Here is a 57,671-nt window from a genome sequence, read left to right on the forward strand (position 1 = left end):
TGAAGTGGAAACATTGTTCACCAGCTTATCTGACGCCTTCTTGCTGATCGGAGTCGCCGTATACAGCGGCTGGTCTGACGCATCCGCCGTGTCCGCCAGCGCTCTCATATCGGAGAGCTGATCGCTCAGCGCCAACAAACCAGAGCTTTGTGCTTTCTCGCGCGCCTGATCTACCGTCTGCTGCTTGGGTTGCTCCGCCTTCGGCGTCACCTTTCTCTCAGGTTTCGGCTCAGGCTTGGGCTGTGGTTTCGGTTCTGGCTTTGGCTCGGGTTTCGGCTTGGGCTCTTCTTTCTTCTCTTCCTTTTTCTCCGGCTTCGGTTCCGGCTTTTTGATTTCCGGTTTTGGCATTTCCCGTTTTTCAATCACTACCCGCGCCAGCTGGGGAGGCAACGCCTCCAACTCTTCACGGGACTTCTCAGGCAAATCAACCAACGGGATAATCACGCCCGCCACCAGCATAACCAACATGGCGAACGCGAGAATCAGAAAGAAACGATCTCGCTCCCTAGCGTCAACGTTCCACGGCAAAGGAGAGCCGGCGCGTGCTTTCACCATGCTAGGCCTCCTTCTCGGTGGTGCGTCTTACCGCCAGTGAGATACTGCTGTAGCCCGCTTCCACACAGGTGGACATGATTTTCTTCAGCAACTTATACGGCAGCTCTTTATCCGCCATGATGGTAATTGGTCTGCCTTCAGGCGGCGCCGGCGTGTTGACGCGGGACACCTGATAGTCCAATTCCAGCTTGAGTCCGTTAATCAACAACGGGGCCTGATTAACCGCGGCGGCGACCTTACTGACCACTCTGCCGCCAACAATAATGTCGTCATCCGTCACCGTGACAGTCAACTGATCAGTGGGCGGCTGGTCGGCAATGGACACGGGCAACTCTACAGCGCTGTTTTGCTGCAGCACCTGCACATCGGATGAATTCACCATCAGGAAGAACACCAGAATAGTGAATATATCCATCAGCGACACCAGATTCAGCGACGCTGTTTTATGCATTCTTCGGTAATGGCGTTGATAACGCTTGGCGCGGCCTGACTGCTTCATTGCGCGCCTCCTGCCGGAATGATCTCAGGCGCATCGGCAATGGAGATATCCGGGAACAACTCCGCGTTAACAACGCTTCCCGCCACAACGGTTTTGTAGGAACGCACCTTATCCATCACACTAACCAGTGTTTGATAGGACGTGCTTTCCTGAGGCAACAACGTAATATCTTTCTTATCTGGAGGGACCCGGGCTTTAATGTCCTGCATAGCCAATGCGAGCGTCTTATAGTCATGCTCGCCTTCCGCCTGCTTCGGGATCTGCATGATGACCCCGCCCTTGTTGTCTGCAATCACCAACTGCTCTTCCAGGATCATGACCTGCAATTGCAGCTGGTCTTTATTGTCCTGGGCGGAGTTGGCGGCGGACTCAGGGAAGTTCAGGTTCAGAACGCTGGTTTGAGAGAACACCAGATTGATCAGCAGCACCGGCACCAGGACGATCATGAGATTCATGAACGCCGTGATATCCAGGTCAGCGACAGCCTCCGGACGACGGTGTTTACGACGCATCGGTCTGTCCTATGTTCTTTCTGGTGCGGCTTTCGCTACCGGGGCGGCCTGGGCTGGTTTCTCCGAAATCAGGTTCATGATCTTGATGCCAGCCATTTCAAAACTATCCACGATTTCGTTGGTTTTGGTTTGCAGGATGGCGTGCACCAGCAGTAAAGGAATCGCCGCAATCAAGCCGAATGCGGTGGTGTTCATCGCCACCGAAATACTCTTCGACAACAAGTTGGCCTTCTCCGCGGGGTCGGCGTTGGCGACGGCGGTAAAGGCGGCGATCAGACCGATAATGGTCCCCAGGAGTCCCAACAGCGTGGAGACGTTGGCGAGCGTCGCCAGATATTGCGTACGCTTTTCCAGACGAGGCAGAACTTCCATCAACCCCTCTTCCATCGCGTATTCAATCTGATCCCGCGGCTGACGGTTCAGCAAACGGGTCAAACCCGCTTCCACGATGGTGGACATGGCGGTCTTGGATTGTTTGGCCTGCTTCAGCGCATTGAGGTAATCCTTGCGCCCGATCATCATGATCAGTTTGTTGAAGTCCGCGCGGTTGCTCAACTTGGCGACGCTGAGATAGATATATCGTTCAACAGCGATTGCTACGCCGATCACGAGGACAATGGCGATGGGATACATGAAAACACCACCATCTTGAAAAAAGCGAACGACAGTCTCGAACATATCGCGCTGACTCCTTAATCACTTCTAGGTTATTGCTGGTCTAAATCGCCTATCTTAAGGTTTTTACGATAGTACAGACTTTGCCGAAACGCCTGTCTATCTAGCGGTCTGAGCGCGCCGTCCAATTCTTTTTCCGGCTCTGGAACTTCAATCGCCGGACTATCCGGCGTTCCCCAGGGCGCCAGGTACAAGACTTTAGGTTGCTCCTGCTCGCCTCTCAACGCCGTTCCTTCGAGCTCGATCAACTCAGCCGCAAAACCTGCGTTACTGTAGAGACCGCAGAGGCATAAGGCAAGTATTTGAAATCTCATACCTTCTCCGCCTATTGGATACGCCGCTCAAGGTCGGCGATCCACATCGCCACTTGCTCGTCGGGAGCGGATCGAAGTTCCTGGCAGCGCTGGTAATGCTCCAACGCCCGCACGTAATCACCCAGATACATGTCGTAAAGTATAGCTATATTACGATGATAAACCGGCTCATTCGGCTCCGCCTTCAGCGCTCTTTCATAAAACGCCAAGGCATTCTCAAAATCACCCTCCTCCCGCGCTAAAACTGCCAACTGATTCAAAGCTCTGGCGTCTTTGGGGTTTACATCCAGAGCCTGAGCGTACCATGTCCTGGCGGACGGCAGATCACCCTGCTTTTCCGCAATGACTCCCAGATTGAAATAAGGCGCGCTGAGACCCGGTTTATCGGCAATGACCTGCTTGAACAAATTCTCCGCCAAAGCGACCTGATTATTGTTTAACGCCGCCAGCGCCTGATCATACTTCATCTGAGTCTGTTCTCCGGCAGGAGAGATATCAGCGGCAGCGTCCTTGCGAGCCGGCGAACCAGCGCAGCCAACCAGCAACAAGGTCGCCGTTAGCGCCAAACCTGTAACGCCGTGTTTATTGCAACGTTTGCGCGACATCCACCTTTACCTCTTGCTTGTCATATCTGGCGGGCATAATTTCCCGCAACGCCAGATAGCTTTTCTTAACCCACTCGTCGTAAACCCCTTGCTGGGTCCGGCTCGCATTGAGCTCGAGAAACTCAATGGCTTTTTCTTCAAAGGGAAACGCCTGTTCCTCCAACAGCAGACTGTATTGCTCCCGCTCCAGATCACTCAGATTACCGGGGCGATTGGATTCCATAATGTCTCTACCCAACTGGCGATACACTTCGCCCATCATGTAAGTCGCCGCAGTGGCGTATTCGCTCACGCCATAACCGTTGATGCGATTGAGGCGTTGCATGACTTTTTTCAGCGCAGCTTGCTTGGCCGCCAACGACTTGCTCAACGGCAAGGTCAGGCGCACGTCGTCAAACGCCGCCTTTTCTTTTTGCGCCAGCGTCCAACTGGCTTCCGCCGCCAGAGATCGGCTCGCGGGAGTCCGTTCTGCGTCGCCGCTCTCCTCAAACTGAATCAACTTCTCGCGCCATTGATCTGCTTGTTGCATCTGTGCGCTCTGGGCGTAGTAATCAATTAATGCATCCCGCACCTGGATAGCGGTCTCGAACGGCGCCGGGAATTCGTTCGCATATTGCAGGTACACCTTGGCCGCCTGCTGCTCCCTCCCCGCGTTTTCCATCAATTCCGCCGCCTGCAACAGCGCCTTGCGCTTACGTTCAGCGTCTTTTTCCCCCGCAGCGATACGCAGCAACTCATCCGCAGCGGATTCCGGACGCTGGTGTTGTTGATAGGCGTAGACCAGTTTCTCGCCAATACCCGCCGTCAGCTTGTGGTTGGGATAGCGCTGACGGAAGTCATTCAACAGAGCAATGGCCTCTTTCCAGCGTCCGAGGTCAATCGCGCGCATGCCCGCATCGTACTGGGCGCTGATGCGCACCTGGGATTCCGGCGCTTCGTCGATGACTCTCTTGTATTCAATAAACGCCGCGGCGACCTCTCCACGCGCTTCCGCCTGCTCGCCCTGGCTGTAAATGCTGGCGGCGAAATTTTCCATCAGCACGTCATAATCCGGCGCCTTGCGGGAGCGCAACGACAGCGCCTGCCGGTAGGCGTGCTCGGAGTCCTGATATTGGCTCAATGCAAAAGCGGAGTGACCGGCGACGGTCCATGCCGCATTACGGGTCGCCTTATCATCTGTAAAAGAAGCCGTCTGGGTAGCGGCATCCAGGGCTGCGCCGTACTGCTCCATGGCGTAGAGTTCATTCGCCGCAAACAACAGGCTTTCTGTCGCGCGAGTATCCCGGGGGAAAGTTTTTGCAAACCGCAGCAGCGCATCCACACGGCGGCTGCGCAATGTAGCGTCTTCCTGATTAGCGTCCACCGCTTTGCTCAAAGCGTTAACGCCGGCATAGGCCGCCTCATGACGTTGAGGAAAGTCAGGATAGAAATAGCCCGCCTTGTCATAGGCCCGCACCGCAAGCTCCCATTCCTCCAGCAGAAAATACGCTTCGCCCTGCAAGTAAAGCGCTTCAGCGGTTTTCCCTTCGGAGGGAAAGATCTCCTCCATACCGTCAAAATACGCCACCGCGTTCTGCAGGTGCGTACGACGCTCCACCCCTGCCGCCTTCAAGCCGAGGGCGTATTCTCTTTGCCCCAAATCATCCAGATATTGATAGAGAGAGGGACGCAGGCGGGTTTTGGCGGTCTCTTGTTGTGAGTTCCAATAGTTCGACGACAGTCCCAGCTCACGAGTGAAACGGGCTTTTTCCTCCCATGCCAGCGAAGGCAGGCCGCCCTGGTCGTAAGCGGCGATAATGCGGTCATGGAAGTCACTACGATCCGTGGCCGCCGGATAGGCGGCGATATAAGCCTGCGCGCTGGCGGCGGCGTCCTGATAGCGCTCGCGCTGCAGGTAGTAGTCGTATAGCGCCGCATACAGTTTAGGCGCCAAGGGACGATAATCGCCCAGCGCAATAGCCGCTTTCAGCGTTTCCGGCCCTTTACCGTAGCTGGCCATGATGCTGACGATGCGCAGGGCGTCATCCCCCGCTTCACGGACGCCGGGCGCCATCTGTCCTGCAGGAGCGGAATTGGACTCCAAGTGAGACAACACTTGCAAAAAAGTCTGCAATGACGCGCTGAAGTTTTCCTGTTTAAACTGGGTCCAGCCCAACATGTAGCGGGCCTTGGAAGCCAGGTCGCCATCGCCGCGATCCGCCAGCACACGGCTGTATGCGGATTGCGCTTTGATATATTCGCCAGCGCTGTAGCGTAACTCGCCAATGCGGAACCACGCCTCTGTCGTATAAGTAGAGCGCGGATACTGTCCTACCAATCGCTCCAGACTGGTCAGCGCTTTGTCGGTACGCCCCAGCATGCCGCAGGCGCGCGCCAACTGATAAAGAATACGATCGTTGTCTTTGTCTCCCGGTTGACGCTGCAACAGGGCTTCGTAGCTCTCTATCGCGATACTCCATATTTCGTCGTCGATCAGCCCCTGGGGTTTGGCGTCGTAGAACAGCTCTTCCAGGTTGATCAGCCGATGCAGCGCCTTGATGCGCACTTCCGGATCGGAGGCTTCGCGGATCAGGCGACTGTATCGCAACGCCACCTCATTCAAAGGCGTTCGCGGCGCTACCCGATAGCTGAAGTCGATATAGGCGGGTTTCAGTTCGCCGATGGTCTTGTCCGCCTCGTCCTTCTCCACGATGATGATCGGCGCCAGCGTGTCCGCCAACGCCTGCTGGGGAATAAAGCCAAGAAGACTCACACTGAGCGCCAGGGCCGCAGCTCTCATAACGCCCCCTCTCCGGCTGTCGCCGCATCTGGCGCAACAGGCTGCTTCTTACGCAGCTCCGCCACAGCCAAATCGTCATACAAATTCACCAACGCCAATTGGCTACGCACGTGATAGCCGTCTATTTCACGCCAGTGCTGCTGCAACAACTTGACCGCCAGTTGTGACAGTTTCTTATCATAATCGTTGATTTTCCCCGCCAGTTCTCGATGCATGGCGGAGAACTCTTTTTGCAGAGTTTCAACTTTGCGTAGTTGCGTCTTGTAGAGATCGCCGCCCTGGCGCAGGCCGCCCTGAACACTGACAAAATTATCCTTGAGTTGATTTAACTTTTCGTCCAGCTCGCGCAACGCCAGCAGTTGCAACGCCTTTTGATCGTCGGAAGCCTGGGCGGCGGACTTGGCCAGCGCATTGCGTTCCGACACCAGTTGATTGAGTTGTTGCGGACGCATTTTTGCAAGCGCTCCAGCGGCGTCCTGCTTCGCCTGATGCGCGCGGCGCTCCAGGGCTGCGGAGAAGATCTCCATGCGTTGCGCGCCATTCTGCAGCGACTGCAGTAAACCGTGCATTTGCAGCAATTCTTTGGCGAAGGGAAAGAAATCAGGTTTATCCATCAAATAATGAACAAAGGCGATCTTTGGCGTATTGGTGAGCAGATCCGTGGCCAGATACCATTCCACTTCGCCGTTCTGCAATGGCGCCTGCAACAGCAAATCCAACACGCCTTTAGCGTTGATTTCGGTCACGACCTCATCGACCTGGCGCTTTTCTTTCTCATACACGGCGATGGCTTCCAGGTATGCGTCAATGGCGGTGGCGCGCAGCTTTTCCTGCTCATAGCCATAGGCGATGGCCTGGAAGGTCTCCGCAACGCCGGAAGACGTGAGGGCGAATTTTTTAGCCCGATGCCAGGATTGAATAGCCGTGCGATAACGCCCCAGTCCCGCGAACGCCATGCCGTAGTCATAGATCGCCGCCGGCGCTCCCGGGCCGGAAGCATGAACGTTTTTCAGGAACGACAGGGCTTTGTTGTAATCCTTGTCCAAAAGCGCGATATGGCCCGCCGCCAACAGGACGCGATCACTCAACTCGCGCCCTTCATAACTGTCATCAGCCATGGCTGCAGCGACGCGAAGCGCGACCAACGCGCGAGAAGAATCAGGATCATCCGCGGCGTAATTCACTCCCAGGTTATAATAGCCATGCGCAGCCCACAGACTGCCCTGGGAGGCTTCACCGAGAACCTTGGCCGCCTCCTGCGGGCGGCGCAATTGCAGGTAGCTGTTCGCCATGTAGTAGAGGGCTTCGTCTTTGCGATCCCGGGCCATACCTTTCATCGCTCCGGCGAACAACTCCACTGCCTCTCCCCACTCGCCATCGCGATAGGCGAGACGCCCTTTGATCATTTGCGCCTGCTGTTTAACCTCGGGTTCTCTGGCGGTAAATTGCAAATGCTCCAGGAGCGACTCCGCATTACAACGCATACCGAACTCCAGACCGGATTCGATGGCGAGAATATGGTTCAGGTTATGATATTGATTATCTACATGATTCGAGCCAAGGTGCTCGTTCTCCAACAGCACCAGGGATTGTAGAAAGTCATTCGTGTAGTAGTGAAACAGAGCTTCCCGGTGCAGTAATTCGTCGGCGGCTTCTTGCGCCCGCACAGCGCTGGCGAGCATGCACAGAGCATTCAGAATCAGCAGCAGGACGGACATTCGATGCATGGTTGGCGTTACATCCCCTTTCATGACGTTCGACCGTAATCAGCAGCGCCTAGCGCAGCTCTCTGATCAGAAAACGGGGCGTTCTGACGCCATCGCCCTGCACCCGCAATTCCAGGTATTTAGAGCCATTTTCTTTATTGAAAGACAGCGTCGCCGCTTTTCTCAGGTATTTGTCGCCGGCGCTGCGTCCATTGAAAACCGCCACCGCCTTGTGCGCGCCCGCGGGCAGGTTCCCCATAAACAGACGTTGCACGCCGCCGCGCTGCAATGCCTGCAGTTCACGTGCGGAGTAGAGGTAAGTGGTCGCCATGTCACCATCCAGAGTCAGCTCGACGGAATCCAGCTCAAAACCGACGTTTTCATCTACGGCCAGAAAAAACACTACTTGCGTGTCGATGGGATACAGGACTTCTTCCTGCAGTTTATATAGCTCGCGGTTGAGCTCGATGACGCGCTGCTTGAGGGCCTCCATATCCCGCTCGGTCGCGGCGCTATGAGCCTGGGAGGAAATGACGAATGTCAGTATGTGCAACGCTGTGATGATTATTCTTGGAATTATTCGCAAAGCCTTCATCCTCAATACCCTTGTGAGAGCCGAACTCCCGGGTGAACGCAGAAAGAGACGAAAGCCATGGTAGCACCGGGTCGTCAGCGATAGTGTGAACTCGATTCACCAAACTACACAAATGTTTACAAAACGAGACATAGTTAGCGTTCGCCACCGACGCCTGATTCGCCAGCGCAGCGCAATAAGGTAAGCAATAGAAGAGAAAGCAATGAAAGAAGCGCCGTCCTGCGACGGCGCTTAGAAAAGATCCTGAGGGAGCTACTTACTCAGGTACTTCATACCCTGCTCCAGCCCATCAATGGTGAGCGGATACATATGCTGGTTAACCAACTGGCGGGTGATTTCCAACGAACCGCCCATGCCCCAATAGTCTCTGGGATAGGGATTCAGCCAGATCACCTTGTCGAACTTATCCGACACCCGTTGCATCCAGACTGCCCCGGCCTCTTCATTCCAATGCTCAATACTGCCGCCGGGATGGGTGATCTCATAAGGCGCCATACTGGCGTCCCCCACAAAAATCACCCGGTAATCCGATGCGTATTTATGCAGAATGTCCCAGGTTGGAATGGTTTCGCTGACGCGGCGGATATTGCTCTTCCACACGCCTTCATAAATGAAGTTGTGGAAGTAATAGTACTCCATGTGCTTGAACTCGCTGCGCGCGGCGGAGAACAGCTCCTCGCACACGCGAATATGCGGGTCCATGGAGCCGCCGATATCGAAAAACAGCAACACTTTTACAGAGTTATGGCGCTCCGGCACCATCTTGATATCCAAGTATCCGGCGTTATTGGCGGTGCTGCGGATGGTATCCGGCATGTCCAGCTCTTCCGCCGCGCCCTGACGGGCGAATTTGCGCAGACGACGCAACGCCACCTTGATATTGCGAATGCCAAGGGTGATGGAGTCGTCCAGATCTTTATAAGTACGCTGCTCCCAAACCTTCACCGCACGGCGATTGCGGGAGCCGTTCTGCCCGATGCGAATGCCTTCCGGGTTATAGCCGTTCGCTCCAAATGGCGACGTGCCGCCAGTCCCGATCCATTTATTGCCGCCCTGATGACGCTCCTTCTGCTCCTCAAGTCGCTTTTTGAACGCCTCGATCAGCTCTTCCAGACCTCCCAGGGATTCAATCTTGGCCTTTTCCTCATCGGTGAGCTGCTTTTCAAATTCCGCCCGCAACCAATCTTCGGGGATTAGCGCCTCCAGCACCGCATTCAGATCTTCCAGTCCTTTGAAGTAGACGCCGAAAGCCTGATCAAACTTGTCATAATGCTTTTCATCTTTTACCAGACAGGCGCGGCTCAGGTAATAAAAGTCATCCATATCCGCAAACGCCAGCCCCTGTTGCAGCGCCTCCAGCAGGTCGAGCAGCTCCCGTAAGGACGCCGGCACCTTGTTCTTGCGCAGCGTCAGGAAGAAATCAATCAACATATAGGTGTCCTCCTTTGCTCGCGGACGCAGCATTGCGTCCGCTCATTGCTGCAATCAGCCTTTTCTGCGCGTCATGAACGCCAGTTTCTGCAAAAGGTGGACATCCTGCTCGTTCTTCACCAAGGCGCCGTACAAGGGAGGAATCGCCTGACTGGGATCGTGGTTGCGCAACACATCCTCTGGGAGATTGTCCGCCATCAGCAGTTTGAGCCAGTCTATCAACTCCGATGTAGACGGTTTCTTCTTCAACCCTGGCACTTTGCGCACATCAAAGAAAACATCCAGGGCGTCCTTCACCAGCGAACGCTGGATGCCCGGGTAATGGACGTCGATGATCGACTCCATGGTGTCTTTGTCGGGGAAGTTGATGTAGTGGAAGAAGCAGCGACGCAAGAAAGCGTCTGGCAGCTCTTTTTCGTTATTACTGGTGATGATGACGATAGGTCGAGTGGTCGCACGGATTCGCTCCTGCGTCTCGTAAACGTAGAACTCCATCTTATCCAGCTCCAGCAACAGGTCGTTGGGGAACTCGATATCCGCTTTATCGATCTCATCGATCAGCAGCACGGACTGCTGCTCAGACTCAAACGCCTCCCACAGCTTGCCTTTCTTGATGTAGTTGCGAATGTCGTGAACACGATCGTCGCCCAGCTGGGAGTCACGCAGGCGCGAGACCGCATCGTATTCATACAGTCCTTGCTGGGCCTTGGTGGTGGACTTGATATGCCATTGAATCAGGGGCGCCCCCAGGGCTTCCGCCAGCTCTTCCGCCAGCATGGTCTTGCCTGTACCGGGTTCGCCTTTGATAAGAAGCGGCCGCTGCAATCGAATGGCCGCGTTGACCGCCAGCTGCAGATCGTCAGTGGCGACATAATTCTTGGTGCCGGAAAACTTCATGTGTGAAACCTTGTAAGTTGTGTGAATGCATAATTATTAGAGGAGTTATAAGCGGATATATTACCCGAAAACATTCAAATATTTCATGCCAGCCGCTAAGCTATCTCTCACGCTCGTATTGTTATGGCCGGGGAAATCTACTTAATCTGCAAGGAGATACGTAATGAACGTCTACGAAGACAACTCCATGTCCATCGGCAACACGCCGCTGGTGAAGCTGAATCGCGTCACCAAAGGCAATGTGTTCGCCAAAATTGAAGGCCGCAACCCGGCCTACTCTGTGAAATGCCGTATCGGCGCAAACATGGTATGGGATGCGGAGAAATCCGGTCGTCTCAAGCCAGGCATGACCCTGGTTGAGCCCACCAGCGGCAACACCGGTATTGCTCTCGCCTTTGTCGCCGCCGCGCGGGGATATAAGCTGATTCTGACCATGCCCGCCACCATGAGCCTGGAGCGCCGTAAGGCGATGAAAGCGCTGGGCGCGGAAATTGTGCTGACCGAAGGTCCCAAGGGCATGAAAGGCGCGATCGAGAAGGCGTCGGAAATCGTCTCTCAGGACCCGCAGCAACACTTGATGCTGCAACAGTTCGACAACCCCGCCAACCCTGAAATTCATGAAAAGACCACCGGTCCGGAAATCTGGCGGGATCTGGAAGGCGCAATCGATGTCCTGGTCGCTGGCGTCGGCACCGGCGGCACCATTACCGGCGTCTCTCGCTACATCAAAAACACCATGGGCAAAAACATCACATCCGTGGCCGTGGAGCCCACTGCCTCCCCTGTGATCACTCAAACTATCAAAGGCCAGGAATTACAGCCCGCCCCTCACAAAATCCAGGGCATCGGCGCCGGCTTCGTACCGAAGAACCTGGATTTGGACATGGTGGATCTGGTTGAGCAAGTCACCAACGAAGAGGCCATGGAAATGGCTCATCGCCTGATGCGGGAAGAAGGCATCCTCTGCGGCATCTCCTGCGGCGCCGCGGCGGCCGTTGCGGTTCGCTTGGCGGAGCGTGACGAGTTCAAGGACAAGAATATCGTGGTTATTCTGCCGGACAGCGCAGAACGCTATCTGTCCACGGCTTTATTCGACAACTTCTTTACTGAAGCGGAAAACGTGCAGTAGTTGGACAACGCCGGCCTTCGCGCCGGCGTTTGTGCTTTTACTCGCGGGATTCACTTTCTCCGCTTTTAAGCATCAGCGGGCTTCACCGCCCCTTCTTCATACCATCTGGCGGCGACAGCGCCGTCCCGAAAAGCGATCAATTCCCCTGGGCGCATTTGTCGCCACTCTTCATCGACGGTCAGCGGCTCCGTGACAATCATGGTGACTTTGTCAGTGGGATTGGTGTGCTCTTCGAAGTTCACCCGAATCTCGCCGTCTTCCAAGGAAGCGCAGCCGAAGGGCGCCTGCCGGGTGATCCAGTACAATTTGGTGGAGCAATACGCGAACAGATACTCCGAGTTGGTGAACAGCATGTTGAACACGCCTCTCGACGTCAGCTCCAGACAATTCCGATACAGCCTTCCGCCCAGGCATTCCAGGCTGTTGAAGTCATTACAGCCGCTGGCGACATCCTCCAGCAACCAGCAAAACGCATGCTCGCTATCCGTCTCCCCCACCGGACGAAAACGTCCCAAAGGCAGATCCTGATAGGATTTCAGTTGTCCGTTATGCGCAAAACACCAGTAATAGCCGCCCAGTTCACGGATAAAAGGGTGAGTGTTTTCCAGGCTGATGTCGCCGACATTAGCCTGCCGGATGTGGCTGATAACCGTACGGCTTTTAATGGGATACTGACTGATAAACCGCGCGATTTCTGAGGTAGCGCTGGGATTGGGATCACGGAACTCACGCAGCCCCTTGCCTTCATAAAAGGCGATGCCCCAGCCGTCTTTATGCGGGCCGGTCTGGCCGCCGCGAAACATCAGACCGGTCCAGGAAAAACAAATATCCGTCGGCGCATTCGCGCTCATTCCAAGAAGTTGGCACATGTTCAGAAGTTAACTACTTTTTGTCTTCGTCTTCCGATCCAGCGGGGAGGTCGTCAGTATCGGATATATCAAAATCTTCCAGGTTGAACTCATCATCCATATCCCTGGCTTTCTCATTGGAAGCCAGAATCTCGTCGGCGAGCGACTCTGCGTCCGTATCTTCAGCGTCGAATGAACTCATGGGGGGCTCGGCCTCCTCCTCTTTTTTCGGTTCCGCTGCTTCCTCCATGCCGAATTCCATGTCGTCCGCCTCATTCATCATAGAGGGTTCTTCGGCGACATCAATAGGCTGTTCCAACTGCTCTATCTCGTCTTCCAGATCATGCCCGGACTCTTCCAGGGAAGGAACGTCATCGGGATCATCCAGCTTGGTGGTCTCTACCGGCTCTCGAACCTCCTTTTCAATACGGCGTTTGCGGTAGATCCAATAGCCGCCTCCTACCGCCAGCAACAGTAACGTGGCGCCGCTGGCTGCGATGATAATCCACAGCATGGCGTTGGAGCCCTTTTCCTCCACCGCCGCATCCTGCTGTTCCGTCGCCGCCTGATCCTGCATTTCCGGCGTAATCGGCGGAACGATGCTCTCTTCTTCAGGCTGCTTCGGAGGCTCCGGGGCTTTAACGGCCTCCTCCACCAGCGTCTCGTTCATTTGTTCCACGCTGCTGTCGTTCACCAACGAGCGATATTCATTCGGCGACGCCTCCTGACGAGGGAATTCCGCCATCACACTGTCAGGCTCGAAACGGAAAGCGGAGCCGGAACGGGTTTCCCCTTCCACCCTCAGCATAACTTCATATACGCCATCGCCCCGGGTAGCGTCGACTTCCAACTCCCAGCGCCCCGTTTCCGGGGTAAAGGGAATGGATTTAATCAAATTACCGCCGTCCGGCCCTTTGATCTTGGCGATAATCGAGGTTTTCGCTTCGTTGATATTTGGACTGAGGGGACTAATGACAATTTTGTAGCGCGTATCCGCCCCAGCGCCGGTGGCCTCAAGATCCACCGCCATGGGCGCGTTCAGAGAGATCAGCTGCCGAGATTGCCGTTTGAATGTGCGACCATCGGCCTGCACCAGCACTTCGTACCTGCCGACTTGCTTGAGCTTGGTGATACTTTCACGAAAGACGCCATCGGCTGGAGGAGCGCCTTCTTTGGAAATACGTTTTGTACCGGATTTGTTGTCCTCTGTCCGAATGGTGACGTCCACCGCAACCAAGTCCAGAAAAGTCCGGTTTTGCACTAATTCGCCGTCTTCAAAAAAACCGATCTTGAGCTCCAGCTGGTCTCCCGCGTAGAAGTTCGCCGGCAGCGGGTCCACCACCATTTTCAGATTGCTCACGACCGTCACCCTGCTGCCCGGGGCCAGCTCCGCGTCCAGTTTCCACTCCCCTTCCAGAGGCCTTTGCACGGTCACCAAATCGTAGCCCGCCGCTTTGAACCACTTAACATAGTCAGGACGGTCTTTTTCAGTAAAGCGCTTGCCGGTAGGCTCGACAATGGCGGTTTCCGCATTTTCGCTGGCGCGAAACACCAGGGCGGTAAACTCTTCGATGCTGGAGTCCACATCAAATGCATTGTCTTCCAGAGGCACCTCTTCAGCCGGGGCCGCTCGCTCGAAGGCTTGCAGAAAGACGCGACTCAACTGATCAGACGTTTCCGCAATCGCGTTGATGCCATTACTGCCAATAGAAAGCCGTTGCAGCAGCATCTGATCCGCATTCTTGGATAACGCAATGGTGTGAATCTTGGCGCCGAAGCTCGCGATTCTTTTCAGCACCTGGGTCAAAACGCGATCCCGCTCCGCGACGTTTTCCCCTGGCTTTTGCGAGATATCCACCACGCCGTCGGTGAGCAGAATGAAATGCGTGTTGCTGTAATCCTTACCTTCAACAAAGTCCTCGGAAGCTTTCTCCAGCGCCGCGCCGATATTGGTATATAGCGCCGTCGAGCTGATTTCCTTGGCTTTGTCCTTGGCCAGGCGACGCCAATTGGGATCGACGACCTGATGCGGGGCCAGCTCATTCACATACTGCCCGAATGTCCATACTCCCGCCGAATCGCCTACAGGCAACAGCTCCGTCACCAGATTAAGAGCCGGACGCCGCAGGTTTTTCGGGTCATTCTTTTTCATGCTGCCGGAAATATCGATGAGCACGCGCACATCCGCAGGCGGAGGCAACTCCATCTGCGCGGAGGCGACTCGCCACAGCATCAAGCTACAACACAGGCAAACGAGAATCTGGCGGAAAAGCAATGTCATATTCGAGCGTATTCCAAGTTGGCGCAGGCGAATGAAGCCGCTCAGCAGCCGTCTCCGCTGGAAATATCGACCGCTGGCGGGCGCAGCGCGGCCGTGCCCGCGGCCATCCTTACTTCAAGTTATAGCAGGTTTTGTTGCAACAACAATAAAATACGCAGGAATTGCTTAAAAAAGCGAAGGGACTTAATTGATTTTTAAGTAATTATGTACGCCGTCTAGGCTTAGCTGGCGCGGGTTTGGCGGTAACGAAGAGCTTGCCAAGTACTACTTGCAGCGCGAACAGCAGACCGATGACGCACCAGGCGGCCAACATCAGCAGGCCGGCTTGCAAGGCGGCGTTGTCATCATGCTGGAGCCAGTTGTAGGCGGCGACAATATGGGCGGGCGCCCACAGTCCGTCTTTGGGAACGGACATCGCCGGCGTAAACAGCACCACCGCCAACAAGCTGCGCAGGAAGAGTTGCACGGGACGGGGACCACAACGATTGAACAACGGCATCATCAATGCGTATAAAGCCAGCGCCGCAACGAGATAAGCAACCCAACCGGCGATATAACCAAAATCTGTCAGCATAATTTTCTACTTTTCAATAACAGTTGCTTCAAGCGTTCAAATCATATCGATAAGAATCAGCTCTTCCCAATCATCCGGGTCGATATCGTCTTCGCTTATCGTTCTGTGCCGTACGGACTGACCCGCCGCTTCCACGGAGCGCGCATCTCCGCTGATCAGAGGATGCCACGCTGGCAGCGTCTGGTTTTCAAAGCGAAGACGATAAGCGCAAGTCTTTGGCAGCCAGTCACTGATTTCGGGAAGATTTTCCGGCGAGATAATCAGGCAATCCGGGTTCTTCGATGCGCGCGCAGTATAGCAATTACACTGCACCCTTTCAGCATCCAGATAACGGCAGGCGACGGCGGTGAAGTAAAGCTCATCGCTTTCCTCATCCTGTAACTTGTGCAGGCAGCACTTGCCGCAGCCGTCGCATAGAGACTCCCATTGCGCGTGACTCAGCCCATCCAGCGGCTGCTCCCACCAGCGCGACTCAGTCATCCTGATCTTTGCGTCCCACAGCAGGACGTTGTTCACGCGCGCGCACCACATCCATCATGTAATCGTCCTGGATGGAGGGCATCTGCAGATAAAACCCTTTTTCATCGATGGCGCTCATGACTTCCGCTGCGTCGGCTCTGGCCAATGGCTTGTCTTTCGTCAACAGCAGATCAAAAACATGCTGCGGTTTGCCAAAAAGTTGCAGTAACGCTTCCGGCAATGCGCCGACGCCCTGTTTTTTATCCACATAGACATACATTTCCTCTTTCTTGGAGCTTCTGAAAATGGAAATCAGTCTGCGATCCGGAGTCATAACCTGTTTTTACCTCAATACCTTACTTCACGCTTTGCGCAATAATCTGGGGACTTACGACGATTGCCGGGGCGGGACGGACTTGTCGTCCTGCAACCAGCGTTCAAGCGGCGCAGCGCAGATACGGCCGCGCCAGCCCTGTAGCAACTGCGGTTGCGTTCCCGCGCCGCCTTGGATATGCCAATACACAAACTCTTCCAGCAATCCCCGACTGGCAAGCAAGCCCACGTTGATGCGGTGCTCTCGCGCCAGCTTTTGCGTCAGTTTTTTTACTTTCTTCACCAAGTCCTGATATTCCCGCGGAATCGGCGGACGTATCATTTCAAACCCGGTCTCAGGCTCATCGCCGCCAGATTGCATATGCTCACGCACTATCCCCACCAGTTCCGCGCCGTAGCGACGCAGTCCAGCGCCCTGGATAGAGGTAATGTCCGTGAGCTGCCCCAGGCTTCGCGGCCGACGCTGAGCGATGGCGATCAACTCATCGTCAGGACAGATTTTCTTGCGTGGGATATCTCTCCCTCTCGCTTCCTGCTCGCGCCATGCCGCCAACTTCGCCAGCAACTGCTGCGCGCCTTTGCGCAAACGCCATCCGCCACGCAGCTTCAAATAGTAACGCCCGACATCCTGAACCCCGGCGGCGGCCAAACGCATGGCCTCACCTTCCTCCAGCGCAATGTCGTACTTGTCGGACTGTCGCAAGCCTTCTTCCAGCTTCTGATAGAGCGGCCACAACACCACGACATCTTCCTGGGCGTATTGAATCTGCTTATCTGTGAGCGGGCGCTGCGTCCAATCTGAACGCGTGGCGTGCTTCTCAAGCTCAATCCCCAGATTCTGGCGCACCAGCGACTGCAAGCCTTCGTTCAGCTCACCATCCAGCAGCGCATTGGCGACCTGAGTGTCGATCATGCCGCAGGGCTGCGACAAGCCAACGCAGTTAAACAGCTCCAGATCCTCGCTGCAGGCATGCACCACTTTAAGTATGTCGCGGTTCTCGAACAGTCGACTGACTCCGCTCCAATCGGTGATTTTCAGCATATCCACCAGATACACGCACTGGCGATCATAAAGCTGCAGCAGCGCCGGCGCGGGATAAAACGTGGTTCCACGGATAAATTCAGTATCCACCGCCAGCCAGTCGGTCTTTTCCAGGCGCTGCAGCGCGTCCTGCAAGGCAGCGGGTGTGTCTATCCAGAGACTTTCATAATCCGGCGGATATATAGCAGAGAGTGGCGTATCGTTAGGCAAAAGGTTTTCGACCTTGCAGTGCGTGACTTAACGTGCCGCTGTCGATCATACCCAGCTCCCCTCCAAGAGGAATGCCATGGGCGATTCGGGACACAGGAATGTTCAAGTCTTTGGCGATGTGGGCGATAAAATGCGCCGTCGCTTCGCCCTCCACGGTGGGATTGGTGGCCAGGATCAGCTCGATGACGGCGCTTTCCTGCAATAGCTGCTTGAGCTTATCAACGCCAATGTCTTCGGGACCAATGCCGTCTATCGGCGACAAGTGCCCCATCAGCACGAAGTAACGGCCGCTATAGTCCGACGTCTGCTCGATCGCCAGCACGTCCGTCGGCGACTCCACTACGCAGAGAACGCGATCATCCCGTTTCGGGCTTTCGCAAATCGAACACAGGTCCGCTTCGCAAAAATTCTGACAGCGGGAGCAGCGTCTCACCCTGGTGAGCGCATCGCTGATGGCGATAGCCAGGTCCGCGGCTCTGCCCTGATCTCTTTCCAGCAGGTTAAGCGCCATGCGAGTGGCGGACTTCGCCCCCACGCCGGGAAGATACCGCAGACAACGGACCAACTGATCGATAGCGGGCGTCAGACTGGAAGACATATATGGATACTACCCCGTCATTAAAACGGCATTTTGAAATTAGGAGGAATGCCCAGACCTGCAGTCATGTTCGACATTTTATCCTGGTTGTTCTTTTCTACTTTACGCACGGCGTCATTCACCGCCGCCGCCAGCAGATCTTCCAGGATTTCTTTCTCTTCCTGCATCAAACTGGCGTCAATCTCCACTTTTTTCACATCATGGCGGCCATTCATGACAATTTTGATCAAACCGCCACCGGACTCTCCGCTCACTTCCGCATTAGCCAGTTCTTCCTGGGCTTTCTGCATTTGTTCCTGAATCTTTTGGGCCTGTTTCATCAAGTCGCCCATGTTACCTTTAATCATATGTCTACTCCTGAAAAATAGGCTCAATACTGTTTTCGATGACCGCGGCGCCGAAGCGTCCCGCCATCATCTGAATATTGGGATCATTGCGAATGGCCGTTTCCGCCTGCTGTTGCAACTCAGCCCTGCGTCGCTCCGCATACTGCAGCGGCGTCAACCATTTCGATTCGCCGGCTGAAACTTCGATTTTAACCGCTTCGCTCAGGAATTCCGACACCGCCGCGCGCAAGCGCTCACGTTGCGCCTCATTGAAAAAGTCGAGATGTTCGCGATCAATCGTGAATATGACCAGGCCCGGCGTCACCGCTTCCAGTGCGCAACGTTGCGCCAGGGTGGCGGTCATCCCGCTAATGGCGAGGCGTCTGACGGCATCCTTCCACACCATTCCCTGCATGGTCGGCTCGCCCTCCAATGGCGGCGTCAAAGGACCCGCTGGAGGTTTCTTGACGCTGGCCGGGGCCACAACAGGTGGGGCTGAATTGATTGACTCAGCGACCCCGGGACTTGTCTGCGGACCCGGGCCAGATTCAGTTACTGGCTTTGGGTGCGGAGCTACTGCCTCCCTTGCCTGTTGTTTCTGCTGCGTCTGGGTTGGCGCAGTCGCCTGAGGACGCTCGCCATGGGGCTGAGGGGGCGTCGCTGGCGCACCATGATTTCCCGCATTGTCATAACCAGAGTCCTCCGGATAGCCGGAAAAACCATAATCCGCATCGGAAGGCCCCGGGTCATCGGCAAAGTAAGCGTCGTAATCATCAACTGGCGGCGGCTCCGCTTCAGAATGCCTGGAGGTTGACCGCTCCACGGGCTGCGCAGACGTTACAGGTGAATGATCAATGACTGGCGCATCCGCCTGATTATGTGGTTCCGGTTCCGGCTGCTGCGACTCTTGCTGAGGATTCGCCTGTCGGGTCGGCTCCTGTGGCGATGGCTCAGAGGGCGCTTCTGGAACCTGTTGTTGCAGCTCCGGCTCCGGTTGCGGGGCCACAACTTCTTTCTCCGGTTCTGGCGCAGCTTCTACGGCTGGTTGCGACGCCGCCGCCTCAGTCTGGGTTGGCCCGGGTTGAGCGCTTTCCTTATCGTCTTCAGCCGAGGCTGTCGCCGAAGCCGTGGACGGCGCTTGAATCTGCCTGGCTGATTTGATGTTGGGGCGGAAGGCGATCATACGCAACAAGGCCATCTCAAACCCGGTACGCGGGTCGGGCGCCAAGGCCAGATCTTTGCGCCCCATCAATGCAATCTGATAGTAAAGTTGAGTGTCTTCCGCCGTCAGCGTTTGCGCCAGCTCAACGACCTGTTGTTGATCGCCAAAACTGTTATCGACGCCGCCAGGCACAGCTTGCTCCACCGCCACGCGGTGCAGCAGTTCCGCCAGCGCCTGTAACACATAGGCGTAATCCGGCGCGAATTGGGCCATATGATTGACTTGCGCCAGCATCGCAGCGCAATCCTGAGCGGCGATTGTCCGCAGCAGGTCAATAACCACATGCTTCTCAATGGTCCCCAGCATTTCAATGACGTCTTTCGCCGCCAGCTTACCATCGCCAAAAGCGATGGCCTGATCGGTAAGACTCATAGCGTCGCGCATGCTGCCTTCCGCGGCGCGCGCCAGCTCCCACAAGGCCGCTTCTTCCGCAGGCACATTCTCCGCCTGCAACACATGGGTCAAGTGGCTGACAATACGTTGTGGCGACAGATTCTTGAGGTTGAACTGCAAACAGCGCGACAGAATTGTGACCGGCAGTTTCTGCGGGTCTGTGGTGGCCAGCAAAAATTTAACGTGAGGCGGCGGCTCTTCCAGGGTCTTCAACAGTGCGTTGAAACTGGAGTTGGAGAGCATGTGCACTTCGTCAATGAGATAGATTTTATAACGGCTGCGGGTGGGCGCGTACTGCACATTGTCGAGCAGCTCGCGCATGTCCTCGACCTTGGTGCGTGAAGCCGCGTCGATCTCGATCAGATCGACAAATCTGCCTTCGGCGATTTCACGGCATACGCCACACTCTCCGCAAGGGATGGCGCTGACGCCTTGTTCGCAATTGAGGCATTTGGCGAAGATTCTCGCCACAGTGGTTTTACCCACACCGCGAGTGCCGGTAAATAGATACGCGTGGTGCAGACGGTCCTGATTCAGGGCGTTGGTCAGCGCTTTGAGTACATGCTCCTGCCCCGCCATTTCCGCGAAATTGCCGGGACGCCATTTTCTGGCTAGAACCTGATATGCCATGCCACTCCTATCGATTCATAGGGATTACGATATTGCTTCAACTTGCTCACCCGGCCCGCCATAGCCTGTACAGCGCTCTCTTTGGAAGAACTAAAATTCAAACGCATACATTAGCACGCAAGGGGTTTTCTGTCACCGAAACGACATTGCGCAGACGCAGGAAGACCGTCGCAGGAAACGTGAAATTAACAGGAAAATTAGATATGGGAGGGAGGAGTTGGAGGTAGCCCTACCAGCCACACCCCGGCACACAGATCCACCGCTGTGGCTGCTCCCTTCCGGGCCTGACCAGGTTCACGGTTTCTTGTTGCGAGGGGACCGGCAGAGCCACCATAGCAAGTCAAGAACAGCTGTTCTTCACAAGTGGCGCGCATCATAACAAAGTCAGATGGCGGGCTCAAGCACGAAAATGACAGAAATTCCGTCGCTTAGGAATTGTGTTTCTTTTCTGCTCGACGAATGAACTCTTCGAGGATAATACGGTACAACTCATCCCCCAGATATTTATCCTCAACGCCAGACTCGATGCTCGGGTTATCGTTGACTTCAATCACCGCCGCGCGATTTCCCTTTTGCTTTACGTCCACGCCATACAAACCGTCGCCAATCAGCCCAGCGGCTTTTACCGCGGCATTCAACACCACTTTGGGCACTTCATACGTCGGCAATGTCGCCCAGGCGCCGGCGGCTGTCGAACCTTCACCGTGCTTGTAGATCTGCCAATGGTTACGAGCCATGAAGTATTTACAGGCGTAGAACGGCTTGCCGTTCAGCACCCCGATACGCCAGTCGTAATCCGTGTACATGAACTCTTGCGCCAACAACAATGCGGATTGCTTGAACAGCGTCTGTGCTTTTTGCTCCAACTCTTCCGGCGACTCTACTTTCACAACGCCACGGGAAAACGAACCATCCGGAATCTTCAGCACCATAGGCAGACCCAGTTCCTGCGCCGCCGCCAACAACTGTTGCTTGTCGCCCTTGCTGACGATCAAAGTCTTGGGCGTCGGCACTCGATTGGCCCGCAGCAAATCCGCCAGATAGACCTTATTGGTGCAACGCATGATGGAAGTGGAGTCGTCCATCACGATCAAGCCTTCCGCTTCCGCCTTTTTGGAGAATTTGAAAGTGTGATGATCAATCGCAGTCGTTTCGCGAATGAACAACATATCGTATTCAGGAATGCGCTGATAATCCTTGGGTTCAATCAGGTCCACCGCCACGCCAAGCTGTTTGCCTACTTTGGCCAACTTCTTCAGGGCGGCTTTGTCGCTGGGCGGCATTTCCTCTTTGGGATTGACCAATACCGCCATGTCATAGCGATATTTTTTGCGTTCTTTCGGCTTGCGCCACACCTTGCGGCTGAAGGCATCCAGCGAGTTGGCGAACAGCGTCTGTTCCTGATCGTCGAAGCCTTTCGGGCTTACCGGACGCATAGCAGACAATTTCCAGCCGCCTTTCTGTTCGATTTCCACTTCCACCACCGGGCAAGGCAGCTTCTCGAACACCAGAGCGCCTAATGGCTCCAGATCCGGATCGCTGGTTTTACCGAAGAAACAGCGGAAGGTCAGTTCCTGATCCGGCTTGTTAGCCAGCTTTTTCAGCGCTGACAACGCGGTGTCGTCATCCAGATCAAGAATCAGCGAATACAGGGAGCGCTTTTCAATCTCGTTCAGCGTACGCACGGAAGGAATGACGTGGTGCCCACGCGCTTCAGCGAGCAATGAGCAATAATAGCCTTTGCTGAGATACTTGTAGCTACGGCAAAGGTTGATCAGTCTGACGCGATCATTTTTGTTAATGGGTAGAGCCAGGTAGTCTTCAAATGATATTACGTCTTCACTTGGATAATAGGGGGTCCAATCCTTTAAAGACTCAACGACTATGTAAAGACGAGACATACGGCTTGGGGTTCCTCCGGGAGCTTGGGGATAGGGAGTTATAGCGCTATTAAATGACGAACGTTCATTTTAGACTTGCGCATCTTTGCTAAGTCTTGCTTAACTTAATTAGCCTGTCCACTACATATTTGACCTTACCCCCAACTATTTCAAAAGCATGAATAAAAACCAGCCACAAACTGTAATACGCTCTTTGGCGCCCCACTATCGGGAAGCCCACATGGAAGATCTCGATGAGCTGGTGGAGCTTGAAAAATCATGCTTTACCACGGACCGGCTCAGCCGCAGAAGCTTTCGCCATATGATCAAATCCGAGTCCGCCTCGGTAGTGCTTTGCGAAATGGAGGAGAAGCTGTGCGGCTATGCGATTACGTTATTCCATCGCGGCACCAGTCTCGCCCGCCTCTACTCTATCGCCATCGTACCTGAGTCGCGCGGCAAAGGCGTTGCGCGGGCGTTGATGGATATGGCTGAGCAGTCGGCGATCTCACGCCGCTGCATATTTATGCGCCTGGAAGTACGTACGGACAACCAGGAAGCGATCGGCCTATACAGAAAGCTGGGCTATCGTCAGTTTGGGGTTTATCACGATTATTACGAAGATCATCGGGACGCCTATCGTTTCCAGAAGCAGATCATCCGTTTTGCTCCGCTTAATCAAACGCTGCAGATTCCCTATTACAGCCAGAGCACGGATTTCACCTGCGGCCCCGCTTCGCTGATGATGGCCATGGCGACCCTGAATACCGAATACATTCCCCGCAACTGGGAAGAGATACAGATCTGGCGTGAAGCCACCACTATATTCATGACCTCCGGACACGGCGGATGCGGCCCTCACGGACTTGCGCTGGCGGCTAACAAACGAGGCTTCAAAGCGGAAATTTACGTCAACTACGAAGGGCCGTTGTTTCTCGAAGGCGTCAGACGCACCGAGAAAAAAGAGGTATTAAAACTGGTGCATAAAGATTTCATGCACCAACTCGAAGAAACCGATGTGGTCATTCATAACACCGTGCTGACCCAGGAAATTCTGGAGCAGGAAATCAAACAAGGCAAACTGGCCTTGGTGTTGATCAGCACCTATCACTTCGACCAGAAAAAAGCGCCGCACTGGGTGATGATCAGCGCCGTCGACTCGGATTTCGTATATATTCACGACCCGGATGTGGATGAAGAGTCGCACCGGCTCGCCATCGACAACCAATATATTCCCATCGCCCGCGCCCAGTTCGATCGCATGTCCCAGTTTGGACAAAACCGTCTGCGTACGGGCGTAATTATTTCGCAACGCCCCAAACGCACAAGACGAAAAAATGCCTGATATTTCCGAACGCTTCTCCACTTCCCGCGCGCAAGCATGCCGCATAGACAAACTACTAGTGGATCAGGGCTATTGCCGCTCGCGCAATCAGGCCAGGGAGCTGATCAGTCTTGGCAAAATCATGCTGCAGGTCGGTGCTGGCTGGGAGGCAGTGTCCAAACCCAGCCAGACGGTGCTTAGCGACGCCAAAATAAAGGTTCTCGATAACGAATTGCAGGAATACGTCTCCCGTGGCGGCCTCAAACTGGCCGGTGCTATTGCGCAGGTGGGCGCGGATTTTCAGGACAAGACTGTGCTGGACGTGGGTCAGTCCACCGGCGGATTTACGGATTGCGCGCTCAAGCAAGGCGCCGCCTTGGTGGTCGGTGTGGAAGTGGGTCACGGACAGTTGACGCAAACTTTGCGAGACCATCCTCAGGTTCGGGTATTTGAAGGGATCAACGCCAAAGAGATTCCCCTCTCCCTGCTTGAATTGACGAGTAATAAAGCAGGCTATGACTTTGCGGTCATGGACCTGAGTTTCATATCACAAACGCTGGTGCTGAAATCCGTCGCTGCCCTACTCGTCGATGGCGGCTCGTTGATCAGCCTGGTGAAGCCACAGTTTGAAGTCGGACCCGCTGGTTTGAGTAAAGGCGGCATAGTGAAAGACGCAGGTCTTTATACTGAAGTGGAAGAGAAGATCAAAATGGCTTGCGCGGACGCAGGACTCAGAGTGATGGATTACTTTCCTAGCTCCATCACAGGGGGAGACGGTAATCGGGAGTTCTTCGTCTTCGCCCGCAAAGCGGCGAATTCCTGACGAGAGACAATGCAACCGCGCGCCTGCACCCGACCATGCCGGGACTGCGCGGAGAAAGGATCAATGCAGAGCGCGCTCCATCGGCGCAGGGGGCGCGCCAGCGTCAGCCGTGGCGACAAAGCCACAATCGAGAATTTCACGCAGAATATCCTGCTTGGCTTCCAGGGCGTTTCTTAAAAATACTCCCAACTGCTCTTTGGTGACGCCAGCGGATACCCACAAGGTATCGCACATAATCACGCGAGGTGCGCCATCATCCGCCAAGTCGGCGAACGTCTTGATATTGGCGTAAGCGCCATTCAATCGCGGCAATTCAGCAACCAGATTCAACAAAGCGGACGCTCGCAACTCCACTTCGGTAGTAAAAATCAAACATTCCTGCTCCAGAAACACCCGACTCTCCAACACCCCTTCCTGACTTTGCAGGTCGGCGATGTGCACACCCTGGCACTGCCCGCAAAGGTAGTGATCAACTTCCAGGTCTTTTAGCCATTTAAGCAGGCTATCACTATTAATAAACTGAATATGGGGCATGTAAACACTACTCTTACGCTTAACGCGGTGGCCTTCAAAGCCGCGGATTATAAAGTAACCATCCCTATATGAGTAGACCTTAACAGCCTATATCGGCCCCCGTCCGCCGGATGACGGCAGATGAGCCTGATCAATTTGCGAGCATTTTCTTTGACGGGGTTTGACGCTACGCGTCGCTTTCATTGATACCACTGCATTAAAGACAGTGATTCGGGGGATCAAACCATGAAACTTATCAAAATGCTGCAAAAACTCAGCGCCAAACCCGCTGAAGAAACTGAATCCAACTACAGCCGTAAAGCAGTCAAAGATGTTGATCCACGGGACCTGACCGGACAATGGGGTATGAGCGCTACCGACGCGCTGCAAGTCAACTTCGTCACCCGTGAGTGCGGTAAACGCTAATCAACCGATCGCATCTACATCGTTCTTATTCCTTTCTAAACAATATTTAACGGCCCGGCGCACGTCGCTCCGGGCCGCAGCTATTGACTCCCCCTGCGCCTCTTGCGAAAGTTTTGCTTTCCCCAGTTCCCGATGAAGGATGCTCTATGCCTGCAGTAACCCGGTTCTGCAAACAATCCCGTCTATTACTAATAACTCTTGGCCTTTCCCTGCCATTCACCGCCCACGCCGACTTCGCAGAATGCGTGGCGGGGCTGCAGGAAAAAGCGAAACAGGAAGGGATTTCCGAGAAGGTCGTCAACGAGGCTTTGAGCCAGGTCAAGCTCAGTGAACGCGTCATGGAACTGGACAGCAAGCAACCTGAGTTCATAGATACGTTCACCAACTACCTTAATCGCCGCGTTACGGATGAGCGGGTGAACAAAGGCCGTGAAATGCTGGCCAAACATCGCCCCCTGCTTGATCAGATAGCCAAAGAGACGGGCGTTCCCGCTCAATATCTGGTCGCATTCTGGGGTTTGGAAACCAACTATGGCGGCTACACTGGCAAGATGCCCATTATGGACTCCCTCGCCACCCTCGCCTGCGACCCACGCCGCAGCGGCTATTTCACCAGCGAGTTAATAGCCGCCCTGAAAATCATCGAGAAAGGTGATGTGACCGTGGACAAAATGCTCGGCTCCTGGGCCGGCGCCATGGGCAATTTTCAGTTCATGCCTTCCGTTTATCTCCAGTACGCAACCGACAAAGACGGCGACGGCAAGCGCGACTTGTGGGGCAGCCTGCCTGACGCCGCCACGTCCGCTGGCTTATTCCTGAATGGGCTGGGCTGGCAAAACGGCTTTAGATGGGGTCGCGAGGTCAAACTGCCGGAAAAATTCGCCTATGGCGAAGCAGGACTGAAGCGCAGCAAAACTCTGTCAGAATGGGGCAAGTTAGGCGTCCTGGATGCAGACGGGCGCAAAATGCCGGATCTGGACCTGCAAGCGTCGCTGATTATTCCCGCCGGGCACCTTGGCCCCAAGTTTCTGGTTTACGATAACTTCAAAGTCATCATGCGCTGGAACCGCTCTGAATCCTACGCCATTGCAGTGGGCCACTTGGCCGACCGTATAGCCGGCGCAGGACGCTTGCGGCAAACACCGCCTGATCTGCCGCGCCTGCCTTTGACCGCCGTCGCCGACTTGCAACAGAAGCTCACCGATAAAGGCTTCGACGCGGGCAAACCTGACGGCATTATGGGGCCGGCCACCCGGGACGCTATTCGCGCGTTTCAGGAAAGGCAGGGCATGATCGCCGACGGCTACCCCAACCCGGAGGTCCTGCAGGCGCTGGATATTAAGCTTCAGTCGGAATCTTGAGCGAACGCCCGCCCAGCAATCATGGGCGGGCGCTTATCCACTGACGCGGCGATTTGGAAATTAGGCGGGGTCAGCTTCCCACAAAACGCCAACTTACTTGGACGTTTCAGGCTGAGCAGCGGCTTCGTCCCTGAACATTTCGTAGTAATCCACCTGCCGCACAAATTCTTCGCGGTCAATCGGCTTCAATACTTCATCATTGATCAATGAAGCGGCGGAGTCTCCCAAACCAGCGAGCTTACGGGGTTTCCTCCAAGGCACGATATAAAGCACCTGAGGCTGCTCCTGATTTCCGCGCAATGTGGCGCCATCTACGGTAATGACTTCTGTCTCCGCCTGCGCTAACGGGCTGACAACCCAAGCCGCTGTAACGAGAGACAGACCGATAAAAAGGTTCTTAGGCCGGGATTGACGGCTCATACCCGCCCTCCTACTGTAAACGGCTCTGCAGATCCACAATCCAACGATTGACTTCATCGTCGGGCTGCGCCTGCAGGCTCTGATAAATCTGATATTGCTCCAACGCTTCCTGCAATTTACCCATGTATAAATCATAGGTAATCCCGAGATTCAGTCGGGCGGGCGCATAGGAGCCATCAACGGCGATCGCCTTACGGTAGTACTCTTCCGCCTCTGCGAACTTACCCTGGCGACGGGCCAGATATCCCAACAGAGAGTATCCCTCGGGATTCAATCCGTTGACGCTGACCGCTTTTTCGAACATCGCCTGCGCCTGATCAGGCGCATCTGTATTCATATAAATGATGCCCATATTGATGTATGGGCCGGACAGCTGGGGATAATCTTCACTCACCGCCTGAAATTTTTTCAGCGCGGAGCCGAAGTTACGGGCTTTTTGCTCACGCAACGCGGCTACGTACTGACTACGCGCACCCTCAGGAACCTGGGAAGCGTCAGCGCCGCCTGTCACCCCACCGCCAGACGGTTTCTGGGGCGAGCCGGAGCACGCCGCCAGCAACAGAGTTAATGCCAGACCACCAAGGCGAATACTGCTTTTACGACTAAAGAATGTTTTCACTGAACTCTGGAATCTCTTCTGATTTTTTATAGCGCGCAGGGAATAGCTTTTTCAGCGCCTCAAAGCTGTTTTTCACCCACTCATCGTAGGTTCCGCTCCAACTCCGTTGTGCGTTCGCCTCATGCAGTTCAATCGCGTTTTCCTCGAAGGGATACGCCTGCTCCTCCAGCAACAACTGGTATTGCTCCAATTCCAGTTCATTGAGATTGCGAGGACGCTCAGAGTCCAGCAGGTCGCGGCTGAGTTGAGAGTAGATCTCCCCCATGCGATAAGACGAGCGCGTGGTAAATTCCGCTATGCGATAGTTTGCTGTTTTCTTGTAAGCGGCCATCGCCCGCTTCATCGCCTCCTGCTTGGAGCGCAAAGAGTTTTGTAGCGGCGCAGTCAGCTTGATGCTCTTGAACTGAATGAAAGCGTCATCCGCCAGCACGCTGGAGGATTTCGCAGCGAGGTAGCGCATACGGTCAGAGCCTTTGGAGCCGGCGGCGTCATAACCTTGCACCACCTTCTGTAGCCAGAAACGCTGTTTGATCGGATCATTCGCCTTAGCGTACAACTCGCTCAGCGTATAACCTGCTTCCGCCGCCATATCCGCCGGTTCAGGATAGCTGTTGGCGTAATCCCGGTAGGTGTCGATGGCTTTCTGGGTCTGCCCGCTCTTGTCGTATAGCTCCGCTGACAACAGCAGCGACTCGCGCCGAGTTTCGCCGTCAGGATGGCTCTGCGATATCACCGCCAACTCCCCGGCTGCAGCGTCCCATTGCTCCGTATTGCGATAAGCCATCGCCAGCTTGGCGGGCACATCCTTCGCCAGTTCATGCTTCGGATAACGCTGACGGAAACTATTCAGAACAGAAATCGCCCGGTCCCATTGTCCCTGCTGCAGCATATAAGTAGCGGCGTCATAATCCGCATTCGCGCGCACCGACGCGGTAGGCGCCGCCTGTCCAACACGTAAAAATTGATCAATAGCGCCATTGACGTCATTGGCCGCCAACATCAGCTCGCCCTGTTTATAAATACTGGCGGCGAGCAGTTCGACGATCTCGCCGCGACGCTTGTCGCTCGCCGGCATAAGCGCCAGCACGCGGGAATAGGATTTTTCCGCTTCAGCATACTGCTTGAGCTCAAACTGGCTGTGACTGATGATCAACCAGGCGCCTAACAAGGATGCATTGTCCGGCGGCGGCGTGCGTTGCGTCAGCCGTTGCGCCACATCGATCGCACGCGGGTAATCCTTCATGGCGAACAGCTTTTCCGCCGCCGAAGCCATTACAGCGCCCGCTCTAGGGTCAGACGCATAGGATTGGGCGAAACGAATCTGACTTTCAATTTTGCGCAGTTCAATCTGCTCGCGCTCAGCTTCAGCGGAGCCTGACGCCAACTCATCAAAAGCAGTGATCGCCGCATAGCCCGCTTCCGCGCCTTTGGCGAAGCCCTTATATTCATACGCCGCTTTTTCGTAGGCGACGATCGCCTCTTCGTATCGCTGCACGGCGAATAAGGTTTCGCCGCGCAGGAACACCATTTGAGGCGCTTTCGGATCTTGCGGGAAGGTATCCACAAACTCCTGATAGTAGGCAGCCGCACTGGCGTACTCGTCACGCATGGCGGAGCGCGCCTGCTGTGCGCTTATTTCCTTGCCATCCAACCCTTTCGCACGGCCATTACGGGCCGCAGTGACATTTCGATCCAGCGTTTGCGCCGCGGCATGATGGTGTGTAGCCAACTCGTCGATATACACACGCAGTTTTTCCGCCGTGAAGGTTTTCACCTTCTCATCCTGCTGCCGCCAATAGAAGTCGCTGGTGACGCCGTAGTTCTTCACGAACGCCGCCTTTTCCGGCAACACAGAGCTGCCGAAGCCCGCGACGATGAGCGTTTGAATGACGCGCTCCTGGTAATAAGGCGACCATTTGCTGAGTGGATGCAGTTCGATAAATCGGCGATAGACGGAAACCGCATCCGTATAACGCTCCTCTTTGACCAGCAGCTCGCCGTATTGCTGATAAATCAGGTGTTCATAACTACGCGCGCCGACTCTTGCAAACAGGCTCGTAACCGTATCCACCCCATCCAGATAATTGAAGGCGAAGCCCATTACCCGCAGTTGGTCCTCCACCAGAGTACGAGACTCTTTGGACAAGGCGTCCAGGTCGTCAGACTCCGGCATCACCAGATCCAGTACTTTGACAAAGCTGTCCAGAGAGGTTTCGTATTCTCCTTGCTTGAACAGGCTCCAGCCATGCATATAGAGCGCCTGTTGCTCAAAGCCGGTTTTAGCGCCGCCGCGAATGACCGACTCAAAAGCCCGCTGAGAGGCGTCATAGTCGCCATTGGTGAACAGTATCTCGCCGCGCCGGAATTGCGCTTCATGAAAGTAAGATGAGCGCGGGTACTCTTTCACCAAGCGGTTCAGCGCTTTGAAGGAATCATCGCGACGCCCTTCCAGATCATAGGCTTTCGCCAACTGATAGAGCACTTGGTCGTTTTCCGCCCGATTAGGGTATTTCTTCAACAGCCCTTCGTAAGCGGAGATGGCAACCGCGAAATACGCCGCGGAGCCTTCCGAGTAGTCCACCACTTCCTGAGTCACGGAAGACTCTTCGTTGCGGATCATTTGCAAATCCGCCAGTCGATATAGAATCTTGGTGCGGGTTTCAGGGTCTTCGACAACGGTCAATAAATCCGTGTAGTTGGCGATGACCTCATCAATATTGATGTTCACCGTTTCTTCGCCCTGATCCTCAATAATGGCGGGCTTCAAATCGGCGATCGTCGGCTGATCCGCAGCGCGGCGACTTTCCTCGGAACCGGAAAACAACGAGCAGCCGCTCACCACAACCGCGATGGCGGTTAACGTCAACGCCCTCATAAGCCGCCCCCTTCGCCGTCGAGAAGTTCATCGGACAAACGAGTACGCGCCAGTTTGGCGGACGTCATGTAATAGTTGACCTGATCTCTCTGCCGCAACAATTCATCTCTCGCCATGTCGCTGACAGTGGTTTTCGCCCGGGTAAGCGCGCGGCGCACCTGATCGTTCAATTCCAGCAAGCGGGGTTTGGCGCTATCCACTCTTTGCTCAAGCGTTTCCAACTGTTCTGACTTGGCGATGAGGTTGTTAATTCTCACACTGCGCAGAGAATATTCTTTCAGCGCCGTATCCAGCGCCGCCAGTTCCTGCTTGGCTTCCCAAAGCCGCTGGGGAAACTCTTCGCTGACGGTCCAGTTCAGGAAACCTTCCATACGACGCAATTTCTCTTCATATTCGGGTACATCTTCAGCCCAGTCGGGATCTTGGCGCATCAGTTCGATTGTGCGTCTGGAGCGTTCGATAATGGCTCTATAACCCAGCTGATCTTCTGTAAGGAAATAGGGACCATGGCCAGACGCCTCGCCCTCTGCGATGACCTGCGCCAACGCGTCGCGTTGGGCGCGAATGCGGTCAGCGTCCAGAGAGGTCATTTTTTCACGGGTTTCCCGAATACGCTCTTCCCGCGCAATCTTTCGGGTGTCAATCATCACGTCAAAGCTGTCCACTTTGCGCAACCATTCGTTCAAAGTGTTTTGCAGTATGGTCAGCTCACGCAGCTCTTTGAGCACGCGCTGGAATTCTTCCTGGGCGACCAGATGAGCCAAACTGTAAGTAGCCGGACGCACATCCAGACGTCCGTATTCATCTACGCGAATGTTGTCATCGTCCAGGCGGGTAATATGCAGCTCTGGATCGCCGCCAAATTCGAGACTGTCGAACAGACGATCTTCGTCCAGCTCAGCAATATTGGTTTCCAGCAGACGCAGGCTTTCCTGATATTGGGTGACGGCATTGGCGTATGCATTGAGCGCCTTCACTTTCTGCCCAAGCTGCTCATAGACATAGCCGATGGCGAAGTGGGATTCCTGAATGATAGGGTTGGCGGCCTGCTTGCTGCTCAGGGTCTGCAGTGACTGGATCGCCAGACCGAACTCGCCTGAGTTGGAGGCCGCCAGGGCGTATCCGAACAGCGCCTGATCCGACCAGGGACCATTAATGCGCACCTTGCGAAACTCCGTCATGGCGCCGGCGTAATCGTTTTGCTCCATTCTGAGGACGCCGGTAGTGAGGCTGATTCTGTCGCTCAACGCGTAAAATTCATTTGGGTCGTCCTCGTCCTGCGGCATCGGCGCGCTAACGCTCGCCAATCGACGCAGCGCCGCATCCAGATCGCCAGCCTTGCGTTGATTCAGAGCCAGGTTGTACTCCAGATAGGCGCGCCAGTAGGAGTCTTTCGGCAACGGCTGTAAAAATTCCTCCGCTGCGTTCAGATCCTCCAGCCCCAGTGCGGTTTGTCCCTGGAGGTAAAAATACTCCTCCAGCAGCTCCGAATCGGAGTCTTCCAACAGTTCGCGATCCACCCGCTGGAACGAAGACTTGGCGTTCTCCCATTTCCGCATCTGGTAATACACTTTACCAAGATAAAACCAGGCCTGGTTACGGACTTCCGGGGTCACCTTGCCTTCCAGCAGGTTTTCAAAAATACGCTTAGCTTCATCCACCATGCCATAAGAAAGCAGCATGCCTCCTTTCAGCACCTGAGGATGGTCGCCATGGTGGGTGATATTGTTACGCAGCTCGCCGATCGATATATCCGTGAGCGCGCCGTAATAACGCTGCTGATAGAACTCGAACAGCACTTTACCGTACTGCAAATCCAGCGCCCGCTCAGGCTTTTTCTCATCCGCAGCGAAGACGCTTTGCCCCAGGCTCGCCAGGACGAGAAGAGACGGTATTGTTTTTCTAAGTATTCTTTTCATTGCCTCAGTGACTACCGGCTACCAGACACAGTTAAAGTTATTCCCATTCGACAACGGTGAATTCAGGTTGGTACTTCTTAGTCGAGTCGGTAATGCGCAACTCCAGCGTTTTGATGTCCGAGCCCTTCTCAAATTTTTGCGTAGCGCCGCGCTTATAATCGCGGTTATCGGGCCCTACTCCAGTGAAAAATGCGGTGATTTCATGTTCGCCGGTCTTAAGGTTGCCAATATGCAGGCGCTGCATGCCGCCCTTATACAGGGCCTTGGCCTGGCGCTGCGTATACAGGTGGCTGGCCACTGTTTCGCCATCGATTTTGACTTCCACTGCATCCAGCTGGAAAAACTCGCCAACGTCGACGGAAAGAAACACCACAAACTGCGTGCTGGCGGGAAACAGCAGGTCTTCCTCCAGAATGAACAGATCGCGATTCAGTTCTATAGCTTTCTGTTTCAGTGACTGCACCTGGTCCACGATAGGCGTATCGGGGTCCACGGCAGCCATGTCTGTGTCGTCCGCCATCTGCATCACATCAGCGGAAGCGGCGTCTTCTGCGCCCTCCTCCGCCCGCACCATGGCCGACAACAGCAGCAAAATCAGGAACAATGCATGGGCCAGGCTGTTTTTGTAATTCATACTTTCAATCCCAATTAAATTGATCGCATCCCGTAATGGATAACCTCACCGCTGTCAGTAAGACGCAGTGACGAAGAAGCGAATGACGGTGGCGTCAAATTCGTACAAAGGTTCTTCTCCCGGCGCAAAACCAGTCCGCGTCACGTCGCGGAAGTCCTCGTACGCGAATTTCATGTAGTCGACAAACAGGTTGATGCTGCCTTTTTCAATAAACGAAAAGCCTTTATTGAACTCATAGGTCAGACCCACGCCAACGCTGTCGCCGCTATAGGTGCTCAACTCTTTGTCGCGCCCCATAAAAGTACGAACATCCTCGCCTTCAAACAGGTCGTCATAAAACTCTGCTTTAGTTTGTTCGTAGTGACGAAACTTGAACTCGGTAATGAATTGATCGCCAAACGGGTGCACATAGGCCAACTCGTAGTTATAGCCCTTGATGTTCCATGAGTCGGAAAAATACCGAACCTCGCCTTTGACGGCCGCTCGATATGGCAGGTAATACATGCCCCGCAGCGCCACGGCGTTACTGGTGCGCGTTTGGGGATACTTTTCTATTCTGTACTCGTAGCCTTTGGGGCTGGTGGTGTCCAGGAAACGGTAAACCCGGTATGGGTTATTCAGGTAACCCTCATCCGTGATCGTTTCGATATCCAGGTTAAGCAAGGCGTTCTTGGTTAACACCTGACTGACCCCAAGACGATAATGCTGCCGGTCCACTTCCTCATCAAGAGATGGGTCCAGCTTGCTGCGCACATTATCCCAGCCTTTTGAGTACCCCATGGTCAGGGTGGTCAAATCGCCGAAAAAGTCCTGGCTGATATTGAAGTGAATCGACTCGGCGTCAAAGTCATTTTCCTGGCTGTTGGTATAGGCGAAGCTCATGATGGACTTGTTGTACAGATAGTCCACGCCGAGACTAGCTTCTGTCCGCTCCTCCTCATAGGGCGTCGCTCGCGCCAATACGTCAACGGAAGCGGAGCTGACCGAGTCGACATAATAGTTCGCGCTCAACGAGACACTGGCGTCGAAGTTCTTTCTGACCAGAACGGAGGGGCCGTCAATTTCCATACCCCCGCCTTCGTAGCGGTGGTACATGGCCTCCGCTTTCTCTTCCGGCAACACGGCTGCGCTGGCGGATAACGCCGTCGCCAACAAACTGAATATCGCTGCAATGCGGTGAAAGTTTTTCATATCAGTTACAGCCGCAGCCTCCGCCGGAGCCGCCTTCAGCGCCGCGCGCGCCTTCCCGGGCCTGATAAACGTGATGCATGTAAGAACCGGCGATACCGATGCGGCCAAAGCTCATGATCGGATCAGCGAGGTTATTACGCTCATAAGGCATAACCCAGGGTTCGAGACTGCTGCAGCCTCCCAACAGCATGGGAGCCAGCAACAGGAATATCCACTTTTTCATTGTTATTTTACTCGCGAATCAGCGCTTTGACTTCTTTAACGTAATGATCTTCCGTACCTGGCTGATAGCCTTTGTGCAGGTAACGCATGTTGCCGTTTCTGTCCACAATGACCGTTGTCGGCATCGCCTTCACGTCGTACATGCGGCTGACCTTGTTCTGGTTATCGTAAAGAATCGGGAAAGAGACTTTGGTGTCTTTCAGGAACTCATTAGCCAGAGATGAATCCTCATCCACATTCACCGCAAAAATCGTGAAACCGAATTTTTCGTACTTTTTGTAAATGTCTTCCAGTATCGGCATTTCCTGACGACAGGGACCGCACCAGGAAGCCCAGAAGTTGATGAGCACCACTTGGCCGCGATACTCCTGCAGGCGCAGGTTCTTGCCAAGAGAGCTTTTCAGGGTAAAGTCACCCGCCGCGCCCTTGATCTCCGCCGCGTTTGCGCTGACGGTAAGAGTGCTGGCGGAAATCATCAGACAAAACGCCGCCACACTTTTAAAGAATTTGTTTTTCATAGCTCAGACTCCTCAAACTACTCTTTCTTCGACGCCGATTTCAGCGACCGTCATTAAAAGAAAACGGACAGACCCGTCGTCATTTCCAGGTTATGGGTTTTCTTATCCTCGCCCAGGATGTCGGTATCGAAAATGTGGTCTCTCATGCCCAGATGCAGGGACAGCCAATCAGTGCCCAGCATCTGGAATCCCCAGCCGAAATTGGCCGTCAGACGATCATCGCCGGCGAACTGGGTGCTGCCCAATCCACCCACGACATAAAAATTAGTATTGAAGGCGTACTTGCTGCCAAGGAATATCTCCCCCGGAAAAATGTTATACCCGAGAGAAAGGTTGTAATAGGTCAGGTCGCGCTCGTCGTCTTTCAGCAACTTGGCGGAGCCGCTCAGCTTTTCGTAGCTGGTTTCGCTGGTGTCAGTGACGCCATAGTTAGCCTCAACGAACAGATCTTCATTGATATGGTAGGCCAGACGGGCGCCAATCACGAAGTTAACGCCGAAGTCCTCCACACTCATCAATCCGGTGAATACGCCGACTTCAAAGTCTTCGGTATCGATCAGATCTTCCTGCACGCGACGCGGCGTCACCTCCGGCTCGATCAGCGGCTTAACGGCGGTTTCAGACTCAGCGTCCACCTCCTCAGCCATTGCCTGCCCCGCTCCGACAGAGGCCATCGCACACGCCAATACCGCACTGGCGACAGGACGACGCCCGTCGTTTAGAAAAATACGCTTAATCCAATTTTCCATTCTTCTGCTTCTTCGTTTTCGTCGCGGTCAGTGAAGACCACGTAGTCTTTGTATTCCATACGGATAAAATAACGATTGGTCATGTACCATCTGACCCCAAGCCCGTAATGTACGGCTTCCTCAACCCTGTTGTCTTCATTCACCAGCGTTGCCTTCGGCTTAATAAATGCGGCGCCGGTTCCCAGCGTAAAGAAAGGAGAAATCCGCCAATGGGGAAAAGGCTGGTGCACGATATTCAGGTCCGCGATCATGATCTGGGAAAAATCCCCCAGGACTTGAGAGGCCCAGAGCTCCGTCGATAAATTGGGAGTGAACAGATAGCCCACATACATGGAGTTCACCGCTGCGCCGCCAAAATCGCCGGTAGCGACGCCGCCTTCCCAGCTACGGGAGGAAAAGTCGTCAAAGCGGGGCTCTTTGAAAGCAACCTGCTCTCCGCTTCCATCCAGAGTCATTTCCATTTGCGCACGGCTGGCCCAGCCTTCCTGTCCCTTGGCGTTGCGCACTTTGAACCACTCGGTTTTCCGTTTGAGAATTTCAATCTGCTCGTCCTGCTCAACGACGAAAAACACCGGGTAGCCCCGGCCCGGTCCCGTACGGAACTCGAGATAGGGCTCGGCGACTTTTACAGTCTGATATTCGTCTTCAGCAAAACTTTTCAGTGAAAAGCAACAAAGGATAACCAACAAAACCGGGAATATTCTTACCGCTAACAAGTGTCTTTAATCCTGTGGAACGTCAAATGGGTTGTTGTAGTACTGCGCTCCAATATCCAGCCACTCGGATATCAACTTCAACTCGACCGGATCAAGCCATCCTTCATGGCTTCCCCCTGTCTGGAAAGGCGCGAAAAAGCGAGTGCTGGCCACAGCTCCCTGCGGCGTCATTGCGCGATTGACGGCGACCGTAGTCATCACGGGTATCGGATTGCCATCATCGTCCAGAATAAGATCGCCGTTGCCGTCAGTTTCGAACACTGGGTTACCGTCTCCGTCCAGGACCGGAATCTGGCGATCCACAAGCACTCCTTCAATGATTTCCTGCTCGGCGTCGTTGAACAATAACTCGCGATATGACTTCAGGTGATCAGCTTGATCAGTGGACGGCCCGTCGCTTAAATCGAGCTGCGCCGCTGGAACCTGCACCGCCGACATCGCATCCGTCAGTCCGTGACAACTACTACAAGTATGATCAGCCAATACAGTCGTCCCGTCGTCATCCAATACTTGACGCACTTTACCCCATAAAGGATGAATATGAGTCGCATAGTTGATAACGACGCGACATTTGGCATCCTTGGGCGTCGCACAAGCAGCCGATACTGGCGCAGTCGTCGCCAAATCGGCGTAGGCGTAACTGAAACTCTCCGCTTTTGCAGTAATATTAGCGTCGGTCCACTCATCGTCAAATACAATGTCTGGATTCAAGTAACGCAAACCGTTGATTCGGGCGAAGGTTTCCGCCATGGTTTCGCCCATATTGGCGAACAGCGCAGGGTCAGTGTTCAAAAATGGTGGACCATCCGTAGGGGCGCCCACATTGGCGGACGGAGCCTGCGCTCCCGGACGACCATGAGGCGCTTCGCTGTTGGCGGTGTGACAACCCAAGCACTCCAACGTCTCCCCCGGCCTCACTTGCAACCAGTTTTGATGGCGCGGACTGGAGCGTTTTCCTGCCTTGTCAACAATACTCACCGCAAACGCCACATTGGCGGGCACAGCGAACTTAACCGACCCATCCGGCTCGATGGGGACATATCCCAGTATCTCGCGCATTAATTGCCCCGCACTGGCGCCAAACGCGGTCCCTGGCACGTTGGCGATATCACGGTCGGGCATAGAAACCGCTTTAACCACTCTCAGGAAACGGGCCGGTCGATTATCCGCTGACGTCTGCACCGGGTCCGCCATAGCGCCAATGCCGGCGGGCGTAGTGTCTGTTCCGTCAATGTCATAAACGCTGCGAATATGTACAACGCCGTACCCCGCTTTGCCCAAATCGGATTCAGGTCCGTCGCCATCAGGGATAAAGTCCGCTCTGGTACGACTCTGCAGCACGACAGCATCAGTGTAATAAGTATCCTCGGTGGGGATAATAACGGGCAGCTGAGTACCATCCACCGCATTGTAGATCCACAGACCATATAGAGGAGGCGCAGGCTGGTAGTCCGTGCTCTCCAGACGATCATTGGTGCACGGAACAATATCATTATCCGCATCCAGCAAGCGGCACTGGCTCCAGCTCACTAACAGGCGTCCGGTGCCATCCCACATGGGATATGCTGAATTAAAAGTCCCGGCCAGCGTTTGCACTTCATCGTCAGTGGAAACGTCACTAGGCGTCAAAGCCGTCTGACCGTTGGTCAACACATCGCGATTTTCGTATGTAGGCTGGTCGTGCTCGGTAAAATTCGCCGCATCAATGGCGACCAGCGCCCCGCCATACCGACTGCTCACATAGGGACGCAAACTCACCATGATGCGTCCATCCTCCAGCTCAACAGGCTTAAGAAACTGCACCGACTCAGTGCTGGAGCCTGTGTCGTGGCTGTGGCGACCGTATAAATATTCAAATCCTGTCCCATCAGGATTAACCCGATAGAGATTCATGGAGTTATTGCCGCCCATGTTGTCCCAGCGGGTAAATACTATTTTGCCGTCCTGGGTCACTATTGGGTCCAGATCACTGCTCTGGTTAAATGTGATCTGTTTGATTCCATCGGTATCCGGATCAATGACATGTAAAACCATTGCTGGATTGCGACGATCTTCATTCAATGCTTCAAACTGGGGTTTACCTTCGTCCAATAAAATCGCTTGCGACTGTCGTTGACGCGTTGAGGTAAACACAATGCGGCCGTCCGGCAAATAATGGGGGGCCATGTCATCTCCCGCTTCCGCGACATTGTCGGATGCGATAACCCTCTCCAGCGTCCCTGCAGCGACGTCATACTCCCAGATATTCCAGGTAGGCTGCTCATCTTCATCCGCATCTTCAATTTCCGGCGCCCGCATGGCGAATATAATTTTGGAGCCGTCAGAGGAGACATCAACATCTTTCACATCGTAAAGAAGCTGTCCTTCATCATTGAGGAACTCCGGCCCTTGAAAAGCCTGAGAGCTGATATCTCTCGCCGTCGCACTGGGGGACGCCTGGCTTCGGATATACAGGACCGCTCCTGGACGAAACTCAATTGGAGTGCGGGCGTCCTGACTCACCAGAGCGCCGTCGTCATTACGAACAAGGGGACGTTTTACGTAAGCGATGGGAATATCTTGAACTACGGGGTCAGGGCCTTGATTAGCCCCGCCGATGCCGCCGCCGCAGGCCGCAAGCGCAGCGGATAATATAGATAGCGAGAATGCTCGGAGTAACAGGTGACCTCCGGGCGTAAGGGTATTATTGGGCGGCGTTTTTATCTTTTTCATAAGCATTCACAGTCAGTAATGCCAAATGGCCATCAGACCAATTATTTTAAATTAATGTTACAAGCCGGTGAGCTTAATTTATCCCCTGCCCGGCGCCAATACTTTCGGCGAATTCCATTCAAACGCTTGTTTAGTTATAAAACCTTGAGTAAATACTAAGTGGAAAATACTTAATATCCCTCCCTCCTGAATTATGTCTCGGACAATTATAGAAGCCAGGAGGGATTTGTAAGTTAGTGTAATACCGTGCGGGCCAGCACAAAACTCCGTTAGCCTCTTCTACTACACTATTTTATAAAGAATTATGACTAGTTCTGTGTATAGGCCATTTTTCATAGAACATATGAACATTTAATATTTGTCGTTTTATCAATTAATATTAATTATCACCTAACCATTCGTTTAAGCGCACTGCACGAGAGCTGCAGGAGAATATAAAATATGAGTAGTCTAACTCCCATAGATAATAAGCGCAGACAGGTTAAGCGTTGCGTTATATCTCTACTCTCACTGGCTATAACCCTATCTACTGCAGCAGAGGCAGGCCCCAGGGAACAGGCTAAGAGAATTCATGATCGTATCGCGGGGGTGCCGCCCAGCGAGGCGGTCCTTAACGACATGGCCAGCGATATAACCTCCGGCGACCCCATCGCCGCCGCCTATACCGCTATGGAAAACAAAAATTTTTATGACGTGACCCTGAAAAATATGGTTGCGCCCTGGACCAATGAAGCGCAGTCATTATTTGTTCCCTTGAACGACTATACCGCCACCGTCGTCGGTATGATTCGGGATGAAGATGTTCTGGGAATAGACTTTCGGGAAGTGCTTTACGGCAATCATCTGTATGTCGGCAAAAGCAGCTTGGGCGCACCCGCCTATTCTTTAGCGAACAATGCCCATTATGAGTTTCTGGAAACCCAGCGCGTCAGCCTGAAAGACGACTTGGTGCACACCACACAGTCGCTGCCTGCTGAAGCCACTGCCGGCGTTATGACGACCCGCGCGGCGGCCAAAGCTTTTTTCAGCGGCGGTACCAACCGCGCCATGTTCCGCTTCACTTTAATGAACCATCTGTGTAACGACCTTGAGCAGGTGAAAGACATCACGCGCGCGCCTGACCGCATCCGCCAGGACGTCTCACGAAGCCCAGGCGGCGACAGCCGGATCTTTCTTAACAACTGCGTGGGCTGCCACAGTGGGATGGACCCGATGGCGCAGGCATTCGCCTACTATGAATATGAATACGATATGGACGCCGACCCCGATGGCGAAAACGGTGCGCTGGTGTACAACACGGAAGGCATGACCGATCCAGACACTGGCACCCGCGTACAAGGCAAGTACCATATCAACTCCACCACATTCCAATATGGCTACGTCACCCCAGACGATCATTGGGATAACTATTGGCGTGAAGGCCAGAACAGCCTGCTGGGCTGGGATAAAGGCCTGACCGGCTCCGGCCAAGGCGCAAAAAGCATGGGAATGGAGCTTGCTCATTCAGAAGCTTTCGCGCAATGCCAGGTAAAAAACGTCTTCCGCACAGTTTGCTTGCGGTCGCCGATCGATAGCGCAGACAGAGATCAAATCGGCGCTATGGTTTCTTCTTTCAAAGCCAGCGGCTACAAGATGAAGCGTGTATTCGCCGAGTCAGCCGCATATTGCATGGGCGAGTGAGGCGGTTTATCCGTCTCGCTAAACAAGAATTCTGAATCGGATTACGACTGTGAATACCATGAGCTCACTACAACAGCAGATAACAAGAGCGATCGCCGTACTGATCGCCGCTATCAGCATTCTGCTCAGCGGTTGCGGCGGCAATAGCGGAGCCTCCAACGAGAACTTACCCAACACGACGCGCCCGGGGCAAGGCAGCACTTATACTGGCCCGGCCCCAGCCACTGACGACGTACAACAATTTAAACTCAGTCTGTGGGACAAACTCTCCCCGACTAACCGTTGCGGCGGCTGCCACACTACCGGCGGCCAATCCCCGATGTTCGTGCATAAGGACGACATCAACATCGCCTATTCCGAAGCCAATAGAATCGTCAACCTCAGCGATCCCTCCCAATCGCGCATGGTTTCAAAAGTGCGTGAAGGGCATAACTGCTGGGAGAGCAGCGTCGATTTTTGCGCCAACATCATCACCAAATATATCAGCGACTGGGCGGGCGGCGTTTCCGGCGACACCAAGACCATCGACTTGATCGCTCCGGCGGATAAAGAGCCAGGGCAAACCAAGAACTTCCCAAGCGACTCTGGATTGTTCAGCTCCACCGTATATCCACTGCTGACCACTAATTGCGCAGGCTGCCACCGTGAAAGCGCAGCCATTCCACAGTCGCCTTACTTTGCCAGCGCCGACGTGGATTCCGCATACGCAGCGGCGAAGAGCAAGATGGATCTGGGCACGCCCGCCAACTCCCGTTTCGTTGTGCGTCTGAGAGATGAGTTCCACAACTGCTGGTCCGGCTCTTGCGCCAGCGACGCAGCCAAAATGCTGGAAGCTGTTGAGACTTTTTCCGGCAGCATTGACCCAGACCAGGTCGACCCAGACTTGGTCGCCAGTAAGGCGCTCAATCTGACCGATGGTCTGGCTGCGAACAGCGGCGGCCGCTATGAGCAGAATGTCATCGCTTTGTACGAATTCAAAACAGGCCAAGGCGTCACCGCTTATGACACTAGCGGCATCGAACCCACTTTGAACCTGACCCTAAGTAACGACGTCGAATGGGTCGGCGGCTGGGGCATCAAACTCAGCGGCGGGAAAGCGCAAGGGTCCACGACCAACAGCAAGAAATTACATGACCTGATCACTGCAACAGGCGAGTACTCCATCGAAGCATGGGTGGCTCCTGGCAATGTAACTCAGGAAGGTCCTGCGCGCATCGTCAGCTATTCCGCTGGCGTCAACGCTCGTAACTTCACTTTGGGACAGGTTCAGTACAGCTACAGCCTGCTGAATCGCACCAGCGAAACGGATCAAAACGGCGAGCCCGCACTTGTTACAGACGACGGCGACCAGGACCTGCAGGCGACATTGCAACATGTCGTAGCGACATACAGCCCCGCTAACGGTCGCCGCATCTATGTGAATGGAAAGTTCACTGGCGATGAGGATATGACTACCGCTGGCAACCTGAATGACTGGGACGACACCTTCGCCTTCGTATTAGGCAACGAGGCCTCAAACAATCGCCCCTGGGACGGCACTATCCGGATGGTGGCGATTCATAACCGCGCGCTGACGGAAACACAGATATCCCAGAACTTTGAGGCTGGCGTCGGACAGAAGTTTTATCTGCTGTTCGGCACTTCACACCTGATCGACGTCCCGCAGAGCTATGTGGTGTTCGAAGTCAGCCAGTTCGACAGTTACAGCTATCTGTTCAACGCGCCGTTCTTTATCAGCCTTGACCCGAACGCAGCGCCTTCAAGCATTCCCGTCAAAGGCATGCGCCTCGGCATGAACGGCCGTGAAGTCACCGTTGGCCAGGCCTACAAGAACATGAACATCACACTTAACGAAACCAGCTATACCCCTGGTAGCGGACAAGTCATGTCTGACAGAGGCACCATCATCGCGCTGGAGAAAGGGCCAGAGGAGGATGAGTTCTTCCTGACCTTCGAGCTGCTAGGGTCCAACAGTCACGTGTTTCTTGAAGCGGAACCAACGCCTCCTGGCGCGCCTGCCGATGGCGATCCGGTTCCCGAAATCGGCCTGCGTAACTTTGACGAAATTAACGCAACCATGTCCGCCATTACTGGCGTGAACGCCTCCGACCCTGGCGTTAAGTCAACCTTTGAGACGGTGAAGCAGCAGTTGCCTACTGTCGAGAATATCAATACGTTCCTGGCGTCGCATCAAATGGGGGTTACCCAGTTGGCGATCCAGTATTGCGACGCCCTAGTGGAGGACAACACGCTGCGTAGCGCCTTCTTCCCTGGCTTCGATTTCAACGCCAGCGCATCCAGCGCCTTCTCCGGCGCAGGAAGAGACCTGATCATTGACCCACTGTTGAATAAAGGCATGGGTGTAAACTTGGCGTCACAACCGGATGGCGCCGATGTGAGAGCCGAACTGAATCAGTTGATCGACAAACTGGTTGCATGCGGCGGCGGATGCTCCGCAGACAGAACCGAAACAGTTGTCAAAGCAAGTTGCGCCGCTGTATTGGGCAGCGCAGCAATGCTGGTGCAATAAAGTTTTACGATCAACGGCAAAAATTTCGATAGAGGTGGTTTTATCATGGCAAGAAGACGTGGACCTTACGGCCTCGACGAGCCGCTGTTTCACCCGGACCACAAGCGCCCGGTAACGCGTAGGGACTTTATCGCCCAAGGCTTTATGGCAGGCGCCGGAACCATGTTCGGCACATCCATACTGGGTCTCTTCGCGAATCCAAGAGAAGCGCATGCTGCGCTCTCTTCGGATTTAGAGTCATTGAAGTCCTCCTGTGGCATCGCTGTGCAAGGCGCAGGAAAAATACCTTTTATCTGTTTCGACCTCGCTGGCGGCGCTAACATCTCCGGCTCCAACGTTCTGGTCGGACAGCAAGGAGGTCAGCTGGATTTCCTGAGCACGGCGGGCTATAGCAAACTCGGCTTGCCTGGCGACATGACCCCCGCCATCGGCAGCTCGCCCGGCGTTCCCGGCGGCTTCGTCAACCAGGAGCTGGGGCTGGCGTTTCACTCCGATAGCGCCTTTCTGCGCGGTATTCTGGAGAAAACCCAGGCCGCTACTCGGGGCTCTGTCAACGGCGCCGTCATTCCTGCGCGGTCAGACAATGACACTGGCAATAACCCACATAACCCGATGTATGGGATCTACAACGCCGGTGCGGATGGCTCGTTGGTGTCCCTGATAGGCTCCAGCAGCTCGGATTCCGGCGGCAACTCCATGGCCCCGGCGATGCTGATGAACCCCAAAGTACGCCCCACCAAGGTCGACCGTCCCAGCGATGTGACGGGCCTGGTGGACGTCGGCGACCTGGTCGGCTTATTAGACCAGTCGGACGCAGTAGCGGTGATGGAAGCCATTTACCGCATCAGCGACAAGAAAACCGGCGTTGTCACCACCGATGAGGTCGTTAAAAAGCTGGTGGACTGCGGCTATCTCAAGAGCGCGGATCTGGCGGACCGCTTCGGCAACCCAGCCTCGCTGAACCCAGCTCTCGACGCTGATATAGTCGGTCCTTCCGGTATATTTACCCAGGCGGAATTTGATAGCGACGGCGAGTTCAGAAAAACCGCATCGGTAATGAAAATGGTGCTGAACGGCTATGCCGGCGCCGGCACGATTACCATGGGCGGGTTCGACTACCACACCGGCGACCGCGCCACGGGCGAACGACGCGATCTACGCGCAGGCCGCTGCATGGGCGCTTGTCTGGAATATGCTGCGCGCCTGGGTATGCCTCTGATGATGTATGTCTTCAGCGATGGCTCACTGGCCAGTAACGGACGTATAGACAGTTCTGTAGACGGCCGCGGAAAAGGCGAATGGACGGGGGACAACTCATCCACCGCCGCCTCTTTCTTCCTGGTCTACAACCCCAACGGCCGCCCGGCGCTGATGGGCTCCACCACGGAGTTACAGGAAAGACATCGCCAGATTGGCCATATGCGCGCCGACGCCTCAGTAGAAACCGCTTCAAGTCCAGCGGCGAATAACGTCAACCTGTTGGTGAACACTGTTGTGCTGAACTATATGGCGCTGCATGGAGAACAAAGTCAGTTCGCCTCCACCAAAGGATTTGAACAACACGGCCTGGGCTCCTCTTCCGATCTGGACCGTTTGACAGCGTTTCAACCGATCGTAAGCGGCACCATCGGTTAAGTTTACGTTCACTGGAACGACATGCGAAAAAGGGCCCATTGAGCCCTTTTTTATTGTGGATGACCCGTCCTGAATAGAGTTGACACCTATTTCAGGACTAGACAGGTAGGTCTGAGATTTAGCTGCAGATTTTCAACGGTTACTCAGCCGTCGGCGGTTGCAGCTCCGATGAATAATGCATTTTGCGATTGCGATCGATAATAATCGCATCGATGCCCGGCAGCTTTTCAATCAACTCCAAGCCCTTTTCCGCACCGAGAATGAAGACGGTCGTAGAAAGCGCATCCGTCGTCGTCGCGTCCGGGCCGATAATGGTCACGCTTTGAGACTCTTCTGCTGACTTTCCTGTTTTTGGTGAGATGATGTGATGAACCCGCACGCCATCGTGCATAAAGAAGCGTTCATAGTCTCCAGAAGTGGAGATGGCGGTATTTTCCAAAGGTATCAGGACCGCATTCTTATCTTCCAGGCGCGGATCTTTCACGCCAACAATCCAGGGTCGGCCATGTTTATCCCCCATTAGGCGACTGTCGCCACCGGCGCTCACCAGCGCATATTGAATGCCCAGCCCCGCCAGTTTTTCGATGGCCTTGTCTACCGCGTAGCCCTTGGCGATGCCGCCCAGATCAATGGTGACTCTCGGATCTTTAAAATGAATGCTGAGCGCCGCCGGGTCCATTTCTATCCATCGATAATTAATCGCCGGCAGATTTTCCTCTATCTGCCTGGCATCTGGCTCCAGTCCTTCGCGGTAGTTGTAGTACTTGCCGATGGATGCGAAAGTGATATCAAAAGCCCCACCGCTCAGCTCAGAAACCCGCTGCGCTTTTTCAATCAGATGGAACAGCTCTGGCGTGATCACCACCGCCTGTTTAGCGGCAAGCCGATTCACTTTGGATACTTCGCTACTGTCAATGTAAACGCTCATCAGCGCTTCAAGTCGATCAAACTCCTGATCCACTGCCGTAAAGGCTTTTTCCGCCGCAACAGAGCCGCCCTCATCCACCCACACCTCAGCGCGAATTTTTGTCCCCATGCCATTCCAGTCTTTACTGAACCATTCGGCGGAAGCGGATTGAACAAAGGAAGTAAGCAGCAAGACGCCGCTTATCAGAGCAAGTGGTTTCTTCATGGATTAACTACCGAAGCGGATGTGTCGCAGAGGTATACCCCAGCCGGCAGTTAAATACAACCTGCCATCACAATGTCAAAAGGCTTTGTGATCACACACATAGACAAAAGGGGATGACGACAAAAACTCGCGCTGACGCCCCACTAAAAAGAACCAGGACCTGACTGTGGGGCTTGAGCAAATTTTAGATGCGAAACTTACGCACCAATTGCGTCAGCTGGTCACTCAGGTTGCTCAAACGTTCGCTATTTTCCGCACTGCGATGGGCTTCCTTGTCGGTCTCCAGGCTTATCTCATCCACCAGCCGGATACGATCATTCACCCCATGGGCGAGTTGCATTTGAGCAGTCGCTGCAGTGCTGATTTCGCTGTTCATATTGCGCACTCTTTCAATGGCCTGCGCCATTTCGTCCAGATGCGCACCGGTGGCGCGCGCTTCTTCCACTGTGGCGTTGCCTTTCACCTGACTTTTATTCATAAAACTGATGGCTTTTTTCGAGCCTTCCTGCAGCTTCTCCGTCATCGCCTGGATATCTGCGGTGCTGTCCTGGGTCCGCGAGGCGAGAGAGCGCACTTCGTCCGCCACCACGGCAAAGCCTCTACCCTGCTCCCCCGCCCTTGCGGCTTCAATGGCGGCGTTTAGCGCCAGTAGATTGGTCTGCTCCGCAATGGAACGAATCACGCTGACAACGGAGTCGATTTGCTCAATCTCAGAGCCCAATTCCTTAATAATCTCCGCCCCCTGGCTGATGTCCGTCGCCAGTCCTTCAATGGACTCAATGGAATCCACCACCAGATTTTTAGTTTTCTCGCCAATTTGATTGGCCTGCTCCGCGAGCAAGATCGAGTCTTCGGAAAACTTCGAAACGGTATCCACCGATTGCGACAGGGACTCCATATCTTCGCGCAAAACCACTGACTCGTTACGCTGACGCTGACTGACGTCCGAGGTATTGTGGGCGCACTTGTCCAGCTCACTGATGTTATCCTTCATACTCGCACTGGCGGATTGGATGCTGACGATGACATCCTGAATCTTGCAGATAAACGCATTGAAGTAAGACGCCAGCACTGCAATCTCACCCTTGCTGCCGACCTCCACACGTTGAGTCAGGTCGCCTTCCCCTTCGGCGATATCCATCACACGCCGGGTAATAGCTTTGATAGGCTTGATCACCACATTAAGAATAATGATCGACACCAATACAAAAGAAATAAGCGAGCCAATAGCGCCGAAACCAATGGCGCGATTCACCCCGTCCACGACCTGATTAGTCTCCTCGCTGGATTGGGCGACCAGATCTCCGGTGATTTGGTTAATCCGGGTAATCGCCGCATTCATATCCGCGATGATCGCATCGCTGTCGTTGGCGAGCTTGATGGCCTGATCCCGATTATTGAGGCGCAGCAGGTAAGCGTTAAAGATGTCGTTTTCTTCCTGCAGCTTTTTGATCCAGCCGTTATATTCACGATAAATGTCTTCAATATCCGCCAGCGTCGCTTCGTCCTCCACCATCCGCTTGAGGGTCTCCAACGTCGCCACGCCCTCTTTGACGCCATCGTCGAACTCCACCTGCAGCTTCTTCATCGCATTGCGGTCTTTTTCTGAGGTGTAGCGCGTTACCGCTATCTGCAGGCTCAAAATTGTTTGCTTTAAATTCTGCGCTTCGATCACCACCGGATAATCGCTTTCGAACATATTGATAAGGGAAATCATATCCGCCAGCATTTTGGAAATTTTATCCCCTTCCGCCCTGAACGCAGCGAGAGCGGTAATATTGCGCTGCTCCAGCTCAATAGCGTCGGTCTGACTCTTGACGATGCTGTCCACCAGCCTGTCCAGTTGGTTGCGATGATCAATCAGCAGATCCACTTGCTCCCGCGTGCTCGGCGATAGCTCCGCCAGCAACGAAGCGTTCTCCATAAACCCGGGGGTAAGCGCCTTAATGGTCTCGTGTTTGGCGCGGATCTCGCTCGCCTGATTGACGGACAGAATATTATTCACGCCCTTGGTGGTGATCAGATAGTTAACCGCCAGTTCGTCGGCCAGATCGCCGGAACGATTAACGTTTTCTATCAGGTGCGTAAACCGATCCCGCACCGACGACATACCGCTCCAGGTAAAAGAAAAAGCGCCTGAGATTATCACTGCGGTGATTAGCAGCAACGCCGCGACGCGGAAGCCTATGCTATTGAAACGAAAGGAGAAGAAACGGGAAAAAGCGCCAACCGCCATAACTACCACCTACTAACGCCTGTCGAGCCCTTTAAAAGCATAGATCACAGGTTAAATAACAACCATTTTTAAGCTGTAACAGAATCTTAATAAGTGTTAGCGGCTTGATCCGCATCATAAAGTGCAGGCGCCGACGCGCGCTCAGGAAGGTAGCTATCAGCCAGTCAGGGAAAATAAGGAGGGAGTTTGCGGGTTCTAAATTTGGAGAGGCAATAAAAAAGCGCCTCGATTGAGACGCCTTGCATGAGGTATGACAAGATTTGTTCGGGGGATCAATCCCCGCCCAGGTTGCGCAAAGAGCGCAGGAACAAACCTAAACCGCCTACCGCCAGAACCAATATCACAATCAATTCAAAAGCAGTCATGGAGCGCATGCTGAAGTGGATGGAGGAAATAACGCCAAACACCAGCGCCGTCAGCGAGCCAATCGTCAGTATCCAGCCAAGAATGTTTTTGGCGCTGAAAAAGATCAGGCCTACGCCGAACATGAAAGGAATCATCACCATACCGGAGGTAATACCCCAGTGGCCGCCAAATGCATTGAAGCCGTACAAACGCATGCCCATGCCGAAACTTGATGAGACGACGATAGAGTTGAACAACATGTACAACCCGCCGCACAGCATGATTAATCCGACAAAAAACTGCCCTACTCCACCGGAGGTTCCGCCAGCGCCTTTCATTGTTCACTTACTCCTGCATCGTCATTGAATATCGCGCCATACGGCGCAAAAAGCTGGGCAACTATACAATAAGCGTAGCACTTAGGCATCATTCGTAGCCTGAAAAACACCGTCTCCGCACAGATTTCGGCGAAAAACTGAGGGGGTTTTCCACCGCAAGAACATGCACTTTTAAGTAACCAGAACGATATCGGTCTATTACCTCTTCCTACGCGCCAAATTCCTAGCCGTCCCGGACTTCTCCCTCCCTGGTCTGACCCAGGCGATGTCGCAGGTAGAGTCGGCGGTCATCTGTTTATCTCGTTGGTTATCGGAGGTGAAGCCGCTTTGGGTGGGAAATCCGGGGTTGTTTCTGGGGGTGTCGAACATGTGATAGACAGTGACCGCGTTGGACTTTCCGAAAAGGTAGTCTTGCGCCAGTTTGTCCGCGCCGCGGGCGTCTCCGACAACAAAACCGGCCTGGCTTTCCAATGCCTGGTCAATGAGGGGAGCGTAGTGTTGCTCGAATTCCTGTGGGGTAAGATCAAGATGACCGCTTATAAAACAAACAGTCTTCTCCATGAATAACGTCTCCTTGTGAGCAATAGTTTCGAAAGGCTTCCGAGCTTTCTCAACAGGGCGACGAATTAGCGTGCTCCATGCCAGCGGGAAGGTTCCTTGTTACGAGTGATTCTGCCAATTTCATCAAAATTTGAAAAGCGATTACCTGTTATTTTTCTTCAAAATCAGGAAGGTAGTTCACTTTTTCAAATAACCGCAGAATTAATAGGCAAGATTGACCGACGGATGAGGCGAAGAGGCCAAGCCCTAAGGCGTATCTGGCCCCTGCCTGATGGGTGACCTGAGCATGGTTTGCTCAGAACAAGTACAGGAAGTTTAACGCGGCGCTCCATACCGTGCTTCGATCCACCAACGGCGAATCAGTGATTTCGTCTCCCAGCCAGCGCACTTCCGCTGAGTGAGAGATACGCCAGTGTTCCGACAAGGCGGTGAATAGCTCATAGCCAACAAAAGGCGTCAGCGTGTCATCGCCTTCATAGGCGCTGCGGTCGGAAGTGGCTTCGCTATCAAGAACGCCATAGTAGTAGTCTACGTAGTCACTGCTGCGATAGTAAAAGCCTGCTGAAGGCGTCAGATAGAGCGTCTCGCTTAACTTTTGCGGTGCGGAGAAACTGGCGCTGGCGACCAGCCCTTTATAAGCGCCGGATACATCGTGGGCGATGGCGGCGTTCAACGAGCCCTGATCGAATGCGTACTCCACTCCCACGCCCAAGTCGATACTGGCGTCTCTATCGTCCATTCCGGCAAAGACGACGGAGTCTGACGCATCATATCCGCCGTCTCCCATCCCCAGGCTGATATAGGCGCTCAAACCACTGTCGCCATCGCCCAATACGCGATAATCAGCTTCAGTGCCGCTGATGCTGAAACGATCTCCTTCGTAAGAAATCGCCGGATAGACCGCCAGCTCATCTGAGCCGCTGACGCCTTCGTACTCCGATTTCCAGGCTGCTGCGCCAACGCCGAGCATGAAATCCCCCGCGCACGCCGAACCGGCGCTTAAACATAATGACAGCGCAACAAACTTCCTTTTACTTACCACAAGATACCTCACTTTCTCTTTGTTATTGAAAGACATAAGCCTAACCACGAAATGGCTCGCGCAACAAGCTGATTATTTTGTATCAGAAATATGACACCTGAGCATTGCTCACTTATTGCCTTCCTAAAAAACAAATCCTCTTCGCTTCATTGGTTTAGTTCCCACCCCGCGCCTAGAATAAACGGAGCACATCTAACGTCACCACCTTAAACACTATGGAGGACATACCGTGCTTACTTCAGCTGAACTCAGCCGCTACAGCCGTCACCTGAGCCTGCCGGAGTTTGGACGCTCAGGTCAGGAGAGACTGCGGGCTTCGCGTGTGTTGATCGTGGGCGCAGGCGGATTGGGGTCTCCCCTTGGATTGTATTTAGCGGCGGCGGGTGTGGGTGTTTTGGGGATTGTGGATGGCGATGTGGTGGAGGAAAGCAATCTGCAGCGGCAGGTGCTGTATACCGTAAATGACATTGGTCACTTCAAAGCCGAGCGCGCCGCCGCTCGTTTAAACGCGCTGAACCCTCACGTAGACGCACGCCCCTACGCGATGACGCTGTCCTCAGAAAACGCCCTTGCGCTGATCAATGACTATGACCTGGTGATCGACGGCACAGACAACTTCCCCACTCGTTACCTGACCAACGATGCCTGCGTGCTCACCGGCAAACCCAATGTGTATGGCAGCATCTTTCAGTTCGAAGGACAGGCCAGCGTGTTTCATCATGATGGCGGCCCTTGCTATCGCTGCCTGTTTCCAGAACCGCCTCCGCCGGGCATGGTTCCCTCCTGCGCGGAGGGCGGCGTACTGGGCGTATTGCCCGCCATGATCGCGAGCATACAGGCGACCGAGGCAATCAAGATCCTAACCGGCATAGGCGACACCTTGAGCGGGCGCCTGTTGCAATACAACGCATTGAGTATGAGTTTTGAGGAGTTGCGGCTGCGAAGAGATCCTCAGTGTCCCGTCTGCGGAGACCTTCCCTGCATCAAAGCGCTGATCGATTACGACGCCTTTTGCGGCGTCCCCAAAAACCTGGCGCAGGAAAGCGATATCAGTCCAGAGGCGCTGTACGCGCGACTGCAACAGGGAGAGAATCTGACGCTGATTGACGTTCGAGAGCCTTATGAACGGGAGATTTGCGCCATCGCCGGCAGCCTGCACATTCCACTGCAAACCCTGCCGGCGCGAATAAACGAGTTCAACAAAGAGCAAACGCTGGTGTTCTACTGCAAGTCTGGCGGACGCTCCGCCAGCGCCCGCGCGCTATTCAGCGATGCTGATTTCAAACGGGTCTATAACTTAAGCGGAGGCATTCTCGCCTGGGCGGCCAAAGTCGACCCAGACATGCCCCGCTATTGAACCGGCCCCATGTCCACCAGCCGCTTAGATAGGGCGCGCCGCCACCGGACTAAAAATGCTTATCGAAGCGAACGACATAAATAGGAGGCAGATGTTCGCTCAGGCATTGCCAATGGTCCCCCTGATCTTCACTCACCCACAGTCCGCCCGTGGTAGAGCCAAACGCCAGTATGTCGCCGCTGTCGTCCACATCTAATGAATGACGATAGGTCAAATCATAAGCCGGGCCTTGCGGCAGACCATTGCTGAGCGCCGTGAAGCTTTTGCCGCCGTCCCGCGTGCGGTTGATGATTAGTTTGCCATCCACCGGGACGCGGCGTTCATCCTTAATCGCCGGAGCAAACCAGGCCGTGTTTGGGTCCTGGGGATGCACGGCTACTGCGAAACCGAACACAGAGGGAGGAACATCCGTGATCTCCGTCCAGCGATGCCCGCCGTCATCGGAACGAAAGATGCCGTTGTGGTGCTGAATCCACATATGATCCGGCGATGCGGGACAACTAACCATGCGATGGGGGTCCTGAGACACAGGATTGTAGGCTTGATCCGGCGGTAGAAAGGCGGCGCGCAGTCCCTGCCCGGTCTGGGTCCAGGTGTCGCCAGCGTCCTGACTTTCCCATACGCCGCCGCAGGAGATCGCCAGCCGGACGCAACGGGTGTTATTGGGATGCACACAGATAGAGTGAATACCAGGCTTGTCATAACCGCCGCCGAACCAGTTCGCGCGTTCCGGCCGATTCCAGAGCGACTCAATCAGCGTCCAGCTTTCGCCCCGGTCCGTGGATTTGAACAAACCACCGGGAATGGTTCCCGCCCACAATGTATCCGGTTGATCGGCGCCGCCGGGAACCAGCTCCCAGATCAGGTCCACCGCCGGACCATCTTCGTCGCCGCTTTTGGGAAATTTAGGGGCGTCAATTTCCGTCCACTCACACGAACCGGACTCCGCTCTGTGCAACTTCACGCCAAAGTGACCCAGATTAAGCGCCGTGTACTTATTGCCGTTACGCGGGTCCCGCAACACCATGGACACCGGGTCGCCCAGAAAATCCGGCTCCCCGCAGCGCCATTGCCCCTTTCCCGTACGCTCGTAGACAAACAAGCCTTTACGCGTTCCTATACGTAGTTTTTGATTCATCGCCGCCGCTCCCATCAGATTGAAGGATTGGGGCCGCCGTCATCCGCCGGAGAGCGCCTGCAGCACATGTACTTCGGAATCTGGCTGTAACGCGTCGGTCAGATGAAGTCGGTCCCGGACCATCTGTCCATCCACAAAAATCGCTATGTTTTTACGCAATCGGTCCTGATCGTCGAGAATATACCCCGCCAGACGCGCGTTATCCGCAAAGACCCGCTGCAGCGCTTCCGCCACCGTCTCCGCCGGAACAGCCTGCGGTGGACAAGACAGGTAACGTTTGAGGTTATTAGTGAAAGTGACCGTCGCCATAATTATTCGTCTTATTCGGCGTGATTGCCGTTATTGGTAGGGACAACATCCGTGTTTTGATATTAGCACAGCCTCGCGCTAAAACAGTTTCGCCAGACTGTCCGCCACCAGCGCGCCGGCAGGTAAGCGCCGCTCATCCTCAGGGAGGTATTTGCCGGTGCGCACCAGACAGGCTTGCAAGCCAGCGTTCATTGCTCCCTCCACATCACCGCCAACATCGTCCCCCACCATCAGGCACTGCTCTGGAGAGAAACCGGTTGTGGCGCGCACCTGATCAAAAAATTCCCGGCTGGGTTTGCCCATGATCACCGCTGTGATGTCCGCCGCCCACTCCAGTGCTCGGATAAAAGGCCCCGCATCCAGCATCAGGCCTTCATCGTCTTTAAAGTATTTATTCATACCAATGCCGATCAAAGGCGCGCCCGCCCGACACAGACGAAATGCGCGATTCAGATTAGGGTAGTTCAAGCCGTCGCGAGCGTCCCCCAGCAACACGCAATTGGGGTCACGGCGATCCAGATCCGCCAGATCTTCCTGCACCGCGTCGTTGATAATGCACAGTGGCCGCAGTTTGTGTTCGAGGATATACGCTTTGGCGGCCAGGGGCGCGGTGAATAACTCTGAGTCCTGCAAGCTGAGGCCCATGCTTCTCAGACGTTGCAGCAAATCGCGAGACGACTGGCTGGCTGTGTTGGTCACAAACCTCAGCGTCAGGCCTTTATCCCTTGCCCTCTCTACGGCGGAGACGGCTCCTGGTATGGCCTGACTTCCCTCATAAATCACACCGCTGAGATCAAGAAACAACGCCTTATAGGAAAGAGACATCGGCGACCTCCTCGTCCATTGGAAGAATAGAGTCGGAAATACTCTGCAAGTGGGTCGAATATTTATACTGACGGCTTATGGCGGGTTTAACAACCGCCAAGGCGCCCGACGTCGGCCTATAAACGTAAAGGCGACGCCAAGCGCTTTGGGGAAAGGCTTGCAATGAAGTGAATATCTGAGCGTTTAGCGCGCCAAAGCACCAATCATTTCGTCGAAGGTTTCTACGCGAATACTGCGCACCAGATCGATATACAAATCCCAATTCCAAGCAGGATTAGGACAGGTACGATGACCGGAATGGGGCGCTTCCTCGATATGACCTCGAATACCAGCGGTGTGCGGCGCGGTTTCATGACGCACGGGAATGCCATAGCGATGACATAACCAAGCCACCAGTCGCGCGGACGCCATGTATTGCGCATCCGTGGGATAAGTCCTTGGATTCGGGTCCCAGGGATTCACATGCTCAATGCCAATACTCTCGCGATTGGTTTGGGAATGGATATTATCGACATGGTTGGCGATGTGCACCTCTCTCACGGTCTGCACCACACGCCCTTCCCGATTGACAACATAGTGGGCGCTGGCGGGGCCCGCCCGAAAGGTGTTCAAGGCGTTGCGCTCCGTCAAAGCAGGCCCGCCAGTGATATGAATAATGACGTAGCGAATATTGCGCCGCCCCGGCGGTATTCTGAAATTCGCCGCCGGCGACCACAGTGCGTTGGGATAATCCACACGCCGCATATCCACCTGCAATAATCGATCTTCCCAGGGTTGTCCCATGATGACTCTCCACCGTTTCATTGTGAGCGCTTGTTATTGGTGCGACAGGAAACTCCGTCGTTATTTCCAAATTAACGCCGCCGAAGAAAAAGCACAGTGGAAAAAGTCACATTTCAAATGTGAGGAAATAAGCCTGAGCCGCTTCACAGCGGCCTTTATGCTATCGTTACGACCTCCCCTCCCGACAAGACAATCTCTACTTATCCGCCCAATGCCAAGCCGGCGTGTCCAGAATGCCTTGTCCGATGATTTCTGTTTGGCCCAGGGGCTTTTCCAGTTGTACTGCATTGCATTCCGGATGTTCATTAAGAGCGGCGACGAGACGGGAGGCGTGAGACACCACCCAGACCTGGGAATGTTCCGAGGCGCGTAAAATCAGACGCGCCAGTGCTGGCAATAAGTCAGGATGCAGGCTGGTTTCCGGTTCGTTCAGCACCATCAGTGATGGCGGACGCGGGGTCAATAGCGCCGCCACCCATAGGGTATAGCGTAAGGTGCCGTCGGATAGCTCCGCGCCGGTCAACGGCCTGAGCAGCCCTTCCTGGTAAAACATCAACGAGAAACGGCCGTCTTCGTGCAACCTCACATCCAGTCTGGCGCCGGGAAAGGCGTCGCTGATGGCCGCATCAAGCGCTTCGCTGTCGCCGATTTCACGAATGGTCTGCACCGCCGCCGCCAGATCGCGCCCATCATGATGCAGCACCGGCGTGCGCGTGCCCAACTGAGGTTTACGAGCAGGCGCATCGCGATCGGTACGGAAGTGATCATAGAAGCGCCAGTTGCGAATCGTTTCGCGTACGCGAAATACCTCCGGCGCAGCGCTGGGATCAGCCAGCTGATCAAACATACTGGTGAAAAGGCCGAGATTCTGCGCCGCCACGTTCCAACTGCGCCCGTCGCGCACTCTCACCATCGGCCCGTCTCGGTCCACCAGCAGCCCGGCGGGACGATAAAACGGCCCTGCCCAAATGCACTCTCGTTTGATCTCCGGGTCCAAGGCGAATGCTGACGGAGAGGGTTTGGGCAACCCTAGCGATATAGCGTAGCCGAAATCCTCACTGGAAAAGCCGAGCCGCAAGCGCACCGCATCGCGGCGTGGGCCGCCCTGAACAGGTATCTCGCCAGCCCGCATACGACGAGTGATTTTCTCCGGCCCAGCCCAGAACGTGGAGCCCAGTCCGCCCTCTCCGGCCAAAGAATTAACCACCCCGCCTTGCGCCGTCTCCGCCAGCAATCGCAGCGCGCGGTACAAATTAGACTTGCCGCTGCCGTTAGGCCCGGTAATCACATTCAGCGACCCCAATGGCATCGTCAGCTGCAGTATGGAACGGTAGTTATTGATGGAGAGCGTAGTGAGCATGTTAATGTTCCTGGTCGAGCCGTCTTGTAGAATCGGCAACCTAGCATTTAAAACGACACATGTTTTACCAAACTGCTATTGGAGCCCAATCATCATGGATATAGCCAGAACAGGAATCATTTTGAACACGGAAAACTACGACGCCTGCGTGGTTTTCTATCGGGATCTGTTTAACCTCGAAATCCAATTTCAAGAACAACGCGGCGACTTCCAAATGACCTGTTTTCGCTACGGCGGCGCTTACTTATTAGTTGAGACCGGCGGCAGCGCTTACGCCGGCACCCCGGAAAACCTGATACACCAGCGCCCCGCTCAACTAAGGTTCAATGTGAGCAATCTGGAGCAAGCGTTGGAAGAAGTGCGCGCCTTTGGCATAACGGCGGAGATTGAGCGATACGCCTGGGGATCCGTCATCAATATCCAGGACCCGGACGGTAACCGGGTCGGCATTAGAGATGAAGCAACGTTTTTAGATCAATTAACGGATTACGCTAAAAGCCGTTAGTCCCATCAGTTCTGAGCAGCGGAACAGACTTGCCCTGATGTGGCGGCGCTCCGTCGTTGCGTCAGAACCGCCTGCGCGATGCCGGAGCACATGATCAGACCACAACCGGCCATCTGCAAAGGGCTCAACGCCTGATCAAACAGAGCCCAGCCAAATGTCACCACAGCGATGGGCTCTAAATAGGCCAGCGTGCCGAAGGTGGCGGAAGGCAGTTCGCGCAGTGCGATCACTGCAAACAGGATAGCGAGAAAGCCAGGCACAAGGCCCGCCGCCAGCAACCAGCCCCACTGCGCTGGCGCAATCACTTCCTGTTGCTGCAGCATCAATGGAGCCATACACAGCGCGCCGATCAGCATTTGATACCAGCTTCTTGCGTAAAC

Annotated in this window: 54 protein-coding genes and 1 other RNA gene (2 of these 55 only partly in view); 10 read left to right on the plus strand and 45 right to left on the minus strand. The window is 54.5% G+C overall.

Translation table 11 applies throughout. From position 1 onward, the window contains the following. From ACQYWX_RS18745 to ACQYWX_RS18795, 11 genes are all read right to left on the minus strand, one after another. Positions 1-555: the 5' portion of an AgmX/PglI C-terminal domain-containing protein gene (locus tag ACQYWX_RS18745; protein ID WP_431685927.1), read on the minus strand. It extends 447 nt beyond the left edge of the window; 555 of the gene's 1,002 nt are visible here — the first part of the coding sequence; its start codon is at positions 553-555; the stop codon falls past the left edge of the window. 1 nt (position 556) lies between these two features. Continuing rightward, a complete protein-coding gene (locus ACQYWX_RS18750; protein WP_127971618.1) occupies positions 557-1,054 on the minus strand; it encodes an ExbD/TolR family protein in 498 nt (165 codons plus the stop codon). Further along, on the minus strand, positions 1,051-1,566 hold the full coding sequence (locus tag ACQYWX_RS18755) for an ExbD/TolR family protein (RefSeq protein ID WP_431685928.1): 516 nt from the start codon (positions 1,564-1,566) through the stop codon (positions 1,051-1,053). Before ACQYWX_RS18755 ends, ACQYWX_RS18750 begins: the two co-directional genes overlap by 4 nt. A gap of 9 nt (positions 1,567-1,575) precedes the next feature. Beyond that, positions 1,576-2,244: a MotA/TolQ/ExbB proton channel family protein gene (locus tag ACQYWX_RS18760; RefSeq protein WP_127971622.1), complete on the minus strand. Its 669-nt coding sequence runs from the start codon at positions 2,242-2,244 to the stop codon at positions 1,576-1,578. 29 nt (positions 2,245-2,273) lie between these two features. Then, positions 2,274-2,555, minus strand: a complete 282-nt coding sequence (locus ACQYWX_RS18765; protein WP_431685929.1) for a hypothetical protein — start codon at positions 2,553-2,555, stop codon at positions 2,274-2,276. Positions 2,556-2,566: 11 nt separating this feature from the next. Continuing rightward, the gene (locus ACQYWX_RS18770) at positions 2,567-3,160 is read right to left on the minus strand and encodes a tetratricopeptide repeat protein (protein ID WP_431685930.1); all 594 of its coding nucleotides are present in this window, start codon (positions 3,158-3,160) and stop codon (positions 2,567-2,569) included. Continuing rightward, positions 3,138-5,939, minus strand: a complete 2,802-nt coding sequence (locus ACQYWX_RS18775; RefSeq protein ID WP_431685931.1) for a tetratricopeptide repeat protein — start codon at positions 5,937-5,939, stop codon at positions 3,138-3,140. Before ACQYWX_RS18775 ends, ACQYWX_RS18770 begins: the two co-directional genes overlap by 23 nt. Beyond that, entirely contained in the window at positions 5,936-7,690 is a 1,755-nt protein-coding gene (locus tag ACQYWX_RS18780; RefSeq protein ID WP_431685932.1) for a tetratricopeptide repeat protein, read from the minus strand. Before ACQYWX_RS18780 ends, ACQYWX_RS18775 begins: the two co-directional genes overlap by 4 nt. A 25-nt stretch (positions 7,691-7,715) precedes the next feature. After that, on the minus strand, positions 7,716-8,240 hold the full coding sequence (locus ACQYWX_RS18785) for a hypothetical protein (protein WP_216735542.1): 525 nt from the start codon (positions 8,238-8,240) through the stop codon (positions 7,716-7,718). Positions 8,241-8,492: 252 nt separating this feature from the next. Further along, positions 8,493-9,671, minus strand: coding sequence for a vWA domain-containing protein (locus ACQYWX_RS18790; protein ID WP_431685933.1), 1,179 nt, complete (start codon positions 9,669-9,671; stop codon positions 8,493-8,495). A gap of 54 nt (positions 9,672-9,725) precedes the next feature. Beyond that, entirely contained in the window at positions 9,726-10,568 is an 843-nt protein-coding gene (locus ACQYWX_RS18795) for an AAA family ATPase (protein ID WP_127971634.1), read from the minus strand. Between the two features lie 163 nt (positions 10,569-10,731). On the opposite strand from ACQYWX_RS18795, the gene cysK reads away from it, so the two are divergent. After that, complete coding sequence (cysK, locus tag ACQYWX_RS18800; RefSeq protein WP_216735540.1) at positions 10,732-11,697, plus strand: cysteine synthase A; 966 nt, start codon at positions 10,732-10,734, stop codon at positions 11,695-11,697. 65 nt (positions 11,698-11,762) lie between these two features. Here the strand turns inward: cysK and ACQYWX_RS18805 are convergent, their stop codons facing one another. The 11 genes from ACQYWX_RS18805 to ACQYWX_RS18855 all read right to left on the minus strand — a co-directional run bounded on the left by ACQYWX_RS18805 (position 11,763) and on the right by ACQYWX_RS18855 (position 22,514). Continuing rightward, complete coding sequence (locus ACQYWX_RS18805) at positions 11,763-12,566, minus strand: class II glutamine amidotransferase (protein WP_431685934.1); 804 nt, start codon at positions 12,564-12,566, stop codon at positions 11,763-11,765. 13 nt (positions 12,567-12,579) lie between these two features. After that, complete coding sequence (locus tag ACQYWX_RS18810) at positions 12,580-14,826, minus strand: VWA domain-containing protein (RefSeq protein WP_431685935.1); 2,247 nt, start codon at positions 14,824-14,826, stop codon at positions 12,580-12,582. 202 nt (positions 14,827-15,028) lie between these two features. After that, positions 15,029-15,400 carry a hypothetical protein gene (locus ACQYWX_RS18815; RefSeq protein ID WP_216735537.1) on the minus strand — a complete coding sequence of 124 codons (372 nt, stop codon included), beginning with the start codon at positions 15,398-15,400 and terminating at the stop codon, positions 15,029-15,031. A 36-nt stretch (positions 15,401-15,436) separates the two neighbouring features. After that, on the minus strand, positions 15,437-15,880 hold the full coding sequence (locus ACQYWX_RS18820; protein ID WP_431685936.1) for a YcgN family cysteine cluster protein: 444 nt from the start codon (positions 15,878-15,880) through the stop codon (positions 15,437-15,439). Further along, positions 15,873-16,193: a YcgL domain-containing protein gene (locus ACQYWX_RS18825; protein WP_431685937.1), complete on the minus strand. Its 321-nt coding sequence runs from the start codon at positions 16,191-16,193 to the stop codon at positions 15,873-15,875. Before ACQYWX_RS18825 ends, ACQYWX_RS18820 begins: the two co-directional genes overlap by 8 nt. 54 nt (positions 16,194-16,247) lie before the next feature. Further along, complete coding sequence (rnd, locus tag ACQYWX_RS18830) at positions 16,248-17,444, minus strand: ribonuclease D (RefSeq protein WP_431685938.1); 1,197 nt, start codon at positions 17,442-17,444, stop codon at positions 16,248-16,250. After that, entirely contained in the window at positions 17,437-18,042 is a 606-nt protein-coding gene (recR, locus tag ACQYWX_RS18835; protein WP_431685939.1) for a recombination mediator RecR, read from the minus strand. The genes rnd and recR overlap by 8 nt, the downstream gene beginning before the upstream one ends. A 20-nt stretch (positions 18,043-18,062) precedes the next feature. After that, positions 18,063-18,389 carry a YbaB/EbfC family nucleoid-associated protein gene (locus tag ACQYWX_RS18840; RefSeq protein WP_011396473.1) on the minus strand — a complete coding sequence of 109 codons (327 nt, stop codon included), beginning with the start codon at positions 18,387-18,389 and terminating at the stop codon, positions 18,063-18,065. 4 nt (positions 18,390-18,393) lie between these two features. Then, complete coding sequence (gene dnaX / locus ACQYWX_RS18845) at positions 18,394-20,613, minus strand: DNA polymerase III subunit gamma/tau (RefSeq protein ID WP_431685940.1); 2,220 nt, start codon at positions 20,611-20,613, stop codon at positions 18,394-18,396. 227 nt (positions 20,614-20,840) lie between these two features. Further along, positions 20,841-20,937, minus strand: an RNA gene (gene ffs / locus ACQYWX_RS18850) — signal recognition particle sRNA small type. 104 nt (positions 20,938-21,041) lie between these two features. After that, positions 21,042-22,514 (minus strand): RimK family protein, encoded by a 1,473-nt coding sequence (locus tag ACQYWX_RS18855; RefSeq protein ID WP_127971652.1) that lies wholly within the window; start codon positions 22,512-22,514, stop codon positions 21,042-21,044. A 220-nt stretch (positions 22,515-22,734) separates the two neighbouring features. Here ACQYWX_RS18855 and ACQYWX_RS18860 point away from each other — a divergent pair, with 220 nt between their 5' ends. After that, positions 22,735-23,838, plus strand: coding sequence for a GNAT family N-acetyltransferase/peptidase C39 family protein (locus ACQYWX_RS18860; protein WP_253938151.1), 1,104 nt, complete (start codon positions 22,735-22,737; stop codon positions 23,836-23,838). Then, positions 23,831-24,640 carry a TlyA family RNA methyltransferase gene (locus ACQYWX_RS18865; protein ID WP_431685941.1) on the plus strand — a complete coding sequence of 270 codons (810 nt, stop codon included), beginning with the start codon at positions 23,831-23,833 and terminating at the stop codon, positions 24,638-24,640. Before ACQYWX_RS18860 ends, ACQYWX_RS18865 begins: the two co-directional genes overlap by 8 nt. Before the next feature lie 60 nt (positions 24,641-24,700). Here the strand turns inward: ACQYWX_RS18865 and ACQYWX_RS18870 are convergent, their stop codons facing one another. Next, entirely contained in the window at positions 24,701-25,174 is a 474-nt protein-coding gene (locus ACQYWX_RS18870; RefSeq protein ID WP_216735530.1) for a YbjN domain-containing protein, read from the minus strand. 225 nt (positions 25,175-25,399) lie between these two features. Here ACQYWX_RS18870 and ACQYWX_RS18875 point away from each other — a divergent pair, with 225 nt between their 5' ends. After that, positions 25,400-25,579, plus strand: coding sequence for a hypothetical protein (locus tag ACQYWX_RS18875; protein ID WP_011396467.1), 180 nt, complete (start codon positions 25,400-25,402; stop codon positions 25,577-25,579). Positions 25,580-25,725: 146 nt separating this feature from the next. Beyond that, a complete protein-coding gene (locus ACQYWX_RS18880) occupies positions 25,726-26,940 on the plus strand; it encodes a lytic murein transglycosylase (protein ID WP_431685942.1) in 1,215 nt (404 codons plus the stop codon). Positions 26,941-27,033: 93 nt separating this feature from the next. Here the strand turns inward: ACQYWX_RS18880 and ACQYWX_RS18885 are convergent, their stop codons facing one another. From ACQYWX_RS18885 to ACQYWX_RS18935, 11 genes are read right to left on the minus strand one after another with little or no spacing between them, the layout of a single operon-like run. Then, positions 27,034-27,360 (minus strand): hypothetical protein, encoded by a 327-nt coding sequence (locus ACQYWX_RS18885; protein ID WP_431685943.1) that lies wholly within the window; start codon positions 27,358-27,360, stop codon positions 27,034-27,036. A 10-nt stretch (positions 27,361-27,370) separates the two neighbouring features. Beyond that, a complete protein-coding gene (locus tag ACQYWX_RS18890; protein WP_216735527.1) occupies positions 27,371-27,979 on the minus strand; it encodes a tetratricopeptide repeat protein in 609 nt (202 codons plus the stop codon). Further along, positions 27,963-30,854 carry a tetratricopeptide repeat protein gene (locus tag ACQYWX_RS18895; RefSeq protein ID WP_431685944.1) on the minus strand — a complete coding sequence of 964 codons (2,892 nt, stop codon included), beginning with the start codon at positions 30,852-30,854 and terminating at the stop codon, positions 27,963-27,965. The genes ACQYWX_RS18890 and ACQYWX_RS18895 overlap by 17 nt, the downstream gene beginning before the upstream one ends. Further along, entirely contained in the window at positions 30,851-32,773 is a 1,923-nt protein-coding gene (locus ACQYWX_RS18900) for a tetratricopeptide repeat protein (protein ID WP_431685945.1), read from the minus strand. Before ACQYWX_RS18900 ends, ACQYWX_RS18895 begins: the two co-directional genes overlap by 4 nt. 37 nt (positions 32,774-32,810) lie before the next feature. Further along, positions 32,811-33,407 carry an AraC family transcriptional regulator gene (locus ACQYWX_RS18905; protein WP_216735524.1) on the minus strand — a complete coding sequence of 199 codons (597 nt, stop codon included), beginning with the start codon at positions 33,405-33,407 and terminating at the stop codon, positions 32,811-32,813. A 54-nt stretch (positions 33,408-33,461) separates the two neighbouring features. Further along, on the minus strand, positions 33,462-34,598 hold the full coding sequence (locus ACQYWX_RS18910; protein ID WP_431685946.1) for a DUF3570 domain-containing protein: 1,137 nt from the start codon (positions 34,596-34,598) through the stop codon (positions 33,462-33,464). Between the two features lies 1 nt (position 34,599). Next, on the minus strand, positions 34,600-34,821 hold the full coding sequence (locus ACQYWX_RS18915) for a DUF4266 domain-containing protein (RefSeq protein ID WP_216735522.1): 222 nt from the start codon (positions 34,819-34,821) through the stop codon (positions 34,600-34,602). 7 nt (positions 34,822-34,828) lie between these two features. Then, a complete protein-coding gene (locus ACQYWX_RS18920; RefSeq protein WP_216735521.1) occupies positions 34,829-35,338 on the minus strand; it encodes a TlpA family protein disulfide reductase in 510 nt (169 codons plus the stop codon). A gap of 53 nt (positions 35,339-35,391) precedes the next feature. After that, complete coding sequence (locus ACQYWX_RS18925) at positions 35,392-36,087, minus strand: outer membrane beta-barrel domain-containing protein (protein ID WP_216735520.1); 696 nt, start codon at positions 36,085-36,087, stop codon at positions 35,392-35,394. Beyond that, the gene (locus ACQYWX_RS18930) at positions 36,057-36,803 is read right to left on the minus strand and encodes an SH3 domain-containing protein (protein WP_216735519.1); all 747 of its coding nucleotides are present in this window, start codon (positions 36,801-36,803) and stop codon (positions 36,057-36,059) included. Before ACQYWX_RS18930 ends, ACQYWX_RS18925 begins: the two co-directional genes overlap by 31 nt. 6 nt (positions 36,804-36,809) lie before the next feature. Next, positions 36,810-39,515 (minus strand): hypothetical protein, encoded by a 2,706-nt coding sequence (locus tag ACQYWX_RS18935; RefSeq protein ID WP_431685947.1) that lies wholly within the window; start codon positions 39,513-39,515, stop codon positions 36,810-36,812. A gap of 618 nt (positions 39,516-40,133) precedes the next feature. On the opposite strand from ACQYWX_RS18935, the gene ACQYWX_RS18940 reads away from it, so the two are divergent. Genes ACQYWX_RS18940 through ACQYWX_RS18950 form a run of 3 tightly spaced genes read left to right on the plus strand, consistent with a single transcriptional unit; the run spans position 40,134 to position 45,360 of the window. After that, positions 40,134-41,195: a hypothetical protein gene (locus ACQYWX_RS18940; protein WP_431685948.1), complete on the plus strand. Its 1,062-nt coding sequence runs from the start codon at positions 40,134-40,136 to the stop codon at positions 41,193-41,195. A gap of 58 nt (positions 41,196-41,253) precedes the next feature. Further along, complete coding sequence (locus tag ACQYWX_RS18945; protein WP_431685949.1) at positions 41,254-43,725, plus strand: LamG domain-containing protein; 2,472 nt, start codon at positions 41,254-41,256, stop codon at positions 43,723-43,725. A gap of 45 nt (positions 43,726-43,770) precedes the next feature. After that, positions 43,771-45,360 carry a general secretion pathway protein GspF gene (locus ACQYWX_RS18950; RefSeq protein WP_279502869.1) on the plus strand — a complete coding sequence of 530 codons (1,590 nt, stop codon included), beginning with the start codon at positions 43,771-43,773 and terminating at the stop codon, positions 45,358-45,360. Between the two features lie 139 nt (positions 45,361-45,499). Here ACQYWX_RS18950 and ACQYWX_RS18955 read toward each other — a convergent pair whose 3' ends face one another. The 5 genes from ACQYWX_RS18955 to ACQYWX_RS18975 form a co-directional block, all read right to left on the minus strand. After that, positions 45,500-46,492 (minus strand): FAD:protein FMN transferase, encoded by a 993-nt coding sequence (locus ACQYWX_RS18955; RefSeq protein WP_431685950.1) that lies wholly within the window; start codon positions 46,490-46,492, stop codon positions 45,500-45,502. Between the two features lie 184 nt (positions 46,493-46,676). After that, a complete protein-coding gene (locus ACQYWX_RS18960; protein ID WP_431685951.1) occupies positions 46,677-48,728 on the minus strand; it encodes a methyl-accepting chemotaxis protein in 2,052 nt (683 codons plus the stop codon). A gap of 272 nt (positions 48,729-49,000) precedes the next feature. Next, positions 49,001-49,411 (minus strand): hypothetical protein, encoded by a 411-nt coding sequence (locus tag ACQYWX_RS18965; RefSeq protein WP_216735513.1) that lies wholly within the window; start codon positions 49,409-49,411, stop codon positions 49,001-49,003. A 198-nt stretch (positions 49,412-49,609) separates the two neighbouring features. Then, positions 49,610-49,972, minus strand: a complete 363-nt coding sequence (locus tag ACQYWX_RS18970) for a hypothetical protein (RefSeq protein ID WP_431685952.1) — start codon at positions 49,970-49,972, stop codon at positions 49,610-49,612. A 295-nt stretch (positions 49,973-50,267) separates the two neighbouring features. Then, a complete protein-coding gene (locus ACQYWX_RS18975; RefSeq protein WP_216740393.1) occupies positions 50,268-50,942 on the minus strand; it encodes a MipA/OmpV family protein in 675 nt (224 codons plus the stop codon). 301 nt (positions 50,943-51,243) lie between these two features. Between ACQYWX_RS18975 and moeB the strand changes: the two genes are divergently transcribed. Then, positions 51,244-52,371 (plus strand): molybdopterin-synthase adenylyltransferase MoeB, encoded by a 1,128-nt coding sequence (moeB, locus tag ACQYWX_RS18980; RefSeq protein WP_431685953.1) that lies wholly within the window; start codon positions 51,244-51,246, stop codon positions 52,369-52,371. A gap of 49 nt (positions 52,372-52,420) precedes the next feature. Here moeB and ACQYWX_RS18985 read toward each other — a convergent pair whose 3' ends face one another. The 5 genes from ACQYWX_RS18985 to ACQYWX_RS19005 form a co-directional block, all read right to left on the minus strand. Beyond that, a complete protein-coding gene (locus tag ACQYWX_RS18985) occupies positions 52,421-53,509 on the minus strand; it encodes a WD40/YVTN/BNR-like repeat-containing protein (RefSeq protein WP_431685954.1) in 1,089 nt (362 codons plus the stop codon). A 39-nt stretch (positions 53,510-53,548) separates the two neighbouring features. Beyond that, positions 53,549-53,818: a MoaD/ThiS family protein gene (locus tag ACQYWX_RS18990; RefSeq protein WP_279502881.1), complete on the minus strand. Its 270-nt coding sequence runs from the start codon at positions 53,816-53,818 to the stop codon at positions 53,549-53,551. A 78-nt stretch (positions 53,819-53,896) separates the two neighbouring features. Then, positions 53,897-54,643 (minus strand): TIGR01458 family HAD-type hydrolase, encoded by a 747-nt coding sequence (locus ACQYWX_RS18995; RefSeq protein ID WP_431685955.1) that lies wholly within the window; start codon positions 54,641-54,643, stop codon positions 53,897-53,899. Between the two features lie 183 nt (positions 54,644-54,826). Further along, entirely contained in the window at positions 54,827-55,447 is a 621-nt protein-coding gene (locus ACQYWX_RS19000; RefSeq protein ID WP_431685956.1) for an N-acetylmuramoyl-L-alanine amidase, read from the minus strand. Between the two features lie 175 nt (positions 55,448-55,622). Then, entirely contained in the window at positions 55,623-56,786 is a 1,164-nt protein-coding gene (locus tag ACQYWX_RS19005; RefSeq protein ID WP_431685957.1) for an AAA family ATPase, read from the minus strand. A gap of 94 nt (positions 56,787-56,880) precedes the next feature. Between ACQYWX_RS19005 and ACQYWX_RS19010 the strand changes: the two genes are divergently transcribed. Continuing rightward, a complete protein-coding gene (locus ACQYWX_RS19010) occupies positions 56,881-57,291 on the plus strand; it encodes a VOC family protein (RefSeq protein ID WP_431685958.1) in 411 nt (136 codons plus the stop codon). 5 nt (positions 57,292-57,296) lie between these two features. Here ACQYWX_RS19010 and ACQYWX_RS19015 read toward each other — a convergent pair whose 3' ends face one another. Beyond that, positions 57,297-57,671, minus strand: partial view of a DMT family transporter gene (locus ACQYWX_RS19015; RefSeq protein ID WP_431685959.1) — the 3' portion only. The gene runs 549 nt beyond the window's last position; the window shows 375 of its 924 coding nt (coding positions 550-924); the start codon falls outside the window, past its right edge; its stop codon occupies positions 57,297-57,299.

This window comes from Hahella sp. NBU794, from assembly GCF_050749805.1.
Classification (GTDB): Bacteria; Pseudomonadota; Gammaproteobacteria; order Pseudomonadales; family Oleiphilaceae; genus Hahella.

What these genes read in the sequence shown, in the direction of transcription:
- ACQYWX_RS18955 (WP_431685950.1), bottom strand. Translation starts at nt 46,492, where the DNA reads ATGAAGAAACCACTTGCTCTGATAAGCGGCGTCTTGCTGCTTACTTCC.
- ACQYWX_RS18950 (WP_279502869.1), top strand. Translation starts at nt 43,771, where the DNA reads ATGGCAAGAAGACGTGGACCTTACGGCCTCGACGAGCCGCTGTTTCAC.
- ACQYWX_RS18765 (WP_431685929.1), bottom strand. Translation starts at nt 2,555, where the DNA reads ATGAGATTTCAAATACTTGCCTTATGCCTCTGCGGTCTCTACAGTAAC.
- ACQYWX_RS18840 (WP_011396473.1), bottom strand. Translation starts at nt 18,389, where the DNA reads ATGATTAAAGGTAACATGGGCGACTTGATGAAACAGGCCCAAAAGATT.
- ACQYWX_RS18755 (WP_431685928.1), bottom strand. Translation starts at nt 1,566, where the DNA reads ATGCGTCGTAAACACCGTCGTCCGGAGGCTGTCGCTGACCTGGATATC.
- ACQYWX_RS18970 (WP_431685952.1), bottom strand. Translation starts at nt 49,972, where the DNA reads ATGGAGAAGACTGTTTGTTTTATAAGCGGTCATCTTGATCTTACCCCA.
- ACQYWX_RS18995 (WP_431685955.1), bottom strand. Translation starts at nt 54,643, where the DNA reads ATGTCTCTTTCCTATAAGGCGTTGTTTCTTGATCTCAGCGGTGTGATT.
- ACQYWX_RS18965 (WP_216735513.1), bottom strand. Translation starts at nt 49,411, where the DNA reads ATGAAAGGCGCTGGCGGAACCTCCGGTGGAGTAGGGCAGTTTTTTGTC.
- ACQYWX_RS19010 (WP_431685958.1), top strand. Translation starts at nt 56,881, where the DNA reads ATGGATATAGCCAGAACAGGAATCATTTTGAACACGGAAAACTACGAC.
- ACQYWX_RS18770 (WP_431685930.1), bottom strand. Translation starts at nt 3,160, where the DNA reads ATGTCGCGCAAACGTTGCAATAAACACGGCGTTACAGGTTTGGCGCTA.
- dnaX (WP_431685940.1), bottom strand. Translation starts at nt 20,613, where the DNA reads ATGGCATATCAGGTTCTAGCCAGAAAATGGCGTCCCGGCAATTTCGCG.
- ACQYWX_RS18875 (WP_011396467.1), top strand. Translation starts at nt 25,400, where the DNA reads ATGAAACTTATCAAAATGCTGCAAAAACTCAGCGCCAAACCCGCTGAA.
- ACQYWX_RS18780 (WP_431685932.1), bottom strand. Translation starts at nt 7,690, where the DNA reads ATGAAAGGGGATGTAACGCCAACCATGCATCGAATGTCCGTCCTGCTG.
- ACQYWX_RS18815 (WP_216735537.1), bottom strand. Translation starts at nt 15,400, where the DNA reads ATGCTGACAGATTTTGGTTATATCGCCGGTTGGGTTGCTTATCTCGTT.
- ACQYWX_RS18805 (WP_431685934.1), bottom strand. Translation starts at nt 12,566, where the DNA reads ATGTGCCAACTTCTTGGAATGAGCGCGAATGCGCCGACGGATATTTGT.
- ACQYWX_RS18775 (WP_431685931.1), bottom strand. Translation starts at nt 5,939, where the DNA reads ATGAGAGCTGCGGCCCTGGCGCTCAGTGTGAGTCTTCTTGGCTTTATT.
- ACQYWX_RS19005 (WP_431685957.1), bottom strand. Translation starts at nt 56,786, where the DNA reads ATGCTCACTACGCTCTCCATCAATAACTACCGTTCCATACTGCAGCTG.
- ACQYWX_RS18795 (WP_127971634.1), bottom strand. Translation starts at nt 10,568, where the DNA reads ATGAAGTTTTCCGGCACCAAGAATTATGTCGCCACTGACGATCTGCAG.
- ACQYWX_RS18820 (WP_431685936.1), bottom strand. Translation starts at nt 15,880, where the DNA reads ATGACTGAGTCGCGCTGGTGGGAGCAGCCGCTGGATGGGCTGAGTCAC.
- ACQYWX_RS18750 (WP_127971618.1), bottom strand. Translation starts at nt 1,054, where the DNA reads ATGAAGCAGTCAGGCCGCGCCAAGCGTTATCAACGCCATTACCGAAGA.
- ACQYWX_RS18910 (WP_431685946.1), bottom strand. Translation starts at nt 34,598, where the DNA reads ATGAAAAACTTTCACCGCATTGCAGCGATATTCAGTTTGTTGGCGACG.
- ACQYWX_RS18990 (WP_279502881.1), bottom strand. Translation starts at nt 53,818, where the DNA reads ATGGCGACGGTCACTTTCACTAATAACCTCAAACGTTACCTGTCTTGT.
- ACQYWX_RS18925 (WP_216735520.1), bottom strand. Translation starts at nt 36,087, where the DNA reads ATGGAAAATTGGATTAAGCGTATTTTTCTAAACGACGGGCGTCGTCCT.
- ACQYWX_RS18885 (WP_431685943.1), bottom strand. Translation starts at nt 27,360, where the DNA reads ATGAGCCGTCAATCCCGGCCTAAGAACCTTTTTATCGGTCTGTCTCTC.
- ACQYWX_RS18810 (WP_431685935.1), bottom strand. Translation starts at nt 14,826, where the DNA reads ATGACATTGCTTTTCCGCCAGATTCTCGTTTGCCTGTGTTGTAGCTTG.
- ACQYWX_RS18920 (WP_216735521.1), bottom strand. Translation starts at nt 35,338, where the DNA reads ATGAAAAACAAATTCTTTAAAAGTGTGGCGGCGTTTTGTCTGATGATT.
- ACQYWX_RS18895 (WP_431685944.1), bottom strand. Translation starts at nt 30,854, where the DNA reads ATGAGGGCGTTGACGTTAACCGCCATCGCGGTTGTGGTGAGCGGCTGC.
- ACQYWX_RS18865 (WP_431685941.1), top strand. Translation starts at nt 23,831, where the DNA reads ATGCCTGATATTTCCGAACGCTTCTCCACTTCCCGCGCGCAAGCATGC.
- ACQYWX_RS18985 (WP_431685954.1), bottom strand. Translation starts at nt 53,509, where the DNA reads ATGAATCAAAAACTACGTATAGGAACGCGTAAAGGCTTGTTTGTCTAC.
- ACQYWX_RS18790 (WP_431685933.1), bottom strand. Translation starts at nt 9,671, where the DNA reads ATGTTGATTGATTTCTTCCTGACGCTGCGCAAGAACAAGGTGCCGGCG.
- ACQYWX_RS18880 (WP_431685942.1), top strand. Translation starts at nt 25,726, where the DNA reads ATGCCTGCAGTAACCCGGTTCTGCAAACAATCCCGTCTATTACTAATA.
- cysK (WP_216735540.1), top strand. Translation starts at nt 10,732, where the DNA reads ATGAACGTCTACGAAGACAACTCCATGTCCATCGGCAACACGCCGCTG.
- ACQYWX_RS18960 (WP_431685951.1), bottom strand. Translation starts at nt 48,728, where the DNA reads ATGGCGGTTGGCGCTTTTTCCCGTTTCTTCTCCTTTCGTTTCAATAGC.
- ACQYWX_RS18975 (WP_216740393.1), bottom strand. Translation starts at nt 50,942, where the DNA reads ATGCTCGGCGTTGGCGCAGCAGCCTGGAAATCGGAGTACGAAGGCGTC.
- ACQYWX_RS18935 (WP_431685947.1), bottom strand. Translation starts at nt 39,515, where the DNA reads ATGAAAAAGATAAAAACGCCGCCCAATAATACCCTTACGCCCGGAGGT.
- ACQYWX_RS18940 (WP_431685948.1), top strand. Translation starts at nt 40,134, where the DNA reads ATGGCCAGCGATATAACCTCCGGCGACCCCATCGCCGCCGCCTATACC.
- ACQYWX_RS18900 (WP_431685945.1), bottom strand. Translation starts at nt 32,773, where the DNA reads ATGAAAAGAATACTTAGAAAAACAATACCGTCTCTTCTCGTCCTGGCG.
- ACQYWX_RS18760 (WP_127971622.1), bottom strand. Translation starts at nt 2,244, where the DNA reads ATGTTCGAGACTGTCGTTCGCTTTTTTCAAGATGGTGGTGTTTTCATG.
- ACQYWX_RS18915 (WP_216735522.1), bottom strand. Translation starts at nt 34,821, where the DNA reads ATGAAAAAGTGGATATTCCTGTTGCTGGCTCCCATGCTGTTGGGAGGC.
- ACQYWX_RS18945 (WP_431685949.1), top strand. Translation starts at nt 41,254, where the DNA reads ATGAGCTCACTACAACAGCAGATAACAAGAGCGATCGCCGTACTGATC.
- ACQYWX_RS18860 (WP_253938151.1), top strand. Translation starts at nt 22,735, where the DNA reads ATGGAAGATCTCGATGAGCTGGTGGAGCTTGAAAAATCATGCTTTACC.
- ACQYWX_RS18785 (WP_216735542.1), bottom strand. Translation starts at nt 8,240, where the DNA reads ATGAAGGCTTTGCGAATAATTCCAAGAATAATCATCACAGCGTTGCAC.
- ACQYWX_RS18855 (WP_127971652.1), bottom strand. Translation starts at nt 22,514, where the DNA reads ATGTCTCGTCTTTACATAGTCGTTGAGTCTTTAAAGGATTGGACCCCC.
- ACQYWX_RS18870 (WP_216735530.1), bottom strand. Translation starts at nt 25,174, where the DNA reads ATGCCCCATATTCAGTTTATTAATAGTGATAGCCTGCTTAAATGGCTA.
- recR (WP_431685939.1), bottom strand. Translation starts at nt 18,042, where the DNA reads ATGTCTTCCAGTCTGACGCCCGCTATCGATCAGTTGGTCCGTTGTCTG.
- ACQYWX_RS18905 (WP_216735524.1), bottom strand. Translation starts at nt 33,407, where the DNA reads ATGAATTACAAAAACAGCCTGGCCCATGCATTGTTCCTGATTTTGCTG.
- ACQYWX_RS19000 (WP_431685956.1), bottom strand. Translation starts at nt 55,447, where the DNA reads ATGAAACGGTGGAGAGTCATCATGGGACAACCCTGGGAAGATCGATTA.
- ACQYWX_RS18825 (WP_431685937.1), bottom strand. Translation starts at nt 16,193, where the DNA reads ATGACTCCGGATCGCAGACTGATTTCCATTTTCAGAAGCTCCAAGAAA.